Consider the following 57,671-nt stretch of genomic DNA (forward strand, 5'->3'; position numbering starts at 1 on the left):
GCGCCTGCCCCCACATTTGCAACACCGGCGCACGCGAGCAGCAGGACAAGCGGGTCCAGGTCCAGACGAATCCCGCCGCTGGCAACGGCGTGATCCACCAGCTTGGTGATGGCCTGCGTCATCTGAGCCTTGGACGCTGAGTACAGGTCGGTGGTTCCGCCGGGGATGGCGTTGAGCAGCTCGTACATGCCGTGCTTGGCGGCGATGAAATCCACAAACAGCAACAGCCATTCGCGCAGCGCCTCCACCGGAGGCTGCGTCTTCGCCAGGCGCTCGGCGGCGCCGGTGAGCTGTTCCATCTCGTTGCGGTAGACCGCCTCGACCAACGCGTCGCGGGTCGGGAAATGACGGTAGAGCGTTCCGGCGCCGACGTCGGCCGAACGTGCGATTTCGTCGAGGCTGGCGCCAGTCCCCTTTTCGGCAAAGGCCGTTTTCGCCGCGGCGAGCAGGCGTGCGCGGTTACGCGCGGCATCGGCGCGCGGTTTGCGGGCGGCGGATTCGCTTTTTTCGGCCACGATAAATTCCCTCTTGATAACCGGAGAGAGTCTCCGTATTTAATCGGAGACATTCTCCTCTTATACCGAGCGCGGCCAGCGAGCAATGGTATCGCCGCCGATGGGAGAGGTGCGTTTATTGAAAGGAAAAGGGCTATGGCTCAGGTTTTTGGCGCAAAATCCACGACGGATGAGGTGCTTTCGGGCATTGATCTCAGCGGCAAGCGGGTCCTGGTGACCGGCGTTTCGGCGGGGCTGGGGGTCGAGACGGCGCGCGCGCTGGCGGCACATGGCGCGCAGGTGGTCGGCGCCGCGCGTGACCTCGCCAAGGCGGCGCGGGCGACGGCGGAGGTGAAGGCGCAGGCAGCGAATGGCGGCGGATTTGAGCTGATCGAGCTAGACCTCGCCGCGCTGGCAAGCGTGCGGGCCTGCGCCGACGCGCTGGTTGCGGATGGCCGTCCTTTCGACGCGGTGATTGCGAATGCCGGTGTCATGCGCACGCCTTTCGGCCATACGGCGGACGGGTTCGAGACGCAGATCGGCACCAACCATATCGGCCATTTCGTGCTGGTGAACCGCATCGCCTCCTTGATCGCGCCGGGCGGGCGGCTGGTGAACGTCTCCTCGTCGGGCCATCGGTATGCGGATGTCGATCTCGGTGATCCCAATTTCGAGCACACGCCCTACGACCCGATGGTTGCCTATGGCCGCTCCAAGACCGCGAACATCCTGTTCGCGGTGGAATTCGACGCCCGTCATAAGGCGCGGGGCGTGCGCGCGGCGGCGCTGCATCCGGGCGGGATCCACACCGAGCTTGGCCGCCATATGGTGCCCGGCGAACTCGAACAATTAGTGGCGCAGATCACTGCCCAACTGGCGGCGGACGGCCAGCCACCTTTCCAATGGAAAACGGTGCCGCAAGGGGCTGCGACGTCGGTGTGGGCCGCCTTTGTCGCCTCCGCCGAAGAAATTGGCGGACGCTATTGCGAGAATTGCCAGGTCTCGCGGATTACGGAGGGATTGATCAGCCCGGTGAGCCCCGGCGTCCGCTCTTATGCGCTCGACCCGGCACGCGCCAAGGCGCTTTGGGCCGCGACCGAAACCTGGGTGGGGGAACGTTTCCCGGAGGTGGCATAGGCATGGCTCAAAGACACTGGCTGATCACCGGCGTGAGCAGCGGCTTCGGCCGCATTATGGCCGAACGGCTGCTCGCGCGGGGTGACCGCGTGGCGGGAACCGTGCGCGACCTCTCGGTCATGGACGGGCTGAAAGCCCAATATGGCGAGCGTCTGTGGCTGACGAAGCTTGATTTGTCCGAGACGGGCACGATTCGTGACATGGTCGATCGCGCCTGGGGCGCGCTCGGAAGAGTCGATGTCGTGGTCAGCAACGCGGGCTATGGCCTGATGGGCGCGGCAGAGGAGCTGACGGACGAGCAGGTCTGCCACCAGATCGACACCAACCTTCTGGGCTCGATCCAGTTGATCCGCGCCACCTTGCCGCATCTTCGCGCGCAGGGCGGGGGGCGGATTTTGCAGCTTTCGAGCATGGGTGGCCAGGTGGCCTTTCCCGGCGGCTCGCTCTACCACGCCACCAAATGGGGGGTTGAAGGGTTCGTCGAGGCGGTTGCGCAGGAGGTGGAGGTGTTCGGGATCGGCTGCACGATCATTGAGCCCGGTGGCGCGCGTACCGACTTCCGGCATCGTAGCGCCAGGCTCGGCCCCGTGCTGGCGGCCTATGACGCGTCGCCATCCCGGATGGTCAACCGGGTCATCGCCGATACCAACCGGCTTTCGCCTGGCGATCCGGTGAAGATGGTCGAGGCGATGATCGCCAGCGTCGACCAGACGCCCGCCCCGAGGCGGCTTGCCCTGGGAAGCGACGCTTATCGGGCCATGCACGCACAACTCTCTGCGCGCCTTGAAGCGTTGGGAGCGCAACGCGAGTTGGCCTGCTCGACGGACGTCCTGGCCGGGCCGGACGCGGAAAGCGCACAGCCCTGGTACGCAGCCACCGTGTCAAAACGACCCTGACCCTAAACAAGCAAAAGGCTACTTTTTGTGAACAAAAAGTAGCAAAAAACTTTGTTAACGCTGGGCCACGGGCTTGTCAGCGACAACGCCCATGACCCAGCATAACAAAAGTTTTTGCGCCGCTTTTTTCAAAAAGCGGCTGCTTTCTTTTTTATTTGTTGAACCCGTAAAAGCGCGCCGGGTTGTCGGCGAGAATCCGGTTGCGGGTGGCCTCGTCGGGAACCCAGTCGGCGAGGAGGTCGAGCAGGTCGCCGACATTGGGCATATGCGCCCAGTTCGAGACATTCGGCCAGTCCGAGCCCCAGACGCAGCGTTCCGGCGCGGCCGCGACGAGGGCGCGGGCCAGGGGGATCGTGTCGGTATAGGGAAAGCCCGCGCTGGTGAGGCGATAGGCGCCGGAGAGCTTCACCCAGGCGCCGTCCCGCACCATGGCGAGGAGATTCTGGAAACCGGCATCCGCCACGCCGTTCTTGGCCGGGCGATGCCCCATATGGTCGAAGATCAGCGGCACGCCGAGGCCGGCGAGCGCGGTGCCGTATTCGGCCAGCACCGCGGCATCGATGAAGAGCTGGAGGTGCCAGCCCATCGCCCGGCAGATCGCGCCGTAGCGCTCAATGTCGGCGAAGTTGCGGCCGCCGCCGAACATGGCGTTGATGCGCAGCCCGACGATGCCGGCTTCGGCGAGTTCTTCGCAGTCGCGGCTGGAGATGTTCGTTTCGACCACCGCAACGCCTTTGAGGCGCTTCGGATGGGCGCGCAGCGTCTTCAGCATCAGCGAATTGTCGGTGCCATGGATGCTGATCTGGACGAGCACGCCATGCGTCATGCCGGTGGCCTCCAGCATGTGCAGATATTGCGCCTCGGTGGCGACCGGCGCGGTGTAGCCCCGGTCGGGCGCCAGGATCGTCTCCGGCGGCAGGCCGACGACATGGGCATGTGTGTCCACCGCGCCTTTGGGCACAACGAAGCGGGTGGCGCCGCGCGGCTGCGGATCGGGGCCCGGGCAGACGGGGGCCGTACCTGTCACGAAGGCAAGATGGGCATTGGCCGCGTTTGTCATGAGGCGGTGAGTTCCTTTCCTTTGGTCTCGGGCAGCAGAATCGCGCCGAGGAATAACAAACCATAAGCACAGAGGGCGAACAGGGCGATGGCGTTGGCCAGCGACATGGTCGTCGAGAGATAGCCTACCAAGGTGGGGAAGACAGCGCCAAAGCCGCGCCCCACATTATAGGCGAAGCCCTGGCCCGATCCGCGCAAGCGCGTCGGGTAGAGCTCGGTGAGGAAGGGGCCGAGGCCCGACAGATAGCCCGAGGCGAAGAAGCCGAGGGGGAAGCCGAGAACCAGCATCACGTCGTTCGAGAACTGGACCTGGGTGTACAGGATGACCAGCAGCGAAGCGCAGATCGCGAACAGGATGAACAAGCGGCGCCGGCCGATGCGGTCGGACAGCCAGGCGCCGGCGAGATAGCCGCAGGTCGCCCCGGCGATGAGGATGAACAGATAGCCGGTCGAGCCGATGACGGAGAGGCCGCGATCGGTGCGCAGAAAGGTCGGCAGCCAGGTTGTCACCGCGTAATAGCCGCCTTGCGCCCCGGTCCCGAGAATGCCGGCGAAGATCGTGGTACGCAGGATGCCGGGGGAGAAAATCTCCCAGATCGCTGGCGGCTTGTGCGTGGCGGCGGCGCGGGCATGGAGTTCCGGCTCCGGAATGCGGCGCTGCAGGAGAAAGATGAAAACCGCCGGGAGCGCGCCCAGGGCGAACATCAGGCGCCAGGCGTCAGCCGCCGGCACCAGGGAATAACAGACGAGCTGGAGCAAAACGGCGATCCCCCAGCCGATCCCCCAGCCGGACTGCACCACGCCCACGGCACGGCCGCGATAGCTGGCGCGGACGGTCTCGCCGATGAGCACGGCGCCGGCCGCCCATTCGCCGCCGAAGCCGAAGCCGAGCAGCGCGCGGGCCGCGAAAAGCTGGGCGAAATTCTGCGCGAAGGCGCACAGCAGCGTGCATCCGGCGAACCAGAGCACGGTGGCCTGCAAAGCACGGACGCGGCCGATGCGGTCGGAGAGGAACCCGGTCAACCACCCGCCCACGGCCGAGCAGAGCAAGGTGACGGTGACGGCGAGGCCGGCGGGCCCGCGCTCGACATGCCAGAGCGGGATGATCGTGCCGATGACGAGCGGGTAGATCATGAAATCCGTGGCATCGAGGGTCCAGCCGGTGAAACAGGCCCAAAAAGTGAGTTTTTCGACACGGGTCATTTTGCCGAAGAACGTGAAGAGGCCGGTGTCGACCGCCTCCGACGCCTGGCGTTGCCCCTGGTCGTCCCATGGTTCGGCGGTTTGGTCGGCGTCTTTCACTTCGTTTCCCCTTTAGTAAACGTATTCCGCCGGCGCTGTATTCACGCGCGCGGTTCTCAGGACATTGATTTTGGGCAGTTCAAAATTCACGACCCGGCGCGGGTGACTACGCGCAGGCTGAGGGCGGCATTGGCAATGCCACAGAGAACGGCATGGTCCGTTCGAGGATTTCAACAATACGCAAGGCGTTCTCCTCAATTCGTTCGCGGCGCGTTCGGCGGCGCGCCGTCCGGTCTCGTGGCCGGACCGTAACGTCAGTCTTGGTCATTTCGGTGGTCTGATCAAGTGGGGCGAGCGAGTCAGAAAGCAGTCGCTTTTTGAAAAAAGCGACGCAAAAACTTCTGTTTATGCCGGGCCATGGGCTGTGTCGGTGACAACGCCCATGCCCTCCGGGGCTATTCCAACGGTGCTACGCGTCGCCGGAACCTTCAGCCCCTCCGCCCAGCATAACAAAGTTTTTTTGCTATTTTTTGTTCACTAAAAGCAGCCTTTCCTTTGCTTCAAGCGCCCCGTCCGGCGCCGGCGTCACGCCATATCGCGCCCGCGTGATACCGGCTTTGCCAGGGGCAGGCGGGCCAGCTTAGCGATATTCTGATAGGCCACGTGTTCGATCCCGGGCGGGCGCCCGCAGCCGAGCCAGAGCAAGGTCAGGCTGGCAACGTAGATGACGGCGCCGGCCGAGGCCAACGAGGCGAGGAGAAAAATCGGCCGGATATGGGCGAAGTCGGCTTGAAGTTGCGCACCGAGGAACATGACGCCGGCCGTCATCAACGCCGCGCTCACGTAACTGCGCCAGGGGCCGATGATCTGCTGGAACACGCCGAGCCCGATCAGGCGGCGGGCGAGAATGAAGGCATAGATGGCCACGGCGATTTCGGAGATCACGCGCGCGGCGATGATGCCGGGGACGCCGAATTTTATGCCGGCGACGATCAGGATCGGTAATTTGACGCATAGTTCGAAGGCGTTCCGGCGGGGAAAATAATGTGCCTGGTTCAGGGCCATCACCATCGGGCCCAGCGGCAAGGCGAAGAGACAAGGGATGATGCTGAGCGCGAGGTAACGCATCATCGGCACGGCGGCCAGCCAATGCGGGCCAAGCAAGACCTGGATCAGCGGCTTGGCCAGCAGGCTTTCGCCGATCAAAGCCGGCAGGCCGATGGTGATGGCGGCGATCGAGATAAGCTGATAGGCCCGGCGCAACCGCTCCGGATCGTGCTTCACGCTGCTCAGGGAGGCGAGCAGCGGGCGGTAGATCGGCTGCAGAACGGCGAGAAGCGGGATGGACGACAGATTGTTCGCCGTTGTGAACAGGCCAAGCTCGAGATGCCCGGCGATCCGGCCGAGCAACATGGTGTCCGATTGCCAGGTGATGGAGCGGATGATCTGCGCAAGGCTGGTCCAGCCCAGAAACCCCGCGAAATACCGCCATTGCGTCAGGCACAGAAGCGGGCGGTAGGGGGCCAGGACAAAAGACGCGATCGCCATCGTCACCGGCGCGGCGACGGTGCCCGCGGCGATCGCCCAATAGCTCTTCGTCAGTATGGCGATGGTGACCGCGATGATCAAAGCCATCACTTTGCCCACGAGTTCGATAACGGAACTGCGCCAGAAACTCATCTCCTTGATGTAGCTGATCAATTTCGGGCTCTGCAGGCCGCGCGTTACGGGCGACAGGCTGAGGACCGCGATCAGCTTCATGAGGCGCGGGTCGTGATAGAAATGCGCGAAGGGCCAGGCCAGCGCCAGCAAGATCGTCATCACGCCCAGACCGCGGAGTGCGCTGAGGGTGAACGCGGTGTCGAGATGGCTGCGTTCCAGAACATCCACGCGCAGCACGACTTCCACAAGAGGGAGCTCGAAAATCGATTCCGTAATGAAAATCAGGCTCGACGCCAAAGCGACCAGACCGAAATCGGCCGGTTTCAATTCATAAGCCAACACCAGAAGCGTTATCAGATCGCCGAAACGCGTCAGCATCCGCGTGGCGACCACAAGCAGGCTGGCCGCGGCGGTCTTATGTGCGAGCATCGGCGTGGATCATCGGCTTGAGTCTTGCAATCTTGAGTCTTGCAATAGGGCGGCCGATGGGGCTGCCAGTGGGGCGGCACGGTGGGGGAGCGGTGGCGCGACTGCGCGCGGCATTGGCTCTTGTCAGGTGCTCCGGAACCGTCACGCTGCCTCCCCTGGGGTTGTGATCAAAAATAAAGTCATTGTTGAAAAATAGACGCAGACCCTGTCCGATAGAGGAGCGCTGGGACCAAGAGACATGAGAGCAGAAATCAACAGGAACATCCACAACTAAATGGCGCGAATTCATAACGTTAAATCACTTTAAAGTATTTGTTGGGGCGAAAAGAGCGTCTCTTTTCTCGAGGCGGAAGGAAAACTGAAAGAAATCACGATGATAATATTAATATTTCGACTTGACAATAGTTTATAGACGGGTTTAGGTTGGCGCGTTGCGGCCGGTAAAATGGAATGGATGCGGAACGAACGCGCGAACGTCAAAGCGCGACTGCCATGGTTCCAACGCTTAGGTTCGGAACGTCGAGGGTTGAGATGTCCGCCGCCTTACCGCGCCAGCGAGGGAGGAAGACCGTCAATGATACCAAAAAAAGATGTTCGCACCGTCCGTGATCTGATTGATCTCCAGGCTGAGGTGCGGCCTGATCGCGGCTTCCTGTTCAATCCCGAGACCAAGCAAGGGCTGACCTTCAAAGAATTGCAGGAGCGGACACGCCAGCTTTGCGGCCTGTTTCACAGAAGAGGGCTGGTCCCGGGCGACAAGATTGCGTTCCTGATGGATAACGGGCTGTTCACGGCTCAGCTCTTTCTGGGCACGATGTATGGCGGGTTTGTCACCGTGCCGCTCAATGTGCGCGCGGGCGTCGCGCAATTGGCGTACACGCTGGAGAATTGCGACGCCAGGCTCGTGTTCGTTGGGCGCCCTTACGAAGCGTTGCTCAAGGAGGTGTTGGGCCATGTGAGCCGGTCGGTAGAAATCCTGTTCGCCGACGCCGATTTCGGCCCGGAGACGGGCGCCGCCGATGCCATGCCCGACGGGTTGCCCCCGCCCGGCGCCGACGATGCGGCAATGCTGATCTACACCTCCGGCAGCACCGGGCAGCCGAAAGGGCCGATCCACACGCATAAAAGCGTGCTCGCCCATGGCCGGAATTCCGTTCAGGCGCACGAACTCACGGCGGCGGACCGGTCGCTCCTGGTGCTGCCCCTCTATCACATCAATGCGGAATGCGTGACCCTGATCCCGACGCTGCTGAGCGGCGGCTCGGTGGTCCTGCCGCACGGGTTCGTGGTCAGCGAATTCTGGAACTGGATCGATGACCATCGCTGCACCTGGACGGCGGTGGTGCCGACGATCATTTCGCAATTGCTGGACTGGAAGGACCCGAAGGCGGCCAGCCGGGCGGAGGCTTTCGCGCGCATCCGCTTCCTACGCAGTTCCTCCGCCCCGCTTTCGCCGTCCTTGCACCGGGAATTCATCGACAAGTTCCATCTGCCGCTGATCCAGGCGATGGGCTCATCCGAAGCCGGCAATGTCTTCTCCAACCCCGTGCCGCCGGGCGTCAACAAGATCGGCTCGCCGGGTCTGCCCTGGGGGTTCGAGGCCAGGATCGTCGACCGCGAGGGGACCCAGTTGCCGGCGGGAGAGCCGGGCGAGGTCTGGCTGCGCGGCGACGGGATGACGCAGGGTTATTACAAGGATCAGGCGGCAACCGCGGCGGCGTTCGATGCGCAGGGCTGGCTGCACACCGGCGATCTCGCCTACCGCGACGAAGATGGGTATTTTTTCGTGATCGGCCGCTCGAAGGAGCTGATCATCAAGGGCGGCGTGAACATCGCGCCCAAGCAGATCGACGAAATTCTCGAGACCCATCCCGCGGTGCTGGAGGCGGCTTCGGTCGGCGTGCCGGACCGGTATGTCGGCGAGGATCTCGTGGCGTTCGCCGTGCTGCGCGACGGGATGCGGTGCGACGAGCTCGAGCTGCTGAGTTTTTGCGAGAACCATCTCGGTTATTTCAAGACGCCCACGCGCGTGTATTTCGTCGCCGACCTGCCGAAAGGCCCCTCGGGCAAAGTGCAGCGGCTGCGCCTGGTGGAAGAGGCGGAACGGCTGGCCGCGCTGAAGGAGGGGAGCGGCGCATCGGCAATGGCCGAGGGGGCAGGGGCAGATTCCGTCGATGACCTGCCGTTCGGGAAGATCATCACGGAGATCTGGACCGAACTGCTCGCGGTGCCGCAAATCCGCCCTGACAGTAATTTTTTTGCGTTGGGAGGCCAGTCATTGCAGGCCATCCAATGCCTTTCGCGCCTCCGCGAAAAAACACAAATTCTTCTGTCCCTGGCGGATTTTTTCGAAAACGCCACGGTCACGGAATTGGCCGGTTTGGTGCGGCGCCGGCGGGCGCATCATGCGGCCCTGACGAGCGACAGCGCCGCGCAATCCCAGGCCGATTTACAACCGATCCCCGTGCGCGACCACCGTCAGCCATGTCCGCTGAGCCCCGCCCAGGAGCGCATCTGGTTCATGGAGCAGCTCAACGCCGGCGAGCCGGCTTACAACGAGGCTGAAGCCGTTCGCCTCAAGGGCAAGCTCGATGTTGAGGCGTTGGAGCGCGCGTTCAACATCATTGTCGAACGACATGAGATCCTGCGCACGACGATCGAAGCCAGGGACGGCAGGCCGGGCATGGTCATTCACGAGACATGGCCTCTCAAGTTCAAAAGAATCAATCTGCAGCCCCTCGTAGCCAGCAAACGCGAAGCCGAATTGGCCCAGCTGCTGATCACGGAACCCCGTCTTCCTTACCGGCTAGACGCAGAACCCGCGGTGCGCGTGACCATCGTCCGGCTGGATGATGAAGATCATGCCCTCATCATGATGCTGCATCACATCGTTTGTGACAGTGCGTCATTGGGCATCCTTTGGCGCGAATTGGCGAGTTTGTACGAAGCTGCCCGAAGCGGGGAGCCTTCGCCTCTGCCGCCTTTGCCCATCCAATATGGCGACTATGCGGTTTGGCAGCGGCAACCGCGCCAGCAAGAGCGCTTCGCCGAGGATATAGCTTTCTGGAAAGAGCAGCTCCGGGGCGCGCCGGCGCAGCTTGACCAGCCAAGCGATCGGCCCCGCCCTGCGGTTTGTTCGTTTCGCGGCACCAAGCGGCTGTTCGCGTTTGACGCCGCGCTGGCGAACGATCTGCGCCGGCTTTGCCGGCAGCAGCAAGCCAGCCTGTTCACCGTGTTCGCCGGGGCATTCAGTACGGTCATGCATCGCTATACGGGCCAGGACGAGATCTTGGTCGGGGTTCCGATCGCCGCGCGTGAGCGGCCTGAATTGCGGCCGTTGATCGGCTTTCTGATCGACACTCATGTTTTGCGCACGGATCTCAGCGGCAACCCCACGTTCCGGGAGTTGATGGGCCACGTGCAGCAGAATGTGGCTCATGTCTATTCGCACCGGGACGTGCCGTTCGATCAGGTCGTGTCCGCCCTCAAGCCGGAGCGCAACCAGAGTTGTTCACCGCTGGTGCAGGTGATGTTGAACTGGCGCGACCGCGATGACCAGCCGCAATTCATCGGGTTGCCGGGGGTGGTGACGGAAGCGTTGTTGGCTCAGCCCAAAATCGCCAAATTCGACCTGACTTTGACGTTGACCGACACGGGGAACGAAATCCTGCTGGAAACGGAGTACAGCACGGATCTGTTTGACGAGGAGCGCATCGAGCGGCTGACCGGACATTTGCGGACGCTGCTGGAGGGCGTCGTGGCGGACGTTGAGCAGAGAGTCACCGAGCTCCCCTTGCTGACGGCGCCCGAGCGGGAGCGGCTGCTGGGGGATTGGAACGAGACCGCGGCGGACTACCCGCGGGAGCGCTGCATCCACGAACTGTTCGAAGCACAAGTTGCACGCCACCCGGATGCTGTTGCGGTGGTCTTTGAGGACCAGCGTGTCACGTATGCGGCGTTGAACGCGCGGGCCAACCGGCTGGCGCATCATTTGCGTGCCCTGGGGGTGGGGCCTGATGGCCGGGTGGCGCTTTGTCTCGAGCGCAGTGTGGACATGGTTGTCGGGCTGATGGCGATCCTGAAGGCCGGTGGCGCCTATGTGCCTCTGGATCCGACTTACCCGCCTGAGCGTCTGAAATTCATGTTGGAAGACAGCCGGCCGGCTGTGGTGCTGAGCCATGGCCCGGCGCGTGCCGCGCTGCAAGCGGCCTTGCCGGGGCTGGTCGCGCCCCCGGCGCGCATGGATCTGGACGCGCCCCCGGCGCGCGTGGATCTGGTCGCGCCCCCGGCGCTCGTGGATCTGGACGCGGACCAGGCGCGTTGGGCTGATGCCTCGGCGGAAAATCCGGATCCTCGCGCGGTTGGCCTCACCTCGCAGCACCTCGCCTATGTCATCTACACCTCCGGTTCCACGGGGATGCCAAAGGGTGTGATGAACGAGCATCGGGCCGTTCTCAATCGCCTGTTGTGGATGGACGATGCTTATCGGCTTCAGTCGCAGGATGTGGTCCTGCAGAAAACGCCCTTCAGCTTCGATGTGTCGGTCTGGGAATTTTTCTGGCCCCTGGCCGTGGGGGCCCGTCTGGTCATGCTTCGGCCCGGGGGACACAAGAGCCCCGACCAGCTCGTGGCGGCGATCGAGGCGCAGGGGGTGACGACTCTGCATTTTGTGCCGTCGATGTTGCGGGTGTTTCTCGACGGGATCACCGTCGGGGCGTGCCCGAGCTTGAAGCATGTGTTCACCAGCGGCGAGGCGTTGCCCAGCCATTTGCTGGCGCGGTTTCAGCAGATGTTTCCGGGCCTGCCCCTGCACAATCTTTACGGGCCGACCGAGGCGGCGGTCGACGTGACGGCCTGGACCTGCGCCCCGGCGCGCGCCGCGTGGGGGGCATCGCCGCCGATCGGTCGACCGATCTGGAACACGCGGATGTATATACTGGATGCCCGGTTGCAGCCGGTTCCCGTGGGGACGGCTGGCGAGATCCATATCGGTGGGGTGGGTGTTGCCCGCGGCTATCTCAACCGGCCTGAGCTGACGGCGGAGAAGTTCATCGCCAGCCCCTTTGTCGCTGGTGACCGGCTGTACAAGACCGGGGATCTGGGCCGGTATCTTCCCGGTGGCGACATCGAATATATCGGCCGCAACGACTTCCAGGTGAAGATACGCGGCTTCCGGATCGAGCTGGGCGAGATCGAGGCCGCGCTGAGCCAGCATGCCGGCGTGCATGAGGCCGTGGTGGTGGCGCGCGAGTCCGGGGACGGAGAGAAGCGTCTGGTTGCCTATTACACAGGGCCAGAAGAGATTGATGTCGAGGCATTGCGCGCTCATCTCGGGAAAAGCCAGCCGGATTATATGGTGCCGGCGGCTTTTGTACGGCTTGATGCGTTTCCGCTCTCCGTCAATGGCAAGCTCGACCGAAGGGCCTTGCCCGCGCCTGACGACGGGGCCTACGCGCGTGCCGCCTACGAAGTGCCGCAGGGCCAGGCTGAGACGGCGCTGGCGGCGATCTGGAGCGAACTGCTCGGTGTGGAGCGGGTCAGTCGCCACGACAATTTCTTCGAACTCGGCGGCCATTCACTGCTGGCGGTGACAATGATCGCGCGGCTGCGGCGGGAGGGGCTGCAGGCCGACGTGCGGTCGGTGTTCAGCGCGCCGACGCTGGCCGGGCTGGCGGCTGCGACGCGTTCAGATGGCGGCGACGTTGAAATTCCGCCCAATCTGATTCCGCCGGGGAGCGAGACGATCATGCCGGAGATGCTGCCGCTGATCAATCTGAGCCAGGCGGAGATCGATGACATCGTGTCCTGCGTCGAGGGCGGGGCGGCCAATACCCAGGATATCTACCCGCTGGCGCCGCTGCAGGAGGGGCTGCTGTTCCATCATCTGATGGACGGAGAGGGCGATACCTACCTGACGCCGGAGTTGTTCGCTTTTGATGGCCGCCGGCGCATGGAGGATTTTGTCACGGCGTTGCAGGCGGTGATCGCCCGGCATGATATTTTCCGTACGGCCGTGATGTGGGATGGGCTCTCTCAGCCGGCGCAGGTCGTGTGGCGCCGGGCACCGCTGCCGGTTGAGGACATGACGTTCGACCCCGCGGACGGGGATGTGGCGGAGCAGTTGCGTAGCCGGTTCAATCCGGGGCGATTCCGCCTGGATGTGCGTCAAGCACCGCTGATGCGGGCTTTCGTCACGCATGACCATGTCCAAAAACGGTGGCTGTTGCTGCTGCTTCGCCATCATCTGGTGATCGACCACGCCACGCTGGAGGTTCTGGCCCGGGAAGTGCAGGCGCATATTCTGGGGCGGACCGAGGAGCTTCCAGCGCCGATCCCCTACCGCAATTTCGTGGCGCAGGTGCGGCGGGGGAGTGCGGCGGACCATGAGGCATTCTTCCGCGGCATGCTGGGAGACGTGGACGAGCCGACGGCACCGTTCGGGCTGTCGAATGTACAGGGCAATGGCGTGGACATCGAGGAAGCGCGCATGGTCCTGGAGCCGGAGCTGGCGCGGCGCCTGCGGGAACGGGCGCGCGGTCTGGGCGTGAGTGCGGCCAGCCTGTTCCATCTGGCATGGGGCCTCGTGCTGTCGCGCGCGTCGGGCCGGAAGGATGCGGTGTTTGGCACGGTGCTGTTCGGGCGGATGCAAGGTGGGGCCGGCGTGGACTGGACCCCTGGCGTGTTCATCAACACGTTGCCGCTCCGTGTCGAGATCGGGGACGAGGGCGTGGAGGCGAGCGTGCGGCGTGTGCATGCGTTGTTGGCGGAGCTCCTGCGCCATGAGCACGCGTCGCTTGCACAGGTGCAGCGCTGCAGCGCCGTACCAGCGCCAGCGCCGTTATTTTCGGCGCTGCTCAATTATCGTCACAGCCGTCGCGCCGATGGTCAGGTTTCACAGGTCGCAGAAGGTGTCGAGCGGCTCGGTTCGCGGGGGCGGAGTAACTACCCGGTGACGCTGTCGGTGGATGATCTTGGCGATGATTTTTCGCTGACGGCGCAGACATATCCGGTTGTTGGTGCGGAGCGGCTGTGCGGCTTTATGAGGACCGCGCTTGAAGGGATGGTCGAAGCGTTGGAGCAAGCGCCTGACATGGCAATGCGCTCTATCGACATGCTGGGCAGCGCGGAACGGCAACGCGTTATTGTCGAGTTGAACGCGACGGAGGCGGACTATCCGCGGGAGAGCGGCATTCATGCACTGTTCGAGGCGCAGGTCGAACGCACGCCGGAAATGGTTGCCGCCGTGTTCGGAGATCGGACGCTCACTTATGCGGTACTGAATGCGCGGGCCAATGCTCTGGCGCACCAACTCATCGAACGCGGCGTGAAAACGAATGACCGGGTGGCGACGCTGCTTGAGCGCTCGATCGATCTGATCGTGGCCCAGCTTGCCATCCTCAAGGCGGGCGCCGCTTATGTACCGCTGGACCCGCAAGCGCCGCCCCAGCGCCAGGCCTGGATCGTGGAGGATTGTGGGGCAAGCCTGATCATCACCGATGCGCGCACGGAACTTGCCTTTGCTTCGGCCACGCCGGTATTGCGTCTGGGCGACCGCGTCGATGCGCCGGCGAACGCCGCCAATCCGGCGCGGCCGGGCAGCGGCCTGCGTGTGGCCTATGTAATGTATACGTCCGGTTCCACCGGCACGCCGAAAGGCGTTCTGGTGCCGCATTGCGCGATCGCACGTCTGGTTGTGAACAATTCATATGCCGTGATTGGCGCGGAAGATCGCGTGGCCTTCGCGGCCAACCCGGCCTTCGATGCCAGCACCTTCGAATTGTGGGCGCCTTTGCTCAATGGCGGGACAGTCGTGGTCATCCCTCATGAGATTGTGCTGACGCCTCAGGCTTTCATTAAGACGCTGCGGGAAGAGCGGATCAACGTGTTGTGGCTGACGGTCGGGCTGTTCAATCAACTGGCCGAGGCGTTGGAGCCGGTCTACGCGCAACTCAAGCTTCTGATTACGGGCGGCGACGTCCTCGATCCGAAGATCGTGCGAAAAGTGTGGTCCAAGCCGGGCAACAGGCCGGCGCGGCTGCTGAATGCCTATGGGCCGACTGAGACGACCACGTTTGCCACGACCTATGAGATCGGATCGTCGCGGGAGGAAAACGGAACCATTCCGATTGGCCGACCGATTTCAAACACGCGGACCTATCTGCTCGATCCGCATGGCGCGCCGGTGCCGCTCGGCGCCGTCGGCGAAATCCATATCGGCGGGGCGGGGGTTGCGCTCGGTTACCTGAACCGGCCGGAGCTGACCGCCGAGCGGTTCCTCTCGGACCCGTTTGCCGGCGAGCCGGACGCACGCATGTACCGCACCGGCGACCTGGCGCGCTATCTGCCCGACGGCAATCTGATGTTCCTTGGTCGCAACGATGCCCAGGTCAAGCTCCGTGGCTTCCGCATCGAACTCGGCGAGATCGAAGAGCGGCTGACGGCGCACGAGGCGGTGCGCGAGGCGGTGGTGCTGGCTTTGGCCAACGATGGCGAAAAACGGCTCGTCGCCTATGTGGTCGCCGACCCTGACGACCAGCTCGCAGCCTGCCTGCATGCGTATCTGGCGGCATGTTTGCCCGACTATATGGTGCCGGCGGCGTTTGTACGGCTCGATGCGTTGCCGCTCACCCGCAACGGCAAGGTGGACCGGCGGGCCTTGCCCGCGCCGGACGAGGCAACTTACGCGCGGGCTTCCTATGAAGCGCCTGCGGGGGAGATCGAGACGGCGCTGGCCGAGATCTGGCGCGAGCCTCTGGGAGTTGAGCGGATCAGCCGGATCGACAATTTCTTCAATCTGGGCGGCCATTCCTTCATGGCGCTGCGGGTCATCAGTGAAATTCACAAGCGCTTGGGGCGCTATGTGAGCGTTCCGACTTTTTTCCTGAACCCGACAATCGCCGGGCTGGCGGAAGAGTTGGCGCGCGGTCATGCACCGCAAGCGACGCCGCAAGTGGCAACCTTGCGCGCGGGCGCCACGGGGTTGCCGATCTATTTCATGGGCGCGCGGCCGGAGGAGTTTCGGCTGGCGCAGCTGATCGGCGGCGATCGGCGCATTTTCACCGTCGACGTGCCGATTCTCTCCTCATGGCTGACAGCGTTTGCGTCTTCCGATATCCAGGCGCTGCCGACCATCGACCAGTTGGGCGTGCATTTCGGCAAGATCTTGGCCGAGCATGCCGGGTCGACGCCGTGCGTGATCGCGGGATATTCTCTGGGCGGCAAGATCGCCTTTGAAGCGGCGCGCGTGCTGCAGAACGCCGGCGGCAATGTAGCGTTCGTTCTCCTCCTCGATGCGCGCGCCTTCAGCTGGAGCAGCTATACGCTCGCGCCGGCTTTGGAGAGTTTGGCGCGGATCTGGCGGAGCAGCGGAACAGGGGAGGATGACGACGCCTGGTCCCTGCGCAGATTGCGCACGGCGCTTGGCGAATCCTGGACTTTGGTCCGATGGCTGCTGTCCCGGGTGCCTGACAGCGTGAATCACCGCGTCGAGCGCCTCAAGAGCCGATGGGGCCAGGTCACGCAGCGTTCCGTGCCGGCGCCTCTGCCCTCGGGCTATTTTGATGAGGCGGGCAAGCCGATTGACAATTTGCTCTTCAATCAGTTTGCGCTGCTGCTGGGACGGTTATGGCGTCCGCGCCCCTTGGATGCCGCCGGTGTCCTCATTCGCGCGGATAATTCAGAGAATAATCTGCCGGGCAGCGATCCTGCCGAGGGGTGGGATGGTCTCTTCACCCGCGGGTTGGAGATCGTCCAGACCGCCGGCGATCATCATTCGATGGTGACTGAGGAAAATGCCGTTTTGCTGGCGCGGCAGATGAATCTCATTCTCGACAGATACGAGGCAGTGCAAAACGCGCGCGGCGGCGCGGTGGTGGACGAGGCGGAGCCGCCGACGACCGATGAGCGCCAGCGGCTCGAGCCGGTGTTTGCCGACCCGGAGCGCAGGGTTGCCTAGCCAGGGCACATGACAGGAAGGTCTTCTATGCACGTGACGGCGGTGATCCCATGACGGATTCGATACCGGCCTCAGCCGCGCCCTCGGGGCGGCGCATTGTGCTGTACGACACGACGCTGCGTGACGGCGCCCAGATGCAAGGCGTGGATTTCTCAGTGCTGGACAAGCAGGTGATCGCCGCCGAACTCGATCGCCTCGGCATCGATTATGTGGAAGGCGGATGGCCGGGCGCGAACCCCACGGATGATGCGTTCTTCGCCAACAAGCCGGCTTTGCGGCACGCCACGTTGACCGCCTTTGGCATGACGCGGCGGCCGGGCCGCAGCGCCGCCAACGATCCGGGCCTCGGGGCGGTGCTGCACGCGGGCACGGCGGCCGTTTGCCTGGTGGGCAAGGCGTCGCATTTGGCGGCGGAACAGGCGCTGGGGATCACGGCGGCGGAAAATCTCGAACTGATCGGCGACAGCCTGGCCGCCGCGGCGCGCAATGGCCGCGAGGTGTTGTTCGATGCCGAACATTTCTTCGACGGCTACAAGCGCAATCCTAAATACGCCTTGTCCTGCCTGCGCCGCGCTTGGCGGGAAGGCGCTTCCTGGCTGGTGCTGTGCGATACCAATGGCGGCACGCTGCCCGAGGAGATTTCGGCCATCGTTCGCGCGGTCGTGGCCGCGCTGCCGGGAGCGTCGATCGGCATTCACACCCATAACGATACGGAAACCGCCGTGGCCGGCAGCCTGGCGGCGGTGGCCGCCGGGGCGCGGATGATCCAGGGTACGCTCAATGGGTTGGGCGAGCGCTGCGGCAATGCCAATCTTATTTCGCTCATTCCGACGCTGATGCTGAAACTGGGTTACCATACGGGCGTCAGCGATGAGGGACTCCGCCGCCTCACGGAACTCAGCCATAAGCTGGACGAACGGCTGAACCGCGTTCCCAACCGTTATGCGGCTTATGTCGGAAACAATGCCTTCGCCCATAAGGCCGGCCTGCATGCCGCCGCTGTCGCCCGCAACAGCACCACCTACGAGCATATCGCCCCCGAGCGGGTGGGCAATCGCCGCCATATCGTCGTTTCCAATCAGGCGGGGCGGGCCAATTTGCTGAACCGCCTGCGTGAAATGGGCATCGCCGTGGCGGCCGACGATCCGCGCCTGCCGGTTTTGCTCGAGTTGCTCAAGCGGCGCGAATTCGAAGGCTATGCCTATGACGGCGCGGAGGCCAGCTTCGCCCTTCTGGCCCGCCGCACCCTGGAGGAAATGCCTGAATTCTACAGCGTGGTTTCGCTCCATGCCAGCGAGGAGCAATGCCGGGATGAAAAAGGCGCGCTCGTGACCTTATCTCGGGCGACGGTGCGGCTCGATGTGCAGGGCCAGGCCAGGCTGGCCGCCGCCGAGCATGCCGGCAGCTTCATGGCGCTGAATATGGCGTTCCGTGAAGCGCTGCTGCCTGATTTTCCGGTCTTGCAAGGCATGCGCCTGGCTGATTACCAGGTGCGCGTCGATGCCAGGCAAGAGGGGGCAAGGCCGCTGATCCGGGTCGTGATCAACAGCCACGATCTCGATGTCCCCGCGCTGGGGCGGTGGTCCACGGTCGGTGTCTCAGCCGATCTCTTCGATGCCGCCTATGGCGCGCTCAATGACGCGATCATTTACCGGTTGTTTTGCGCCTTATCCGAACCTTGCGCCGAGGCCGACGCGGTGTGGACCATGCGCCCCGCCGCTTTATCGGGTGGAATCAATATCGGGCATTGAAATCGCCTGCGGGGACTAGCATCAGGCCGGTGTGCACAACATCAGCGATAATCGCCAGCCGGCCGGGCTGACGGGCGGCGGGCGGGTGCAATTCCGCGATCGCGCGGCTCAGGGAGAAGGTGAAAGTCCCGCCCCTCAGATCGAGCGATTCGATCACCACGTCGGAAAAATCGAATTGCCGTTTGATGACGGGATACAGGCATTTGAAGATGGTCTCTTTCGCGGAAAACAGGACCGTCGTCAGAAGCGGGTGATCCCAAGGCGCTTGCAGCAGGCGCGCATATTCGGCCGGCGAGGCGACAATGGACGCCAGTTCCAGCGCCGTCTCGGGCGGCATGAGGCGCTCAACGTCCAGCCCCAGGCTCTGCGCCTGTTCCGTGCGCGCCACGGCGGCGAACGCCATGTCTTGCGAATGGGTGATGGAGCCGACGAAGCCGGCTGGCCATAGCGGGCTGCGGTCCGCCGCCATGGGGATATCCAGGCATGATGCCGCCAATCGTCCCAGTGCTTCGCGCGCGCATAAGCGCCCGCAAATAAATTCCGCGCGCCGCCGCGCAACGGCGTTCGTCAGTTGCGGGGGCAGGGGGATACCCCATCGCGCGCCGTCCTGGTCTGCCACCGCCATGCCCAGATGAACGACGAAATCCGGAAACAAAGGCGGGGTTGCGGCCGACGGCAGGAGGATCATTGCGCGGATTGCATCACGACCGCCTGCAGGCCGTCAACGTTTATGGGCGGGCTCGTCTGCCTGCCGCGCGATGACCGCATTCGCCTCCCGGATCGCCCGGCCTTCATTGCCGGTCCGTTCCAGGCATTCATTGGCGATTTTCGCCCAAAGCTCCCTCAAAGCCGGGCTGCTGGCTTTGTGCGTATGTCTTTCGGCGTCATCCGGAGTCCAGGGCATTTCACGATGCCTTCACGAAATCCCGGCGCCGGCGAGCCATGAAAGCCTGCCGGCGGAGGCGGGGAGGATGCGTGCTGCGAACCGCGCCATTCTAATTCCGCCCGGGGGCGTTGCGGAACCGGAAACAGGGGCGTTAACGGAATTGTCACATATCGGGGTGGCCCCCAAATGCCGCCAAGGCCCGGGTTGAGCAAAATGAACGGTTCGGTAGCAAAATTGGCGGTTCCGGGCCGCCCGGCGGCGGGCGCTTTGCAACGCCCGATTGCTTATGTAAACTCATTTTGTTGGCGGGCGTTGTAAGACCGCCAGCGCGTGAGAGTCCGAGGATCATTTCCATGGCGTTTGTCGTCACCCCGCTGAAAGATTTTACCGCGGAGCCACAAGGCCAAACAAACAGAAAAATGTATCTGTACCAGGTCGATCCCATGCTTCTCCAGGAGGAGGAGGGGTTCAACCTGCGTTATTATGACGACCCGAAGGTGAAGGCGCATATCGAGGCGTTCTGTGAATCCTATATGGCGGACCGTTACGTGCCGCCGATGATGGTGCGGGCGCTGAATGACGGGCGGATCGTGGTGATCGAGGGCCATTGCCGGCGCCGGGGCGTGCAGCTTGCCATCTCGCGCGGCGCCAAGATCCCCCTGGTCAACGTGATCCCGTTCCGTGGCAACGATGCCGAGCGCGTCGAATTGATGTTGCGCTCGGCGCAAGGCCTGAAGCTGGAGCCCCTGGACATCGCGCGCGGCTATTTGCGCCTGTCGCAGATGGGCTTGAAGCCGGCCGAAATCGCCGCCTCGCAGAGCAAGAGTCCGGCCCGTGTCGAGCAGCTCCTGACTCTCGCCACGGCCAGCGGCGAGGTCCACGACCTGGTGCGGACGGGCGCGGTTTCCGTGGATATCGCGATCGACGCGGTCCGCGCGCATGGCGAAGGGGCCGCAACGGTTCTTTCGCAAAAGCTGGAGGTCGCCAAGCAGGAAGGGCGCCAGCGGGTCACGAAATCCGTCGTGCGGGGCCACACGGTCCCGCGCAAGACCGTCGAAGCGGTGTTCGCGCGGGTCGAACGCGCCATGGCCCAGATGCCCGCCGCCTTGCGGCAGCAGGCCGAAGAGCTGCAGGCGATCCCGGAACGCGAACGCGCGAACCAGAAGGTGGAAGTCGAGGCCAATGTGCTGCTCGGGCTGCTCGGGGCGGCGCAGGAGATCGAGGCGATGAAAGCCAGGCTGGCCAAGCAGGCGGCCCGTGGCGAGGCGCCGGAGTAAGGAAGAAAGCGGCCGCTTTTTGAAAAAAGCGGCGCAAAAACTTTCATTTACGCTGGGCCGGCGGCGGTGAAACCAGCACGGCCCAAAGTAAACAAAGTTTTTTTGCTACTTTTTGTTCACAAAAAGTAACCTTCCTCTTCCTTTGCTTTCGATTGTTGCCGACATGCCAAGGCAACCAACGGAAAAAGGGGGATCTCATGAAAGCGCTCGTCTATCGTGGACCTGGCCTCAAAGGTCTTGAAGACCGCCCCAAGCCGCAGATCCAGGCGCCTGGCGATGCGGTGGTGAAGATCGTCAAAACGACCATCTGCGGCACCGATCTGCACATCCTCAAGGGCGACGTGCCGAGCTGCGCGCCGGGCCGCATCCTCGGCCATGAAGGCGTCGGCGTCATCGACGCCGTCGGCGCGGGGGTCACCACGTTCCGGCCGGGGGACCGCGTTCTCATCTCCTGCATCTCGTCCTGCGGCAAATGCGATTATTGCCGCCGCGGCATGTATTCCCATTGCACGAGCGGCGGCTGGATCCTCGGCAACGAGATCGACGGCACCCAGGCCGAATATGTCCGCACGCCGCATGCCGACACCAGCCTTTACCCGATCCCGGAAGGCGCCGACGAGGAAGCTTTGGTGATGCTGAGCGATATCCTGCCGACCGGGTTCGAATGCGGGGTCCTGAACGGCAAAGTGGCTCCGGGGGCGAGTGTGGCCATCGTCGGCGCCGGGCCGATCGGCCTCGCCGCCCTGCTCACCGCCCAATTCTACGCGCCGGCGGAGATCATCATGATCGATCTGGACGACAACCGGCTCGGCATCGCGCGGCAATTCGGCGCCACGCACACTATCAACAGCGCGGACGGGAAAGCGGCGGAGAGCGTGAAGGCGCTGACCGGCGGGCGCGGCGTGGATGCGGCCATTGAGGCGGTGGGCATTCCGGCCACGTTCGAGCTCTGCCAGGACCTGGTCGCGCCGGGCGGAGTCATTGCCAATATCGGCGTCCATGGGCACAAGGCCGATCTCCATCTCGAACGCCTATGGTCCCAGAACATCGCGATCACCACGCGGCTGGTCGACACTGTGACGACGCCGATGCTGCTCAGGACCGTGCAGGCCAAAAAGCTCGATCCCGCACGGCTGATCACGCACCGGTTCCGGCTCGACCAGATGCTCGAAGCCTACGACACGTTCGGCCGGGCGGCCGCGACGCAGGCTTTGAAAGTCGTCATTTCGGCCTAAGGCAAGTATGTGGCCGCTTTTTGAAAAAAGCGGCGCAAAAACTTCTTTTATGCTGGGTCTGAGGCTGTATCGCGGCCACCGCCCATGGCCCAGCATAAATCAAAGTTTTTTTGCTACTTTTTGTTCACAAAAAGTAGCGCTTCCTTTCCTTCGCTTACTGACCCAGCAATTTGAGCAGGCCTTGGCCGTTCCTTCCGACGAGGCGGGCAGCGCTAACAACCGGGTCTCGGCCGGATCTGGACAAGCCGCCCCCGCGCCCGCAGAAGACCGCACCTGCAGGGGTGCGGAGGGAGCGCGAAGCATGAGTGGGACGGTCGCGGATTTCGACGTCATTGTCATTGGGGCCGGCCCGGCCGGGCTCAGCCTTGCCGGCTCGCTCGCGGCGCAGGGGCTCGCCGTCGCCTTGGTCGAGCGCCAGTCCGAGGCGGCGCTCGCGGCGCCGGAGTTTGACGGCCGCGAGATCGCTTTGACCCATTTCTCCGTCGAAATTCTACGCGGGCTGGGCGCCTGGGAGCGCATCCCGGACGAGGCGATCGCACCGCTGCGCGAGGCCCGCGTGCTCAATGGGGCGGGCGGCCACGCGCTGAGCCTCAGCCCGGGCGGCGACCAAAATGAACGGCTCGGCCAGTTGGTCGCGAATCATCACATCCGCCGCGCGCTTTATGAGGCCGCGCAAGGCAAACCCAATATCCGCCTGTTCGCCGACAGCATGGCGACCGGGATTACGGTCGGCGCCGGGCATGCGACGCTGACCTTGGCCGGCGGCGCCAGCCTGAGCGCGCGTTTGATCGTCGCCGCCGACACGCGGTTTTCCGAGATGCGCCGGCGCGTCGGCATCGGCGCCGCCATGCAGGATTTCGGGGCGAGCATGCTGGTGTGCCGCATGGCGCATGAGGCGCCGCACCATGCGGTCGCGACCGAATGGTTCGGCTACGGCCAGACCATCGCCATGCTGCCGCTGAACGGCACGCCGGACTGCCCGCATCTCTCATCGCTGGTGCTGACCTTGCCGGCGCGCGAGATCGAACGGCTGCGGGCTCTGGATGACGCCGCCTTCGGCGCCGAGATCACCAGCCGTTACCAGGGCCGCCTCGGGGCGATGCGCCCTGTCAGTTCGCGCCATATCTATCCGTTGGTCTCGGTCTATGCCCGGCGCTTTGTCGCACCGCGTTTCGCGCTGGTCGGCGATGCGGCGGTCGGCATGCATCCGGTCACCGCGCATGGCTTCAATTTCGGCCTGCGCGGCCAGCACGGTCTGGCGGGGCTGGTTGCCGGGGCCGCGGCGAGAAAAAGCGATATCGGCGCGCCTTCTTTGCTGCAGCGTTACGAGCGCGCCCATCGGTTGGCGACGCAGCCGCTCTATCTGGCCACCAACGCCACGGCCCGGCTTTACACCGATGACAGCCTGCCCGCGCGCCTGCTGCGCGGTGCGGTGCTGCGCATCGGGGCGCGCCTGCCGCCGGTGCGCCAGATGATGGTGGCCAAGCTCATGGAAAAGACCGCGCCGCAGTAAGCAGCAACGAAGAAAGGCTACTTTTTGTGAACAAAAAGTAGCAAAAAAACTTTATTATGCTGGGGCTTGGGCGTTGTCAGCGACATTGCCCCTGGCCCAGCATAAAAGAAGTTTTTGGTGCCGCTTTTTTCAAAAAGCGGCCGCTTTCTTCTCTCCGACCCGCCGCGCTTTTTTCGGCCCATCATTGGTGCCATAGTTTGGGTATGAAATTTTATTCCCTCTACGCCCAGGGGTTCGCCCGCGTGGCCGCCTGCACCATCGAGACGGCGCTGGCGGACCCGGCCCGCAACGCTGAAGCCGTGCTGCTGGCCGCGCGGGACTGCCACCAAAACGGCGTGGCGGTGGCGGTGTTCCCGGAACTGACCTTGTCCGGCTATTCGATCGAGGATCTTCTGCTTCAGGACGCGGTTCTGGACGCGGTGGACCAGGCCGTCATTCGCTTAGCGGAAGCCTCGAAAGATCTGCTGCCCGTTCTGGTGGTGGGCGCGCCGCTGCGCCATGCCGGAAGGCTGTACAACACGGCGCTCGTCCTCCATCGCGGGCGCGTGCTCGGGGTGGTTCCGAAATCCTATCTGCCCACGTACCGCGAGTTCTACGAAGGAAGGCAGATTGCCGCGGGTGACGCGCTGCGGGGGGAGATCGCCATTGCCGGCCAGGTCGCTCCGTTCGGCAACAACCTGATTTTTGCCGCCGAGGATGTGCGTGGCTTCGCGCTGCATGTGGAGATCTGCGAGGATTTCTGGGTCCCGGTGCCGCCGAGCGCACTTGCCGCCCTGGCGGGGGCGAGCATTCTCGCCAATCTTTCGGGCAGCCCGATCACGATCGGCCGCGCCGAGAGCCGGCGGTTGCTGGTGCAATCGGCCTCCACGCGATGCCTGGCGGCCTACATCTATGCCGCGGCCGGGGCCGGGGAGAGCACGACCGAGGTTTCCTGGGACGGCCAGGTGATGATCTATGAAAACGGCGTCTGCCTGGCTGAGGCGGAACGTTTTCCGGAAACGGGCCAGACGGTCATCGCCGATATCGACCTGGACCTGCTCCGCCAGGAACGGATGCGGATGGGCACGTTCGACGATAACCGGCGTACCCATGGCGTGGCGACGGATGGATTCCGCACCATCGCCTTCCGGCTCGCCCCGCCCGGCGACAATTTGGGGCTGGAACGGCGCGTCGAGCGCTTTCCCTTCGTGCCCTCCGATCCCGCGCGGCTCGAGCAGGATTGCTACGAGGCGTACAACATCCAGGTTTCCGGGCTGGTGCAAAGGCTCCGCGCGACCGGGCTCAAACATGTCGTGCTGGGCATTTCCGGCGGCCTCGATTCCACCCATGCCTTGATCGTCGCGGCAAGGGCGATGGACCGGCTGGGCCTGCCGCGGCACAATATTCTTACCTACACCATGCCCGGCTTCGCCACGGGTGACGACACCAAGGCCAATGCCTGGCGCCTGATGACGAGCCTTGGCACCAACGCGCACGAACTCGATATCCGCCCCGCCGCGCGGCAGATGCTGGCCGATCTCGGCCATCCGTTCGGCGAGGGAAAGCCGGTTTACGACATCACATTCGAGAATGTGCAGGCGGGGCTGCGGACCGATTATCTGTTCCGTCTCGCCAACCAGAACAACGCCTTCGTCATCGGCACCGGGGATCTTTCCGAACTCGCGCTCGGCTGGTGCACTTACGGCGTCGGCGACCAGATGTCGCATTACGCCGTGAATGCCGGCGTGCCGAAAACGCTGATCCAGCATTTGATTCGCTGGGTGGCGCGCTCCGGTCAATTCGGCGACGCGGTCGGCGAAACGCTTGAGGCGATTTTGGATACGGAGATTTCGCCGGAACTCGTGCCGGTCGCGGCGGGCGCGACGCCGCAAAGCACGGAAGCAAAAATCGGCCCTTACGCGCTGCAGGATTTCAATTTGTATTACACGCTGCGCTACGGTTTCAGGCCATCGAAAATCGCGTTCCTGGCGATGCACGCCTGGAGCGACGCGCAGATCGGCGCGTGGCCGGCGCATTTTCCCGCCGCGCGGCGCACGCAATACAGCCTCGGGGAAATCCGGAAATGGCTGGAGCTTTTCCTGCGGCGCTTTTTCGCCTTCAGCCAGTTCAAGCGCTCCGCTTTGCCGAATGGCCCCAAGGTGGTCGCGGGCGGCGCGCTATCTCCGCGCGGTGACTGGCGCGCGCCGTCTGACGGCAACGCCACAGCGTGGCTCGCTGAGCTGGTGCACAACGTGCCGGAGGATTAAGGCCAAAAAAGGAAGGACTACTTTTTGTGAACAAAAAGTAGCAAAAAAACTTTTTTATGCTGGGCCATGGGCTGTATCGGGGACAAAGCCCATGGCCCGGCGTGAAGAAAAGTTTTTGCGCCGCTTTTTTCAAAAAGCGGCCTCTTGCTTAAAGCCTTCCTGATCAGGAACCTTTGGGGCCCTGATGCCCAGGTTTACCCTGCGGTTGTTCCGCGGGGCTGCGCTGGCCGGGGGCGGTTTTTTCGCGGCTGGTGCCGCTGGTCGCCGATTTTCCCGGAGGATTCCCCGCATTCTTGTGGCTCTGCGCGCCCGCTTTTACATGCTGTTCGTGAGAGCCGCCTTGTGTTCCGCCCGTATTGGTGGCCATGTTCCACTCCTCTTGAGCTGCCCATTCGGATTTGAAAAATGATCGGCTTGGGTCTGCGTGATATACTCCATTTACCTATGCCGCTTTCTCATTGATTTTTTAATTGGAATTCATAAGAGCGCTGGCGGCCTGCATTTTTCGCGGGGGGAGTGGTCGAGCCCATACGGTTTGGCATGCCAAAGACTGGCTTGAAATCGCTGCCTGCCTCTGCCAGCAGGTAGGAACACGGAACAACGGGATTTTGACCATGCCCTGGACACGCGAACAAATGGCCGCGCGCGCGGCCCAGGAGTTGAAAGACGGTGACTATGTCAATCTCGGGATCGGCATTCCAACGCTGGTTGCCAATTACATTCCGGACCATATCGAGGTCACCTTGCAGAGCGAAAACGGCATGCTGGGGATGGGGCCGTTTCCTTACCCGGACGAGGTCGATGCCGATCTGACCAATGCCGGGAAACAGACGATTTCCGCGCTCCCCACCTCATCCTTCTTTTCCTCGGCCGAGAGCTTTTCCATGATTCGCGGCGGCCATATCGATCTGGCGGTCCTGGGTGCGATGGAAGTCTCCGCCCAGGGCGACATCGCGAACTGGTCCGTGCCGGGGCAGTTCGTCAAAGGCATGGGCGGCGCGATGGATCTCGTCGCCGGCGTCAAGCGCATCATCGTGGTGATGGAACATGTCGCGCGAGACGGCAGCGCCAAGATCGTGGAACAATGCCGCCTACCGCTGACCGGCGCCGGCGTGGTCGATTTGATCGTTACCGATCTTGCCGTGTTCGCCTGCGACAAAATGAAGGGCGGGTTGGCGCTGCAGGAACTGGCGCCAGGCGTGAGCCTCGATGAGGTTGAGCGGAAGACGGCAGTAAGGTTTAAGAAAGAGGGCGCTTTTTGAAAAAAGCGCCGCAAAAACTTTTGTTATGCTGGGCCATGGGCGTTGGCGCTGACGCAGCCTGAGGCCCAGCATAACAAAGTTTTTTTGCTACTTTTTGTTCACAAAAAGTAGCGCTTCCTTTTTCTTTCCTTAAAGAATCTGACTGAGAAACGCCTTGGTCCGCGGATCGCGCGGGGCGGAGAAAAACTCCGATGGCGGCCCTTGTTCGACGATCACGCCTTTGTCGGTGAAGTACACCTCGTTGGCGACCTCGCGGGCGAAGCCCATTTCGTGGGTCACCAGGATGCAGGTCATGCCTTCCTCGGCGAGCTGACGGATGGTGAGAAGCACTTCACCCACCGTTTCCGGGTCGAGTGCGGCAGTCACCTCGTCGAAGAGCATAAGGTCCGGCTTCATTGCGAGCGAGCGTGCAATGGCGACGCGTTGCTGCTGCCCGCCGGAGAGTTCGCCCGGATAGGAATGTTCCTTGCCCTCGAGGCGGACTTTCTTGAGCAAGGCGTAGGCTTCCGCTTCCACTTCCTTCTTGGGGCGCTTCAGCACCTGGATCGGCGCCATCATCACGTTTTGCAGAGCGGTGCGGTGCGGGAACAGATTATATTGCTGGAAGACCATGCCGACATGTTTGCGCAGCTTCAGCTTGTCGAGCTTGGGGTCGTTCACTTCGATGCCCAGAACCTTGATCGACCCGACCTCGAACGGCACCAGCGCGTTCACGCAACGGATCAGGGTCGATTTTCCGGATCCGGACGGGCCGATGATGCAGGCGACCTCGCCCTTGGCGACCGTCATGCTGACGCCTTTGATGACTTCGACATGGCCGAACGATTTGTGCAGATTGTCGATGACGACGAGCGGTTGGGGGGCCATGTCAGTTCCGTACATGATAGCGGCGTTCGAGGCGTTGCGTCGCCCAGGCGATGGGATAGGTATAGACGAAGAACATCAGCAGCACATAGGCGTAGATCGGCGCCAGGAGATAGGGCTTGCTGCCTTCCGCGGCCAGAACCTGGCCGGCCAGGCTCACCACTTCGTTCACGCCGACGATCGAGGCGAGCGTCGTCGAGGTGGTGAGGATGGCGTAAAGATTCATCCAGGGCGGCAGCATGCGCTTCACGCTCTGCGGCAGGATGATCAGCCATAATTGCTGGCGCCGGGTGAAGCCCAGCGATTCGGCGGCTTCCCACTGGCCGGGGTGAATCGAGCGTACGCCGCCGCGCACGATCTCCGCGACATTGGCCATCACCGGCAGGGCCAGGCCGATCACCGCTTTCAGCCAGCTCGGAAGGTTGATGGTCACCGTGCCGACATGGATATGGAACGGCAGCAGGAAAATCATGAAGAAGAGCAGAACCAGCCAGGGCGCATTGCGGAAGAACTGGGTGATCGCCCAGGACGCCCCGCGGAGCGGCCGGGAAGGGGTGATCAGCCCAAGCCCGAGAAACGCGCCGAGGACCGTGCCGATGGCCATGGACAGGAAGCTGATGAGGATGTTGAGGCCAAAGCCGCGCAGCAGCAGTGGTGTCCAGCGGGCGAGGATGGCCAGGACGCTGGCGTGTATCGGCCCGCCCGTGGCGGCGTTGGCGGCCGCCGATGAAAGGAGAATGATGGAAGCCAGCGCAACGCCGTGCCAGGGGGCCAGGCGCAATGTCGGCAGTCCGCCCGCCTGGCGCCGCAAGGGCGCGCCCAAAGGCAGGATGACGGGAAATTTTGAACTCATGTGCCCAACCCCGGCCGGCGCAAGGCGCGCTCCCAGGCGTGCATCGCAAACACCAGGATGCCCACCAGGGCGATATAGATGACGAACAAGACCAGCATCATCTCGGGAACATTCTCATTGTCCGACCAGATCTGGTTCGACACATAGAGCAGCTCGGGCACGGCGATGGCGTAGGCGAGCGTCGTGGTCTTGACCAGATTGACGAGATTGTTGGTGAGCGCCGGCAGGCAGACGCGCAGCGCCAGCGGCAATATCACGTGGACATAGGTCTGGAGGCGCGTGAAGCCGAGCGATTCGGCGGCCTCTGTCGTGGCGCTCGGAATCGCTTCGATGCCCGAGCGAAAAATCTCGACATTGAACGATCCGGCAAAACAGATCAGCGACAGGCAGGCCCAGGTGAAACCATTGATCAAGGGTTTCTCGAAGCCGAGGCTGTTTCGCGTTCCGGGCAGCAGCGCGCTGAGCCCGAAATAGAAAAAATACATTTGCACGAGCGGGGGCGTGTTGCGGAAGAACTCGACATAGCACGCGACGATGCCGCGGACCCACCGTAGCCGTGACATCTGTCCCCAGGCGCCGACGATCCCGACCAGCACCGAACCGGCAATGGTGACGCCCGAAATCATGAGCGTCAGCCAGAGTCCGTTCAGAAACCGGGCGCGATCGTAGGAATCGTAGACAATCGTGAAGTTGACGCCGGTGGTCTCGTTGAGATGCGAAAACCAGGCGGTTAAGTCGTGACCCAGCGTCAATCCTCCTTCGTGCGTGCGGCTTTAGGCTTTGTACTTGTCATGCTGCTGCTCGGCGTAGGCCGAGTGCGGAATGCCATACTTCGTTTCCAGGGAGAGAATATAGCCGGTCTTGGCCCAATCCTCGCTCGCCTGGGAAATGAAGCTGGCGAGCGCCGGTTCGCCGTTCTTCACCGCCATGCCCCAGGGCTGCTCGCCGAGGGTGGGCAGCGGCATGTCATAGGCTTTCCAGAGCGGATCGGTGAGTTCGCCTTCGATCGCGGTGTTGTCGTAGAGGAACGCATCGCAGCGGCCTTGCTGCAGGGCGGCCAGGGCTTCGGCGACGCCGGTGAAGGCGATCAGTTCAGCGCCGTATTTCTCGCCGACATCCTTGTTGTAGAACGAGCCCTGAATGGCGCAGACCGGCACGCCCTTCAGCTGGGCCCAGCTTGTTAGCTTCACGCTCTTGGGCGCCAGAACGTTATAACCGGACGCGTAGTAGTTCGGGTGGATGATGTCGACAATTTTTTCCCGTTCCGGGGTGTCGTTCATGGTGGCGATCAGCAGGTTGATCTTGCCCTGCTGCAGGAACTGGATGCGGTTGGCAGCCACCACAGGCACGAACTGCACCTTCACGCCGAGCCGCTGCGCCAGATTGGCGGCGAGATCGGGCTCGATGCCGATATTCGCGCCCGACGGGCTCAGAAAACCGAACGGCGGATAGTCGGCTTTGACGCCCACCACCAGGACGCCGGCGGACTTGATGTCCTGAAGTTCGTCAGCCTGGGCGACGTTCGTGCCAAAAATCGCCAGCGCGCCGGCCAGCAGTCCCAGGTAAGCTAATTTATTCCGCATGAGCCGATACTCCCTGATGAAACGCCTTGAAACCCCAAAATTATCGCGCCGAGGGCGCTGAGCTTTCGCTATGCGCTCATGCTGCCAAGTTTGTCGCAATGTTGCAAGGAGTGCCTTTATAATGTTCACGTTGGTATTTATTTTGAGACAGATCTTAATAATAATGCCAATGCGCAAGAATTTTCTGTGCTTGAGTCGGCCATTCAAAAAACAGCAGAAATTATGCCTAATATGTGAGCGGCGGCACCGATGCGATGTCCGAATATTGTCGTCACGATGCCTTATTTTATACTCCAGAATCTGACGCTCTGGACACGCCATCGGAGCATCGGGGGCGTATCCAGGGCTTCTTAAGTGGCGCGGGCTGAAACCACACTGGCGGCGATCTGATCGGCGGCGGACGCCCACAAGGCGCTCATGGCGGCGACGATGTCGGAGGCGGTGGCGCCGGCGGGGAGCGTGCGCCTGATGGTCTGCAGGCCGAGCAAGCGATGGTCGGCGCCCGCGTTCAGCGCCGCCTGCACGGTCAGTTCGACATCGCCCGTGGCCGTTGGATCAAACCGCAACACGTTGATTTCGATCTGCAGATCGGATGGCGTTTCGATCGATCCGTTGCTGTCGATGACCGTGGCGTTCTTCAAACGCTGCGCCAGGTCTTCGACCATCGTCGTTTGCAGCGTGTCCGCGAACGGGCCGGCCCAGATGGCGTTGGGGAACGAGCCGGCCACGTAGCGGTTCACCGGCCTGGGGATGCTGCCCTGATCAAGGTAACTCGGGATGCTGATGCGGCGGACGCTGATCGTCAGGGGCGCGGTTTGCTCGACCGGCCCGGGCTCGCTCGCCAGGCGGTATGCTGTCACCGGCGCCGAGCTGCAGGCCGACATGAGGGCGGCGGCCATGAAGACGCCGAGGCTGCGGAGCGTCCTCATGGGTTGCCGCGCCCCAGCAGCAAGGCCTGAGGGTGTAGATTCAGGTAGTCGGCCAGCAGCCTTATGGAACGCAGCGCATCGTTCGCCTGGCTCATCAGCAGGTTCAGGTTGCGTTGGAAATTCGAATCGTCACCGTAGGTTTGCGTCATGGTCTGCAAGGTCTCGTTGGCCGCGCGCAGCGTCTTGTTGAGCTCCGCCAGGTTCTGCTTGATTTGCGGGTTGCCCAGCGTGCCGTTGGCCGTGACCACGAGCTTGTTGAGATTGGAGCTGAGCTTGTTGAAATCCACTTTGGAGAGATTGTTGGAGATGCCGGCCACGGAATTGATGATGTCATCGAGTCCGCCGGACTGGCTCGGAAGCACCAGGGCATCGCCCTCCCTGGCAAGCGGAGCCGGTTTGGCGCCGGCGATCCAGGCGAGCGTGATGTCCTTTTGGCCGGTGACATAGCTCACGGTGCCGAGTTCCGCGCGCAGACCTTGATTGACCATCTTCTGCAGAACCTGGTCAGGACGCAAATTCTTGGGGAATTGCCCGGGCTCCAGAACGCGTTCCGGCTGGATATTCATGAAAACACGGGCTTTTGCTTTGCCGGCGTAAGGATCGATGATCAGCTTCACGCTTTTGACGACGCCGACCTGGATGCCCAGAACGTCGACCGGTGCGCCGCGCGCCAGGCCCGCGACCGAGCTGGTGAAATAAGCAATGACCGGAATTTGATTCTGGTAGCCGGCGGATTGAGCATCGTCATACGTGTTGTAGAGGGGAAACACGGTATTGTTGGGGCTGGGCGCGCTGTTCGCGCCGCTGAACGGCAGATCGAAGGTCACGCCGCCCGAAATGATGGCTTGCAGAGACTGAAATTCGATATGAAAGCCGCCATTCTGGAGTTGGGCGGTAATGCCGGATGATTTCCAGAAACGGCTTTGCGGGCGAATCAGATGGTCGAAGGGCGCGCGGACAAAAATATTCACCGTGACCGGGCCAAGACCGTTCCCGATATCGTATCCCAGGACTTCGCCGACGATGATGTCGCGGTAGAAGACGGGCGAACCGGCCGCCAACGATCCGATGGTGCCGGTCCTGAGCTGGTAGGTCTGGCCGGGCTCGTCGGAGCGCACACCTGGCGGGCCTTCCAGACCGGTGAAATGGTCCTGATACTGGCCGCCGGGCAAGCCCGGATCGACGGCGATATAGGCGCCGGACACGAGTGTGGAGAGGCCCGATAAATTGCCGGCGGTAAAATTGGGGCGTACGACCCAGAAGCGCGCATGGGCGTTGAGGAAGCGCGTGCCGACATTGTTCATGCGCACCCGGACCACGACCTGGCTGTTGTCGTGACTGAGGTCCACACTCTCCACGGTGCCCAGGGCGACGGCCTTGTATTTGACCTGCGTCTGGCCGGCCATGATGTCGTCGCCGCTGGTAAAGGTGATTGTTAACAGCGGCCCTTCCTGGAGAACCGTGCGATAGCCCAGATAGGCGGCGATGATGGCAGCCACGAGCGGCACCAGCCAGACGAAGGAAAAGCGCGGGCGGCGCAGATGCGCGGGCGGCGGCGCCGGCGGCGGGGCATTGCTGGGGGCGGGGGGCTCGACAGGCATTATTCGGGTTCCAGTTCACGCTCGCTCCGGGGCGTTGCGGCGTCCCACATCAAACGCGGGTCGAAGACCGAAACGGCGAACATCGTCAGGATGACGACGGCGGCAAAGCACGGCGCGCCAAGCTCGGCATGCACATAGGCGATCTGGCCAAAATTCACGAGCGCGGCGAGGATCGAGATCATGAACACATCGATCATCGACCAGCGGCCGATGAACTCGATGATGGTGAATGCCCTTGTCCGGCCGGCGATGAAGCGGCGGCTGCTGATCTGGGTCTGGATGAGCATGTAGGCCAGCGATAGCAGCTTGGCGAGCGGAATGCAGATGCTGGCGAAAAAGACCAGGAGCGCCAGCGGCCAGAGACCGTAACTCTGAAGTTCCGTGATGCCGGCCATGATGGTGAACGGATGGACGGCCGCGAGCTGGGTGATCTGCATCACCGGATACAGGTTTGCGGGCATATAGAGGAGTGCCGCGGCGATCAGCAGGGCCCAGCTGCGGCCGACGCTGTGGGGTTTGCGGCGGTGCAGGATGGAATGGCAGCGATGGCATCGTGTGTCGGGCAGGGCATGATTCACCATGCCACAGGCAAGGCAGCCGACATAGGCAAACGCCGCGTGCCCGCCAGCCAAGGCGGCTTGCGTGGGCGCCCCCGGCTTGCTGTCAGCCTCATCCAGGGCGCGCCAGACTGCCTCCTTGTCGAGAGCGGCATCGGCGGCGGCCATCGAGACCATCAAACCGATGAGAAGATAAAGGGCGGTTTCGAGATGGACGACGGCGATGGCGGTCAGCCGCGTGTAGGCCACGAGAAACCCGAGAAGATAGACGTCGATCATCGCCCACGGTGCGATCGCTTCGTGGAAACGAAAGATCGTTTTGAGCCAGCGCGGCCGCACGGATCTGGTTTCCAGCCCGATCAGCGTGACCAGCATGATGCCGAGTTTGAGCCCCGGGAAGAGGGTGGTGACGGCCAGAACGAGCAGCCCGACATCCGCGTAGTTCTGCAGACTGAGGCGCCAGGGGCCGGTGGCGAGATAAGCCAGCTGAAACCGCCCATACACCGAAATGTTGAGGAATGGCGCCATCAGGGCAAAGAGGTAAAACAGCAGCCCGGCGAGACCGCAGGCCAGGGAAAACTCGAACGGAACTTTCCGCATCCGCCACAATGTATAATGACAACGCGGGCATTCCGCGACCAGGCCCGGGCGCATGTCCGGCAGGACGGAAAACAGGCCGCATCTCGGGCATTCCCGCCAGGTCTCGGTTGGCGAGTCACAGACGAACAAGGTTTCGTTGCCCTCTTCCATCAAGAAACCCGGTCTTGACTCATCGTGGCGCCCGATATCGGAGACCCAGCCGGGCCGCCGTACCGCGAAGATGCTGTGGTTGAGCTCTGCGGTGACGCGACTGTTTCATGGTGCGCCTAGGTTTAGGCGATCTGGTTTTGGCTCCGCAAGTGACGCCCCTTTCCGCCGGCGGCATGCGCTATGACAGCACATGGGAGCGCTCGACCATTTGCGCGGCGGCGGCAAGAATGAAAATCAACACGACAGCGCGGAAAATCCCCGGCGGCAAGGCGTCCCGGAGCGGCCGGCCCGCGAGAATGCCGATCACCACGGGGATGCTGGCGAGTGCCGAAAACAGCAGATCGGCTTCATTGGCGTGGCGCGACTGCCCGAACGTGAGGAGCAGGGCGATGATGGAAATGATCAGAACCTGGGCGATCTGCTTGGTGAACTCCTTGCCCGTGGTCCCCGTGGCCAGGAGATAGGTGGCCAGAAGCGGCCCGGGAATTGCGGAGATCCCTTCCATCAGGCCGCCGATGAAGCCGACGATGAGGCCGACGGGACCGGCGGTCCGTTTTGGCAGGCTGAATTTCGGGGCGATCAGCAGCGCCACGCAGGCGGTGATGAGGATGACGCCGGCCAGGCCCATTGCAAAATGTCCCGGGATGCTGAGGAGGATTTTGACGCCCAACACAATGCCAAGGACCGTGCCGATCACCAGGAAGCCGATCTCCCGGAACGTCTTCCAGCTCTGCCCGCCCTCCAGCGCCTGCGGGATATTGCCGATGATGATCGGCATCGAGAGCAGGAGCACCGTCTGCTTGACCGACAGAATGCCGGTGAGGAGAGGGACGGCGACCAACGGCACGCCGATGCTGACCACACCTTTCACCAGCCCCCCGAGCAGGAGCGTGCAGCAAAGAATTAACCACTCACGGGCCGAGAGCGCGTGCAGGCTCGGCCAGAGAAGGCTGTGGGAAAGGGGAAGGTGAATATGAGACATTGCCGGCATGTATCGTCTGCCACACATGCCGGCAATGTAGGGTGCCGAGAAAAGCGGCGCCCGGCGCCCCGGCCGTCCGGGCTTAGAAGCCTTCCAGGACCAGTTTTCCCTTCGTATGGCCGGCCTCAAGCAACGCATGGGCCTTTTTCAGGTTGGCGGCGTTGATCGTGCCGAGCGTTTCGCTCAGCGTGGTGCGGATCGCCCCGGCATCGACCAGCCGCGACACCTCCGTCAGGATCGTATGCTGCGCCTGCATGTCCGGAGTCTGGAACAATGAGCGCGTGTACATAAGCTCCCAGTGGATGGAAATGCTCTTGAGCTTGAACGGCATGATGTCGAGCGTCGCCGGATCATCGATGAGGCAGAGCCGGCCCTGAGGCGCGATCAGTTCCACGATCGCGGCGAGGTGCCGGTCCGTATGGGTGGTGCAAAACACGAAACCGGGGGCGGCAAGCCCGCGCGCGGCCAATTCCTGGTCGAGCGGTTTGCTGTGGTCCAGCACATGATGAGCGCCCAGGGCGCGGACCCATTCCTGCGTTTCCGGCTGTGACGCGGTGGCGATGATTTCCAGGTCGGTGAGCTGGCGGGCGAGCTGAATGGAGATAGAGCCGACACCGCCGGCGCCGCCGATGATCAGGATCGAGGGCTTGAGACCGGCGACAGGCTTTTTGACGTCGAGCCGGTCGAACAAGGCTTCCCACGCCGTCACGGAAGTCAGCGGCAGGGCCGCCGCTTCGGCCCAGGTGAGAGACCGCGGCTTGGCGCCGACCAGGCGCTCATCCACCGCGTGGAATTGCGCGTTCGTGCCGGGGCGCCCGAGTGCGCCGGAATAGAACACTTCATCCCCGACCTTGAACAGGCTGGTCTCGCTGCCGGCTGCGACCACGATTCCCGCCGCATCCCATCCCAGAATCCGCCAGTCTCCCGTGGCCGGGATCAGGCCCTGGCGCACTTTCGTATCCACGGGGTTGACCGACACGGCGCGGATTTCGACGAGCAGGTCCCGGGGGCCGGGAACCGGGGTCGGCGTTTCGAAATCGAGCAACGCCTCGGCGTGCTGAATGGGAAGACAGGCTTTGTGGCCGACTGCGCGCACGGAAATCTCCTGAAATTGATCTGATGCTATGTTCGCGCGCGGCGGAGATTTTCAAGTGCAAGGCCGGGAAGCGGCGCGCCGTGCGGTCCTGGCAGGGGGGATTGCCTCCGGTCGGATCTGGACTAAGTTTCCTTCCGTACAATCGCCAAAGATCGAAAACGCAAGGGAACCCGCGAATATGCCGCCAGCATCTGATACACTAACAACGATCCCGCATTTTATTGGGGGAAGAGCTGTTGTCGGCGTCGGGCGCTTCGGCGATGTGTACAATCCGGCGACCGGCCAGGTGTCTGCGCGGGTGGGGTTGGCGTCGTCCAAAGAGGTCGCGGACGTGGTGGCGGTCGCCCAGGCGGCCTTTCCGGGCTGGGCCGGGCAAACGCCGCTGCGGCGGGCGCGGGTCATGTTCAAGTTCCGCGGGTTATTGGAGCGGCATAGCGAGGAGATTGCCGTGCTCATCTCCGCCGAGCATGGAAAAACCGTCAGCGATGCGCACGGAGAAATCACGCGCGGGCTCGAAGTGGTTGAGTTCGCCTGTGGTATCCCGCAGCTCCTGAAGGGCGATTTCACGGAAGAGGTGGGCAGGGGCGTCGATAGCTGGTCGGTCAGGCAGCCTCTGGGCGTGGTGGCCGGCATTACCCCCTTCAATTTTCCGGCCATGGTGCCGCTCTGGATGCTCCCGGTGGCTCTGGCGTGCGGCAATTGCTTCATCCTGAAGCCCTCGGAACGGGACCCGTCGGCATCGGTGCGCCTGGCGGAGTTGCTGCGGGAGGCGGGCCTTCCTGACGGCGTGTTCAATGTGGTTCACGGCGACAAGGAAGCGGTCGACGCGATCCTGGAAAATCCGGACATCAAAGCCGTAAGCTTTGTCGGCTCCACGCCCATTGCGGAGTATATTTACCGAACCGGCACCGCGAACGGCAAGCGCGTGCAGGCGCTGGGGGGTGCGAAGAACCACATGGTCATCATGCCCGACGCGGACATGGACCAGGCCGCGGACGCACTGATGGGCGCCGCTTATGGTTCGGCCGGTGAGCGCTGCATGGCGGTTTCCGTGGCCGTTACCGTCGGATCGGCAGGGGACGAGATGGTCCGCCGGCTGATCCCCCGAATCGAAGCCTTGAAGATCGGGCCCGGAAGCGACGCGGCGACCGAAATGGGGCCGCTGGTGACCAAGGCGCATTTCGACAAGGTGCGCCATTATGTCGAGATCGGCGTGAGCGAGGGCGCGAAACTGCTCGTCGATGGCCGCAATTTCCAGGCGCCCCAGGGCTATGAGGGCGGCTATTTCCTCGGCGGCTGTCTGCTCGACCATGTGTCGCCGGACATGAAGATCTATAAGGAAGAGATTTTCGGCCCGGTTCTGGGGATCGTGCGGGCGAACTCTTTTGACGAGGCTGTCAGCCTGGTCAACAGCCATGAATATGGCAACGGCACGGCGATTTTCACGCGGGACGGCGACGCCGCGCGGGATTTCGCGCACCGAATTCAGATCGGCATGGTCGGCGTCAACGTACCCATCCCCGTGCCGATGGCGTTCCATTCATTCGGCGGCTGGAAGCGCTCGCTGTTCGGCGACCATCATATGCATGGCCCCGAAGGGGTGCGCTTTTTCACCAAACTCAAGACCGTCACCTCGCGGTGGCCGACCGGCATTCGCAAGGGCGCCGAGTTTATCATGCCGACGCTTGGATAGAAGAAAGTAAGTGGCCGCTTTTTAAAAAAAGCGGCGCAAAAATTTTTGTTTATGCTGGGCCATGGGCGTTGTCGGCGACACAGCCCATGCCCTCCGGGGCTATTCCAACGGTGCTACGCACCGCCGGAACCTTCAGCCCCTCCGCCCAGAGTCATAAAGTTTTTTTGCTACTTTTTGTTCACAAAAAGTAGCCTTTCTTGCTTACTTAAGCCAGAAGCGCACTCAGATCGGCCGATGTCGCGATCGAGAGCAGCGTGCCGGCGACCGGGGACAATGGCTCACGGTTCGGCAAAACGAGCCCCATCATTTGGGTCGCTTCGGGTTCGACCAGCGGCACAGCGCAAAGGTCGGGAATGCCCCCGAGCATCAGCTGGAACGCGTGGGGAACGATACTCGACCAGTCGCCCAAAACCGTGTGGGCGTAGACGCCCAGGAATGTATCATTCACAACGACAGGATTAACCCGCGTGCCGCGCGACGCCAGGATTTCGTCGATGAAACGGCGGTTTTGCATGGTTTCACTCAGCAGGCAGAGGCGCTCTTGAGCTGCTTCCGCCCAGGTGATCGTGCCCCGGTCTGCGAATTTGCTGCCGCGGCGCGTCACGAAAATATAACGTTCCGGGTAAAGAGGGATATGGCGGACATTTTCGAGACGTTTGTCATCAATATAAGTAATGCCGGCATCGATCTCGAACGTCTCGACCGCCTGTTGAATGGCTTTCGCGCTCATCGAGCGGATATTGATGGTAACGTTGGGGTGCTGTGATGCATAGAGTTGCGTGAGAAAAGGCAAAGCTGGCGTGGAACCGGGGACCGCCCCGAGTTCGAGTGTGCCGGATAGGCCGGATGGTGAGCCGCTCAGCCCTTCACGCAGGCTGTCATAATCCGAAAGGATGCGGCGGCCCCATTGCAGCACCTTTTCGCCGTCCGGCGTGAGCCCCATGAAGCGGTGGCCGCGGATGACCAGAACGACCTGTAAATCCTCTTCGAGCTTGCGGATCGCCGAGGAAAGGGTGGGCTGCGCGATGTTGCAGACCTCCGCGGCGCGCGCATAGTGCTTCTCCCGCGCCAAAGTCACAAAATAAAACAGATGTCGGATTAACATTCGGCTTGTAGCTAACAAGTTTTGGCAGTGGCCGACAAGGGGGAAAGGGGCGCCATCCGGTCGATCGGGTATCCCCCCAAAAAGACCGGCATATAAAAGGGAAGCCCGCAGACCCGTCTAACGCAATGGTGCGGCCCTGCCGGGTCCGCATTGTCACGTGTGGCAACATGCCATCCCGCGGCCGGCCGAACTGGCGGCGGGGTCAGCGCTCCGGCCCGACGGAATATTGCTTCACGGTTGCTTCCGTTTGGGCGGAGACTTCGGAGAGGATCACTTCATAGCCCCAGAGATTTGCCAGATGACGGAGGACATCTTTGACATCATGCTCATCGATCAGGCGGCCGCTGTAAATTTTATGCTGCAGGATCAGCTTGCGGTCCCCGCTCAAATCGACATCGACGATTTCGATCTCGGGTTCGTTTTGAATGATATCGAACTGGTCGGCCAGGTTGGTGCGAATCATGCGGTAGCCATGTTCATTGTGAATCGCCTTGACCAAAAGATCTGATTTTCCATCGTCGTAAAGGTTGAAAAATTTCATCTTGCGGATGAGGTGAGGGCTTAGATATTGCCGGATGAAACTCTCATCGCGATGGTTTTCCCAGGCGTCTTTCAGAACGCCCAGCCAGTCTCCGCAGCCGGCGATCTCCTGGTTCCAGGCTCTGTCTTCGTCGGTCGGCGTTTCGCAGACGCGCTTGATGTCCTGCATCAAGCCAAAGCCGAACGCATAAGGGTTGATTCCATAATATCCGGGGTGGTCGAAGTCCGGCTGAAAGACCGCCGCCGTATGGCTCTGGAGGAATTCGATCATCGCGCCTTCCGTCAACAGGCCGCGCTGGTGCATCCGGTTCATGATGTAATAATGAACGAATGTCGCGCATCCTTCGTTCATCATTTTGGTTTGCTTCTGGGGATAGAAATATTGCGCGATCAGCCGCACGATCCGGATGATTTCCCGTTCCCACGGCTTGAGGACGGGGGATTTCTTTTCCAGAAAATAAAGGATATTTTCTTCGGGAAGGCCAAGCAGATGCCGTCTCTCGTTCACGCTTCCAAGGTCGCTCGTGGCCTTGGCGGAAGACGGCACGGTTTTCCAAAGCTCGTTATATGAACGCTCCTGTTCTTCCAGACGCTCGCGCGCCTTGCGTTCCTCATCGCCAAGATTGAAGGTCTTGCGCTTGGGGTAGCGATTGACGCCTTGCGGCATGAGCGCATGGGCAGCATCCAAAATGCGTTCGACCTCGGCTTCGCCGTAACGCGATTCGCACAGGGCGATATAGTTCTTGGCGAATTCGAGGTAAGGCAGAATGCCGTTGGCGTCCGTCCATTGCTTGAACAAATTGTTATTCTTGAAGAAATAATTATGGCCGAAGGCCGCGTGCGCAATCACCAAAGCTTGCATCGTCATGGAATTCTCTTCCATGAGGTAGGATATGCAGGGGTTTGAGTTGATCACGATTTCATAGGCGAGGTTGCGGAGCCCATGGCGATAGAGCAACTCGTCTCGTGCAAAGTTCTTGCCGAACGACCAATGCTGGTACATCAGCGGCATGCCGATCGACGAATAGGCGTCGAGCATCTGCTCAAACGTGATGATCTCTATCTGGTTGGGATAAAGGTCGAGGGCGAGCTCCTTTTCCGCGATTGCGTTGATTTCTTGGTAAATGCGCTTCAGACTCTCGAAGTTCCAGTCTTTGGCGCCTCTTTCTGAGATTGTGTAATTCATCGCCCCTCACTTCACCTTTTTCAGCGGCGTGAAAAGGTCACGGAAGACCGGGAAGATCTGCGACCTGTCATTGACCTTTCGGGCGGCGATCGGCTCTCCGCTGCGTATGAGGGCATCGTAGGTCCGCCAAAGATCGGTGATTTGCGTCATGCCATCCGGCTGACCAACCTCGATATACGCGAAATATTGGCAGGCAGGGAGGATCTTGTCCTTCAGGAGGCTGACGATTTTCGCATTGTCGCTGGGAACATTGTCGCCGTCGGACGCCTGGGCGGCATAAATATTCCATTGGTCCGAATTGTATTTTTGTCCCATGACACGGAGCATTTCCTCGAAGGCCGTCGAGACGACCGTGCCGCCGGTCTCCGTGCTGAAAAAGAACGTGTCTTCATCGACTTCACGCGCCATATGGGTGTGGCGAATGAAGACGAGATCGACATCCTTGTAGCGCCGGCGCAGGAAGAGGTAGAGCAGCTTATAAAAGCGTTTGGCCAGATCTTTCATATGTTCCGTCATCGAGCCGGAGACATCCATCAGACAGAACATGACGGCGCTGGTCACGGGCTGGGGAACCAGCTCAAACCGATTATAGCGGATATCGATCGGATCGATGAAGGGAATGCGCTGATTCCGCTGCCGGTGGAAGGCGAGTTGCCGGGAAAGCTCCGCGCGTTTCTCGATGCTCTCGGGATCGTCCAATTCCGCGAGCCGGTCGATCTCTGCTTCGAAGAGGGCAAGCTTGGAGGGGTGCGGCCGTTTCAACGCGATGCGGCGCGCCAGGCTGTTGCGCATCGTGCGTGTGAGATTCATATTGGGCAGCGACCCGCTGATCGCATAACCGGCACGAATTGGCGTAAAATTCTCAGAAGACTTCATCTGCTTGCGCAGGAGGTCGGGAAGTTCGAGATCGTCGAAGAATATGTCGAGAAATTCGTCCTGGCTGAGCACGAACTGAAACCCGTCCTCGCCTTCCCCGTGAGCGGAGGCTTGCCTTCCGCCGGCGCCCGCTTGCGGTGTGCTGCGTTTCAGCCGGTCGCCTTCTTCATATTGCTTGTTGCCGGGCAGAACGTAATGGCGCTGGCCGTGGGCGGACGAATGCCGTATCTGCGGTTCCTTGAGCCGGCTGGTCCTGACCCAGAGTTTTTCGTCTCCGCCAAGGTCGGAGATGCTGCGTTCGGACGTGGCCTTATGAACAGCCTCCACAAGTTCCTGCTTGGCGCGCCGGATGAAGCGCCGGCGGTTGGACAGGCTTTTGCCTTGTGGGTTCAAACGGCGGTCGATGATGTTCATTTCAATGACTCATGCTTCTATCCCGCTTGTTTCACGCGCATATACCATTCCACCAGGCGCCTGACCTGCCGTTCGGTGTAGCCGCGACTCATCATACGTTCGAGGAATTCGGAGTGTTTCCGCTCCGTCTCGACTTCTTTCTTGGTGCCGAAGCTGATCACCGGCAAAAGATCCTCGACCTGGCTGAACATCCGGCGCTCGATGACCTCCCGGATTTTTTCGTAGGACGTCCATGATGGATTCTTGCCTTCGCGCTGCGCGCGCGCCCGCAGCGCGAATTTCACGACCTCATTGCGGAAATCCTTGGGGTTGGCGATCCCGGCAGGCTTTTCGATCTTGGTCAATTCCTGGTTCAGCTGTTCGCGGTCGAGCATCTGCCCGGTATCGGGGTCCTTGAAGTCAAGATTTTCGATCCAGGCGTCAGCGTAATCAAGGTAACGATCGAACAGATTCTGGCCATAATCGTTATAGGATTCCAGATATGCCTTCTGGATTTCATTGCCGATGAACTCGGCATAGCGCGGCGCCAGAATGCCCTTGATGAACTCAAGATACTGCTTCTCGGTCTCCTCGCCGAACTGCTCGCGCTTGATATGCTGCTCCAGCACATACATGAGATGAACCGGGTCGGCGCCGACCTCGCGCGTGTCGTGGTTGAAGGTCGCCGAGAGCACCTTGAAGGCGAATCGTGTGGAGATGCCTTCCATGCCTTCATCGACACCGGCGGTATCCCGATATTCCTGCATGGTTTTTACGTTCGGTTCGGTGTCCCGCAGGTTTTCGCCATTGTAAACCCGCAACTTCGAAAAGAGGTTGGAGTTCGGGTGGGGGCGCAGGCGGGACAGCACGGCGAAGCGCGCGAGCATTTCCAGTGTGGCCGCGGCGCAAGGTGCCTCGGCGAGCTCGCTGTTGCGGATCAGCTTATCATAAATTTTCTGCTCTTCGGTCACCCGGAGGCAATAGGGCACCTTGATCACGCAAATCCGGTCGATGAAGGCCTCGTTGTTTTTGTTGTGTTTGAAGCCTTGCCACTCCGCCTCGTTCGAGTGGGCGAGGATGATACCGTGGAAGGGAATGGCGCCGATATTCTCGGTGCCGGTGTAATTATTCTCCTGGGTCGCGGTGAGCAGCGGGTGAAGAATTTTAATCGGCGCCTTGAACATTTCCACGAATTCAAGAAGCCCCTGCGTGGTCCGGTTGAGGCCGCCGGAATAGCTGTAGGCATCCGTATCGTTCTGGCTGTAGAGCTCGAGCATGCGGATGTCGACTTTTCCCACCAGGCTGGAAATGTCCTGATTGTTCTCGTCGCCCGGCTCGGTTTTCGCGACGGCGATCTGCCGGAGCCGGGACGGGTGCAGCTTCACCACCGTGAATTTGGAAATGTCGCCGCCGAACGAATCCAGGCGCTTGACCGCCCAGGGCGACATCAGGCCGGGCAGCCGGCGCGGCGGGATGCCGAACCGCTCTTCGAGCTCGGCGCCCATATGGTCGGGATGGAACAGGCCGAGCGGGCTTTCAAAAATCGGGCTCAGCTGTTGCCCGGCCTTGAGCACATAGATCGGGATCTGCTCCATGAGCTGTTTCAGCCGCTCGGCGATCGAGGATTTTCCGCCACCCACCGGGCCCAGCAGATAGAGAATCTGCTTGCGCTCTTCGAGCCCCTGGGCAGAATAGCGGAAGAAGCTGACGATCCGCTCGACAGTATCCTCCATGCCGAAAAAATCGGCAAAAGCGGGATAGACTTTAATCGTGCGGTTCATGAAGATCCGCCCAAGGCGCTGATCTTTCGCGGTATCAATCAGTTGTGAGTCACCGATCGCCGCGACCATGCGTTCAGCCGCGGAGGCGTATGTCATGGGGTCTTTCCGGCACAGCTCAAGATATTCGAGGAGCGACATTTCGTGTTGCCGCTGCGCTTCGTATGACTGCATCGAACGAGAGAAAATCTGGTCGGTCATACCCATGATTACTCCTGTCTTCAGAGTTTACGCCCCGCTGTCTTTCCGCAGCGTCCGGATACTCCACGGTTCCTTCGTGGCTTTAAAATAAATATATAGGGGCGAAACGGGCCCAAACGATACAACCAAACGATACGGGATGTGGATTTTTTGCAATTCCCCGAAGCCTCATCTTTTTGATTCTTTGTAAATTACCTTCGTCCTTCTGGTTATGGGAAGTCTAAGCTCTGCATGAGCTGCGTGACCAGAAGAAAAATCAAACATCACAGGAATTTATCGAGCCCCCCAGGCGCCGGCGGGCGGGGGAAAACGGTGAATTTCGAGGTTGTTTTCAAGGCGTTCGCCACGGATAGGTCGTGGGTTCTTACTTAATTTTTGAGCTTCAAAACGAACATTAAATCAAGGTTCGAGGCGAGCCGCACTGACGCGGCCAAGCGGCGGGGGACGAGAGTCACAGCATGGGCAATGTCGATCCGCTTGAGGTTTTGGCCAGCCATGCCTTTTTCCGGGTGGCGAGCGCGCAAGGATCGCCCGGAAATCGCGTGCGCATTTTGTGCGACGGGCCGGAGACTTTCGCCGCCTGGTTGCGCGCGATCGATGGCGCCACCGCGACCATCCATCTGGAGAATTACATTCTCCAGGAAGACGAGGTCGGTGAGGCGTTCGCCGCGGCGCTGTGCCGCGCGCAACAAAGAGGGGTCGCGTGCAAAATCATTTATGATTGGCTCGGCTGTGTTTCCCGGACCTCACCACGCTTCTGGCGGCGGCTGGCCGAGGCGGGGGTGCAGGTTCGCCGGTATAACCCGCCGCGTTTTGTGAACCCTTTGCGTTTGATCAGCCGCGACCATCGGAAGATATTATGCGTCGATGGCATGGTGGCGTTTACCGGCGGGCTTTGCATCGGGCACGACTGGGTCGGCAATCCGGCGCGCGGCGTGCCCCCGTGGCGGGATACGGCGGTTGAACTCCACGGTCCGGCAGTGGCGCATATCGAGGCGGCGTTCTCCGACAGCTGGGCGTCTGTGGGGGGCGGGCATTTGCCACCGGCCGCGCCGCCGCCGGCCTTGGCCGTCGCGCCGGATGGCTGCGACGTGTCGGTGATCGCCGGCCGCCCGGACGCGATGGGATTGTATCGCCTGGAGCAGCTTGTCGCGGAAGTTGCGGCACGCTCGCTGTGGCTCACCGATGGCTATTTCGTGGCGACCACGGGCTATGTGCGCGCTTTGGCGGGCGCGGCGCGCATGGGGGTCGATGTCCGGCTCCTGGTGCCCGGGTCCAGCAACTGGCCGTTGGTCGGCGCCTTGTCCAAATCGGGCTATCGGCCTTTGCTGCGGGCCGGGGTGCGGGTGTTTGAATGGAACGGGCCGATGCTGCACGCCAAAACCGCCGTCGCGGATGGAAGCTGGACGCGGATCGGCTCGAGCAATTCCAACCTCGCGAGTTGGGTGGCGAACCGCGAGCTCGACGTGGCGATCAGTGACCGCGCCGTCGCGCAGCAGATGGAGGATATTTACCGGGCGGATTTGCAGAACAGCACGGAAGTCGTGCTGTTCACAGGGCGGCACGGCAAAAGACGGCCGGTGGCGACTCCGTCCATCCATCAGCCCTATACGATGAGAACGATGTCAGGCCGGCTGTTTTCGGGCGTGATCGGGCTGGGCAGCACTCTGAGCGGCTTGTTTTCGCAGCGGCGCAGCGTCCTGCCGGAAGAGGCGCTGGTGATCTGTGCCAGCGGCGCCATGCTGGTCTGTCTTGCCTTGCTCGCCTTCTTCGTGCCGCGCCTGATCGCCTGGGTGATCGCCTTGATCGCGTTATGGTCGGGCGTCGGTCTGCTGATGAAAGCATGGCGGCTGTGGAGTTCGGACGGCGAGATAGACGAGTAGAATGAAAATCATAAGCTGGAATCTCCGGCATTCGCGGGGCGCGGAGATCGGCCACATTCAGGCGCTGGTTCACGAGCATCGCCCGGACCTGTTGCTCATGCAGGAGGTTACGGCGGAGATCGACGGCGCCGCCGAGCGGTTTGGCGGCTACTATGCGCGGTGCGCCTTGCCCGGACGCAAGCACGGGCTGGCGGCGTGGAGTCCGCATCCGTTTCATCGTCCCACGCAAAACCTCGCCTTGCAACGCGGCCTCATCGTCCGCCGCATCTGTCAGCTTCTGGAGTTCGACGGCTATACCATTGCCAATGTGCATCTATCGCACGGGCAAATGCTCAACCGCCTGCAGCTGCGCCGGATCGCCGCCGTGCTGTCGCCGCGGGCGGCGATCCTGGGGGATTGCAACATGGTCGGCGCGCCGTTCCTGCCTGGCTTTCAGGATGTTGGCGGGCGCCAGCCCACGCATCGTTCGGTTGGCCTGTTCCCCTTGCGGCTGGACCGTTGTTTCGTGCGCGGCTTGCGGTGTCTCGGGGCGGAGGTGCTGGCCCCGGGGGCGTCGGACCATCACCCCTTGCTGGTGTCGTTAGAGCGATGACTTTAAGTCGGACCATGAAACGGTTCGACTTAAAGTCTGAAGCGCCCTCTAACTTGCCTGGCGAGAGGCGGATGCAGATTTTAGATCGGAGCGCGGCGTGATTCGATCTAAAATCATCCGGCTCTGGCGGCCTGAGCGTCATGGGCAGGCGACGCGGCGTGTGGCGCGATTGCTCCGGTCTGGCCCCTGCGGTACGAACATGCGTCCGGCCGCACCGCACGCAAATCGGCGGCAAACCTATCGAATTTTCGGGAGGGATCAATGCGTTATGACACGTTACTTCTGGACCAGGTGGCGGCGGTCACTCTGGTCCGGCTCAACCGCCCCCAGGCGCTGAACGCGCTCAACAGCCAGGTTCTGCAAGAGCTCGGAGACGTCTTTTCTGAATATGAGCGCAACGATAGCAAGCGTTGTCTGATTTTAACCGGAAGTGAAAAAGCTTTTGCCGCCGGCGCGGATATCAAGGAGATGCAGCCGAAAGGCTTCGCGGCGATGTATGGCGAAAATTTCTTCGGCGGTTTCGAGCGCCTCGTCGCGGCGCGCAAGCCGTGGTTCGCCGCAGTCTCCGGGTTCGCCCTGGGCGGGGGATGCGAGCTGGCAATGATGGCGGATTTCATCATCGCCGCCGATACCGCCAAATTCGGCCAGCCTGAGATCAAGCTGGGAATCGGCCCGGGCATGGGCGGGTCGCAGCGCCTGACCCGGGCGGTCGGCAAGGCGAAGGCGATGGAGATGTGCCTGACCGGGCGCATGATGGACGCGCAGGAGGCCGAGCGCAGCGGCCTGGTCGCGCGGATCGTGCCGGCGGACCAGCTGAACGAGGAAGCCTTGAAGACCGCGCAAGCCATCGCCGATATGGCGCCGCTTGCGGCGATGGCGGTGAAGGAAATGGTGAACGCCGCCTTCGAGACGGGCCTGACTCAGGGCGTGTTGTTCGAACGGCGTCTCTTCAACGGCCTTTGCGCCACCAAGGACAAGGAAGAGGGAATGGCCGCCTTTATCGAAAAGCGCAAGGCGGTGTGGCAGAGTTGTTAGGAGAAGGCTACTTTTTGTGAACAAAAAGTAGCAAAAAAACTTTATGACTCTGGGCCATGGGCGTTGTCGCTGACGCAGCCCATGGCCCAGCATAACAAAAGTTTTTGCGCCGCTTTTTCCAAAAAGCGGCTGCTTTCTTTAAAAAAACGCCACGGTTCATCGACATGAGGAGAATCTGATGAGAGTTAACAACGTGTTGGAAACCATCGGCAAGACGCCGCATATTCGGCTGAGCCGCCTGTTTCCCAAGGCTGAGGTCTGGGTCAAGTCCGAACGCGGCAATCCCGGCGGGTCGATCAAGGACCGCATCGCCTTGTCGATGGTTGAAGCGGCCGAGGCTGACGGAAGCCTGCGGCCGGGCGGTCTGATCATCGAGCCGACTTCGGGCAATACCGGCATCGGCCTGGCCCTGGTCGCCGCGGTGAAGGGCTATAAGCTGATCCTCGTCATGCCTGAATCGATGTCGGTCGAACGCCGGCGGCTGATGCAGGCTTACGGCGCCACCTTCGACCTCACGCCGAAGGAGAAGGGCATGAAAGGGGCGATCGAGCGCGCCCAGGAACTGGCGGCGAACATGGAAGGCGCGTGGATTCCGCAGCAATTCGAAAATCCCGCGAATATCGAGATCCATGCGCGCACCACCGCCCAGGAGATTCTCGCCGATTTTCCGGACGGGATCGATGTTCTGGTCACCGGGGTCGGCACCGGCGGGCATATCACCGGCTGCGCCGAGACGCTGCGCCAACATTGGCCGAACCTGAAAGTGTTCGCGGTCGAGCCCAGCCTGTCGCCGGTGATTTCCGGCGGCGCGCCCGGGCCGCACCCGATTCAGGGCATCGGCGCCGGGTTTGTGCCGAAAAACCTGCATGTCGACGTGCTGACCGGCGTGATCCAGGTCGAGGCCGAAGAGGCGCGGGAATTCGCGCGGCGCTCGGCCCGCGAAGAAGGGCTGCTGGTCGGCGTGTCGTCCGGAGCCACCTTGGCGGCCATCGCCAAAAAGCTGCCGGAGCTGGAGCCCGGCGCGCGGATTCTCGGGTTCAATTACGATACCGGCGAACGTTATTTGTCGGTGCCGGACTTTTTGCCGGCGTAGCAGCAAGAAAAGTAGCCGCTTTTTTTTAAAAAGCGGCGCAAAAATTTTTGTCTATGCTGGGCCTGAGGCTGTGTCGCTGACAACGCCCATGGCCCAGCAAAACAAAGTTTTTTTGCTACTTTTTGTTCACAAAAAGTAGCCTTCCTTACTTCGTTGCGAGCGGCCTGTAACGGTGCTAGATTCTTGCGACCACAAACAAAAAAATGAGGAAACGGTCATGCTCGATGCAGCCATCGCCCCCCTCGCGGGCAGCGCGATTGCGGGGTTTTCGTTCAAGCCGCGTTACGATAATTTTATCAACGGCAAGTTCACCGCCCCGTTGGGCGGGCAGTATTTCGACAATGTCTCGCCGATCACCGGCCATGTTTTCACCCAGGCCGCGCGTTCCACGGAGGCGGACATCAATCTGGCGCTGGATGCCGCGCACGCGGCGGCCGAGGCCTGGGGCAAGCGCAGTGTGGCGGACCGGGCGCTGATTCTCAACCGCATCGCCGACCGGATGGAACAGAATCTCGATCTGCTCGCCTATGTCGAGACGGTCGACAACGGCAAGCCCATTCGCGAGACCACGCTGGCGGACATTCCGCTCGCCATCGATCATCTGCGCTATTTCGCGGCGTGCGCGCGGGCGCAGGAAGGCACGCTGTCGGAAATCGACGAGACGACGATCGCTTACCATTTCCACGAACCGCTCGGCGTGGTGGGGCAGATCATCCCGTGGAATTTCCCGCTGCTGATGGCCATTTGGAAGCTGGCGCCGGCGCTTGCCGCGGGCAACGCGGTGGTTCTGAAGCCGGCGGAACAGACGCCGATCAGCATCATGGTTTTCGCCGAGTTGATTGCCGACCTGCTGCCACCGGGCGTGGTCAATATCGTGAACGGGTTCGGCCTGGAGGCGGGCAAGCCTCTGGCGTCGTCGAACCGCATCGCCAAGATCGCGTTCACCGGTGAGACCACGACCGGGCGGCTGATCATGCAGTATGCCAGCCACAATTTGATCCCCGTGACCCTCGAACTCGGCGGCAAGTCGCCGAATATTTTCTTCGCCGATGTGATGAGCCAGGACGACGAATTTCTCGACAAAGCGGTCGAGGGCTTCCTGCTCTTTGCCCTGAATCAGGGGGAGGTTTGCACTTGCCCGTCACGGGCGTTGATTCAGGAGAGCATTTACGATCGCTTCATGGAACGCGTCTTGCAGCGTGTCACAGCCATCAAGCAGGGCAATCCTTTGAGCGGCCAAACGATGGTCGGAGCGCAGGCTTCGAGCGAACAGGTGCAGAAGATCCTGTCCTACATCGATATCGGCAAACAGGAGGGCGCGGAGCTTCTCGTCGGCGGCGGCCGGCCGGAAATGGCCGCCGAACTGTCCGAGGGGTTTTACATCGAGCCAACCATCTTTCGCGGCAACAATAAAATGCGCCTGTTCCAGGAGGAAATTTTCGGGCCGGTGCTGGCCGTCACGACTTTCAAAGATGAAGCGGAGGCCCTGCGGATCGCGAACGACACGCTGTACGGCCTGGGGGCCGGCGTGTGGTGCCGCGATGGCGCGCGCGCCTATCGGATGGGGCGCGCCATCAAAGCGGGGCGGGTGTGGACGAACTGTTATCATCTCTACCCCGCGCATGCCGCGTTCGGCGGCTACAAGCAGTCGGGGATCGGGCGCGAGAACCATAAGATGATGCTGGATCATTACCAGCAAACCAAGAATCTTCTGGTCAGCTACAGCCCGAACGCGCTCGGTTTCTTTTAAGGCGCGACGAAGATGACCATGCTGCCGCAGCGGGTTGTGGCCACGGATGCGGCTTTGCATCTCATCGCCAGGCTGCGGCAGAGTCATGGGGATATCATCTTCCACCAATCGGGCGGATGCTGTGACGGCTCGTCCCCGATGTGCTTCGCTGATGGCGATTACATCGTGGGGCCGCAGGATGTCCGCCTCGGCGAGATCGGCGGTGCGCCGTTCTACATGAGCCCATCGCAGTTCGCCTACTGGAAAAACACCCAGCTGATCATCGATGTTGTCGCCGGCATGGGCGGTATGTTTTCCCTCGAGAATGGCACGGGGTTACGCTTTCTCACGCGATCGCGGGTGTTTGGCGACGACGAGGTGGCGGCGCTGGAGCGCGGCGCGTAATCACCGTTGGCCGGCGGGGTGTGTTCGCCTATCATGACCTCGAACATCTTGTTAGAGGTCGATGAAATGATCAAACGCATCGTTGTTCTGGCCGCTGGCTTTGTCGGCATGGCGCAAACTGCGGGCGCGGCCGCGCCGCCTTCGTTGTACAGCGCGCCGCAGGCGGCAACGGGCGCGGACATTTATACGCAAAATTGCGCGGGCTGCCACGGCGCGGCGCTGCAAGGCGGGGTCGGGCCGGCCTTGACGGGGACGAGCTTCGCAGCACCCGCCGGCCATACCACGCTGGGCGGCGTTTTCACCATCCTCGCGCAGCAGATGCCGGCCGACCGCCCCGGCGGCCTGTCGCACGGCCAGTATGAAAATGTCATGGCGTACATTTTGAGCAAAAACGGCTATGCGGCCGGCAGCGCTGCGCTGGGGTATCAGGCCAGCCTCGCATCGTCTGTGCCGCTCGTCTCCCAGGCCAGGTAAGGGCAGCGGGCTATTCCCAGGACGGCAGCGATAGGATAGGCTTTCTGACAAAGGCCGTTCAGGTTAGGGTTTGGAGGAAACGAAACGGCGCTCGGCGGCCCTGAGTCCCGCGAAGATGCCGCCTTTTGGTCCCCGAACGGTCATGTCTCGGCGATGGGATGAGCGGTGCGCCGCGCATCCGGGAGGTTGGTCTTGCAGATAAAAGTGTTGGGGGCCGCGGCGGGGGGAGGTTTCCCCCAATGGAATTGCCGTTGCGAGAATTGCCGCCGCGCCCGCCTGGGCGATCCGGCGGTAAAGCCCCGCACCCAGGCTTCGCTGGCGGTGAGCGCGGATGGGAAGCGCTGGGTTTTGCTCAATGCCAGCCCGGATTTGCCGGCGCAACTGCGTGCGGCGCCGCAATTGCACCCCGCGGACGGTGCCGCACGGCGTGGGGCGCCGATTGCCGCCGTCATTCTCTCCGGCGGGGATATTGACTGCATCGCCGGGCTTTTGTCCCTGCGCGAAGGGCATGCGTTCAACATCTACGCCCCGCCTTTCGTCGATCGCATCTTGCACGAAAATCAGGTCTTTTCCGTTCTCGACAAAAAGCACGTGGCATTCCACGCCCTGCGGGAAGGGCACGCCAGCGAACTCTTGGATGCTGCGGGTGAGCCGCTCGGCCTTGGCGTGGAGACCTTCGCCGTGCCGGGGAAAATTCCCTTATATCAGGAAGCGGGCAGGGATCTGCCGGACCTGCTCGACGCCCAGGCTGTGGTTGGGCTGCGGCTGTGGGATAAAGCGGGCCGCACGCTGTTCTTCGTGCCCGGCTGTGCCCGGGTCACACCGGAAATACTGCGTCGTTTCGAGGCGGCGGATGCGGTGTTTTTCGATGGCACCTTGTGGCGGGATGATGAAATGATCGTCGCCGGCGTGGGCACGAAGACCGGGGCGCGGATGGGGCATGTCAGCCTTTCCGGGCGCGATGGCAGCCTGGCGGCCTTTTCAGGGGCGAAAATCAGGCGTAAAATATATATTCATATCAATAATACAAACCCGATCTTGTGTGACGATTCGCCTGAGGCGGAAATGGTGCGCGCGAACGGTTGGGATATTGCCTGGGACGGAATGGAAATAACTTTATGATGGAAAAATTAACAAACGTAAAATTAACCAACGCGGAATTCGAGCAGGCGCTGCGCGATATCGGCGCGCGTCATTACCATAATCATCATCCGTTTCACCGCATGCTGCATTCCGGCGCCTGTTCGCAGAGCCAAGTTCAGGCCTGGGCCTTGAACCGGTATTATTACCAGAGCTCAATTCCGAAAAAGGACGCCATCATCGTCTCCCGGTTGCCCGGCGCCGATGACCGGCGGATCTGGCGCCAGCGCCTGGTCGACCATGACGGCGAGCAGCCGGGCGACGGGGGAATCGCGCGGTGGCTGCGGCTGGCCACGGGGGTGGGGCTGGAGCCGGCCTATGTGGAATCGACCGCCGGTATTCTTCCCATCACACGCTTTGCCGTCGACGCCTATGTGCATTTTGTCCGTGACCGGAGCCTGCTCGAGGCGGTGGCGTCGTCTCTGACTGAATTGTTTTCGCCCTCCATCATCGCCGAGCGCGTGTCGGGGATGCTGGCGCATTATGATTTCGTGTCGCAGGAGACCTTGGCTTATTTCAACGCCCGGCTCCATCAGGCGCCGCGCGACGCCGATTTCGCGCTGAACTATGTTCTCACGCGGGCGGAGACGCGCGCGGAACAGGAGAAGGTGCTCGCGGCGCTGCGCTTCAAATGCGATGTTCTCTGGGCGCAGCTGGATGGTTTATATGGTGCCTATGTCGCGCCGGGGCATATTCCCCATGGCGCGTTTCTCGCAGCACCCGCGGCGGAGTCCGTCGCGCGGTGACGATCACGAGCACCTTTGTCCCGGCGCTGCGGCGCGGCGTGCGCCGGCAGTTCGACAAGGCCAGGAATGTCCCGATTCTGATGGCGCCGGAAAAAATCATCGTGCTGGATGACATCGCCGATGCGATCCTCGCGGAATGCGATGCGGCGTCTTCCGTCGATGACATCATTCAGCGTTTGTCGGCGCGTTTCTCGGCGCCGGCCGAGGAGATTCGAAATGATGTTATGGTGTTCCTGCAGACATTGCTTGATCAAGGGTTGATCCAGCCATGAACGCGATCTCCCCCCCGCTGGCGCTGATGGCGGAACTCACGCATCGTTGCCCGCTGCAATGCCCGTATTGTTCCAACCCCGTGGAAATGCTCAAGGCCGGGCAGGAGCGGGACACGCAATTCTGGGAGCGCGTGATCGCGGAGGCCGCCGATCTCGGCGTGCTGCAGATTCATTTTTCGGGCGGCGAGCCCACGATCCGTCAGGATCTGCCGCAGCTGGTGGCGCACGCCACCGCGCAGGGGCTTTATGCCAACCTAATCACCTCGGCCGTGCTGCTGAACGAGGCGAAGCTGCGCGAATTGGCGTCGGCGGGACTCGGCCATGTGCAGGTCAGCCTCCAGGGCGCCAACGCGGAAACGGCCGATCGCATCGGCCACTATAAAGACGGGCACGAGAAGAAGCTGAGCATCGCGCGCATGGTGCCGCAAGCCGGCATGTCATTGACCATTAACGCCGTCGTGCATCGCCAGAATTTGCAGGAATTGCCGGCGATCATCGACCTCGCGGTGGAACTCGGCGCAGACCGGCTCGAAGTGGCCCATGTGCAATATCATGGCTGGGCATTCCGTAACCGGGCCGCCCTCATGCCGACGCGGGAACAGTTCGAAGACGCGGACCGCCTCGTGGCCGAACGGCGTGAAAGCCTGAAGGGCCGATTGGTCATCGATTATGTCGTGCCTGATTATTACGCGGAGGTTCCCAAGACCTGTATGGGCGGCTGGGGGCAGAAAATGCTGAACATCGCGCCCGATGGCCGTGTTCTGCCCTGTCATGCCGCGCAAACCATTCCCGGCCTTCTGTTCGACACGGCGGGAGAGCGCACATTGCGCGATATCTGGGAGCATGGCGAGGCCTTCACGCGGTTTCGCGGCACGGGATGGATGGAAGAGCCCTGCGCCTCATGCGCCATGCGGGAAATCGACTGGGGCGGCTGCCGCTGCCAGGCGCTCGCCATCACCGGCAACGCGGCGGCCACGGACCCGGTCTGCCGGTTTTCGCCCCATCATGCGCGCATGAACGACATGGCGGAGGCCGAGGCCAAAGCCGACCAGCATGATCTGATCTATCGGCGCTTCTGAAGCGGCCTGCCAGGGGCGGCGTTTCAGTGCCCGGCGGCGCATAATGTCACGCCGGTTTTTCCGGGAGCGGCCGCTTTCCTGAAGCTCGGTTAGCCGGCCGCGTCCGTCGCGGCCGGAAAACGTCGGCATCGTTGCAGATTCGACACAACGGCACAAAATGTCACGCATTTTGTAACTTTGTCGTATCAACTGACAAATGAAATCAGGCATTTATCAATTGGCACGGTCTATGCTCGTTGTGCCTCGGTATCGCCCGTTCGGATATCAGTAATTGTTTCAACAATGAATGAAGATATCACGCGTTTCCGGTTTGCCGGGCGCGTCGTCAAGGGGGGAAACATGTCGATAAAATATCGTAACACTGTCTCTTGGCGCGGCATGACGCTCGGTGTCTCCGCGCCCATCGCCATGGCGGCCATGATGTTGCCGGGCGCCGCCTGGGCGGGGTCCGTGACACAGCCTGGTGAAACCATCGGCTACGCAGCCGGCGCCCCTTTGCCGCAGGGCTGGTACTTCGCCGATACCACGGACTATGGCCAGCGCACGCCGCCGAGCAACGCATCGGCGATCGTCACGATCCCGCTGATCGTCTGGGCGACGCCGTATCATTTTCTCGGGGCCAGGGCACAAGCGCTGGTTGCAGCGCCTCTGGTCGGCGCCGGCACGCCGGGATCTTACACGGCCGGCTGGTATAATCCGTTGGTCGCCGGGCAGTTGGCCTGGGATCTCGGGAACGGGCTGGGGGTGAGCTATCTGTTTGGCTTTTATTCGGGGGTCAGCAGCTCGGTCGCGGACCATTCCGGGTCCATCAACCAGCGCGTCGCCATCAGCTACACCGCGAACGGTTATAATCTCACAGCCAATCTGATCTACGGCAACCAGATCAGCAGCCACACCAACCCGAACTTCCTCAACCTCGACCTCACGGCGACGAAGGCGTTCGGCAAATGGTCGTTCGGCCCGGTGGGGTATTATTCCACGGACACCAGCTCGCCGTTCAACGGCTATCAGCGGCAGAGCCAGTTCGCGCTCGGCCTGCTGGTCGGGTACGATTTCGGCCCGGTCATCATGCAGTCCTACCTCACGCGGGGCGTGACCCAGAGCAATTACGGCGGCAACGATACCCGCTTCTGGCTGCGCTTCATCGTTCCGCTGGCTTGAGCCGAAAACCCGCTGGCGATAGGTGGCGCGCCGAATGGCGCGCCGGCCGCCGGCTGGTGCGGGTGGGGGGAGTTGAACCCCCACGGGCCTAGGGCCCAACGGATTTTCGTACCACCACGGCTTTCGCCGCCCGGGCCGGTGCATCTTTTTGCCGGCCGGTTCGTGGTCTGGACTATCCCTTCACCATAGCGCATGGCCGTAGGTGCTGCCCGTCTAGTCTCTACACCTTCCCGTCGCCGGGCTTGGCTCGGGATTGCCATGTGACAGGTTCCCCCGACTTTGAGCAGTTCTACTCCACTGGTTTCCCGGTGGGCACTCAACGTCACTTTAAGTCCGGTGCGTCTACCATTCCGCCACACCCGCATGAGGCCGCTCTATAAAGCCTCCCCCCTCATTCGCCAATGCCGTGATGCCCCATTGACGTGATCGCGGCGCGGTTGGCAGCAGGGCATCATGGCCCGCCGTCAACCCATCCCCGCCAAAGCGCCCCCATGGCTGAAGAGGCTCGGCGCGGTTGCCCGCTTCGCCGTGATCGGCGCCATCTGGGGCGGCGTCGCGCTCGCTTCGGTGTTGCTTTATTTCACCTGGGACATGCCCAACCCGTCGCGCGCGGTCACCACGCCGCGGCGGCCGGCGATTCGCCTGTATGACCAGCAGGGGCATCTCGTCGCCCGGTTCGGCGATGAAGCCGGCCGCGTCGTGCTGCCCCGCGACCTGCCGCCTTATGTCCCCGGCGCCTTCATCGCCATCGAGGACCGTCGTTTCGAGGATCACGGCGCCTTCGACCTGCAAGGCGTGGCGCGCGCCGCATTGCTGGACGCGGTCCGGCGCCGCGTCGTGCAAGGCGGCTCAACCCTCACCCAGCAGGTTGCCAAAACCCTGTTCCTCACGGACCAGCGCTCGCTGCGGCGCAAGGTCCAGGAGGCGGTGTTGAGCCTGTGGCTCGCCCACCATTACACAAGGGCGGAAATTCTCGGCATCTATCTCAACCGGGTCTATCTCGGGGAAGGCGCTTACGGCGTTGATGCCGCCGCCCGGCTCTATTTCGGGGTGCCCGCCAACAGGCTCACACTCGCCCAGGCGGCGATCCTCGCCGGCCTGCCGAAAGCGCCCTCCAGCCTGAATCCGCTGGCCGACCCCAACGCCGCTTCCAACCGGGCGCGGGACGTGCTGAACGCCATGGTGGCCACCCAGCGCATCACGCTGGCTGATGAAAACAGCGCCTTGCAGCAGCTCGACCAGGCCACTTCCCCCGCCTTGCGGGATTCCTGGTTCGCCCTCTGGGTCATGCAACATGATAGCGCGGTGATTCCCGAAGGGCAGGACGTAACCCTCACCACCACCCTGGACCCCGGCTTGCAGACCGTGGCCGAAGCGGCCTTAACCTCCGCCATCGCGCAACAGGGCGCTGCGCTGCGCGTCAGCCAAGGCGCGGTGGTGGTGCTGGACGCCCGGACCGGCGCTGTGCGGGCGCTGGTCGGCGGGGTGGGGGACCGCGACGGCTATGACCGCGCGGTGCTGGCGCGCCGGCAAACCGGCTCCGCCATCAAGCCGATCGTCTGGCTGGCGGGCCTGCGCGCCGGCATGTCGCCGGATGACGAGGTGCTCGACGCGCCGCTGCATTTCCGCGGCTACAATCCGCGGGACGATGAGCGCATCTATCATGGCGACGTGACCATGACCGAGGCATTGGCCGATTCGATGAACACGGTCGCCATTCGCATCCTGCTGCGCGCCGGCGGCGCACGCCACGTCATCGTTCTGGCCCGCGCGCTCGGCCTGGACGATCATTTCCCGGACGACGCCACCATGGCGCTCGGCACCGGCGCGGTCGGGGTCATGCAGCTCGCCGGCGCCTATGCCACGTTCTTCAATGGCGGAAATCGCGTCACCCCCCATGGCGTCACCGCCATTAACGGCGTTCCCTACGCCGCGCCGTCGCCCGTTGCGGTCGTCAGCCCCGAACAGGCAGGAGAGGTTGCTTCCATGATGCGCGAAGTGGTGCAGAACGGCACCGGAACCGCTGCCTTC

41 protein-coding genes (2 of these 41 only partly in view) are annotated in these 57,671 nt (G+C 62.2%); 23 read left to right on the forward strand and 18 right to left on the reverse strand.

Features of this window, described 5'->3' with window-relative positions:
- A protein-coding gene (locus tag VNC39_RS10325) for a TetR/AcrR family transcriptional regulator (protein ID WP_325398839.1) crosses the window boundary here: on the reverse strand, nucleotides 1–515 show its 5' portion. It extends 64 nt beyond the left edge of the window; the window shows 515 of its 579 coding nt (coding positions 1–515); the start codon lies at nucleotides 513–515; its stop codon lies beyond the left edge, outside the window.
- 135 nt (nucleotides 516–650) lie between these two features.
- Here VNC39_RS10325 and VNC39_RS10330 point away from each other — a divergent pair, with 135 nt between their 5' ends.
- A complete protein-coding gene (locus tag VNC39_RS10330; protein WP_325398841.1) occupies nucleotides 651–1,631 on the forward strand; it encodes an SDR family NAD(P)-dependent oxidoreductase in 981 nt (326 codons plus the stop codon).
- A 2-nt stretch (nucleotides 1,632–1,633) separates the two neighbouring features.
- Complete coding sequence (locus VNC39_RS10335) at nucleotides 1,634–2,527, forward strand: SDR family oxidoreductase (protein ID WP_325398843.1); 894 nt, start codon at nucleotides 1,634–1,636, stop codon at nucleotides 2,525–2,527.
- Between the two features lie 151 nt (nucleotides 2,528–2,678).
- Here the strand turns inward: VNC39_RS10335 and VNC39_RS10340 are convergent, their stop codons facing one another.
- The 3 genes from VNC39_RS10340 to VNC39_RS10350 all read right to left on the reverse strand — a co-directional run bounded on the left by VNC39_RS10340 (nucleotide 2,679) and on the right by VNC39_RS10350 (nucleotide 6,919).
- Complete coding sequence (locus VNC39_RS10340) at nucleotides 2,679–3,587, reverse strand: amidohydrolase family protein (RefSeq protein ID WP_325398845.1); 909 nt, start codon at nucleotides 3,585–3,587, stop codon at nucleotides 2,679–2,681.
- Nucleotides 3,584–4,888, reverse strand: a complete 1,305-nt coding sequence (locus VNC39_RS10345; protein WP_325398847.1) for an MFS transporter — start codon at nucleotides 4,886–4,888, stop codon at nucleotides 3,584–3,586. Before VNC39_RS10345 ends, VNC39_RS10340 begins: the two co-directional genes overlap by 4 nt.
- Nucleotides 4,889–5,413: 525 nt before the next feature.
- Nucleotides 5,414–6,919: an oligosaccharide flippase family protein gene (locus VNC39_RS10350; protein WP_325398849.1), complete on the reverse strand. Its 1,506-nt coding sequence runs from the start codon at nucleotides 6,917–6,919 to the stop codon at nucleotides 5,414–5,416.
- Nucleotides 6,920–7,493: 574 nt separating this feature from the next.
- On the opposite strand from VNC39_RS10350, the gene VNC39_RS10355 reads away from it, so the two are divergent.
- On the forward strand, nucleotides 7,494–16,874 hold the full coding sequence (locus VNC39_RS10355; protein WP_325398851.1) for a non-ribosomal peptide synthetase: 9,381 nt from the start codon (nucleotides 7,494–7,496) through the stop codon (nucleotides 16,872–16,874).
- A 50-nt stretch (nucleotides 16,875–16,924) separates the two neighbouring features.
- Nucleotides 16,925–18,625, forward strand: coding sequence for a citramalate synthase (gene cimA, locus VNC39_RS10360; protein WP_325398853.1), 1,701 nt, complete (start codon nucleotides 16,925–16,927; stop codon nucleotides 18,623–18,625).
- Here cimA and VNC39_RS10365 read toward each other — a convergent pair.
- Nucleotides 18,609–19,313: a 4'-phosphopantetheinyl transferase family protein gene (locus tag VNC39_RS10365; protein WP_325398855.1), complete on the reverse strand. Its 705-nt coding sequence runs from the start codon at nucleotides 19,311–19,313 to the stop codon at nucleotides 18,609–18,611. The two genes, cimA and VNC39_RS10365, sit on opposite strands and share 17 nt — an antisense overlap.
- Nucleotides 19,314–19,864: 551 nt before the next feature.
- Between VNC39_RS10365 and VNC39_RS10370 the strand changes: the two genes are divergently transcribed.
- From VNC39_RS10370 to VNC39_RS10390, 5 genes are all read left to right on the forward strand, one after another.
- Entirely contained in the window at nucleotides 19,865–20,788 is a 924-nt protein-coding gene (locus tag VNC39_RS10370; protein ID WP_325398857.1) for a ParB/RepB/Spo0J family partition protein, read from the forward strand.
- A gap of 197 nt (nucleotides 20,789–20,985) precedes the next feature.
- Nucleotides 20,986–22,023 (forward strand): zinc-dependent alcohol dehydrogenase family protein, encoded by a 1,038-nt coding sequence (locus VNC39_RS10375; RefSeq protein ID WP_325398859.1) that lies wholly within the window; start codon nucleotides 20,986–20,988, stop codon nucleotides 22,021–22,023.
- Nucleotides 22,024–22,324: 301 nt separating this feature from the next.
- On the forward strand, nucleotides 22,325–23,536 hold the full coding sequence (ubiM, locus tag VNC39_RS10380) for a 5-demethoxyubiquinol-8 5-hydroxylase UbiM (protein ID WP_325398861.1): 1,212 nt from the start codon (nucleotides 22,325–22,327) through the stop codon (nucleotides 23,534–23,536).
- A 203-nt stretch (nucleotides 23,537–23,739) separates the two neighbouring features.
- Entirely contained in the window at nucleotides 23,740–25,782 is a 2,043-nt protein-coding gene (locus tag VNC39_RS10385; protein ID WP_325398863.1) for an NAD(+) synthase, read from the forward strand.
- 614 nt (nucleotides 25,783–26,396) lie between these two features.
- The gene (locus VNC39_RS10390) at nucleotides 26,397–27,044 is read left to right on the forward strand and encodes a 3-oxoacid CoA-transferase subunit B (RefSeq protein WP_325398865.1); all 648 of its coding nucleotides are present in this window, start codon (nucleotides 26,397–26,399) and stop codon (nucleotides 27,042–27,044) included.
- A 129-nt stretch (nucleotides 27,045–27,173) separates the two neighbouring features.
- Here VNC39_RS10390 and VNC39_RS10395 read toward each other — a convergent pair whose 3' ends face one another.
- The 9 genes from VNC39_RS10395 to VNC39_RS10435 form a co-directional block, all read right to left on the reverse strand.
- A complete protein-coding gene (locus VNC39_RS10395) occupies nucleotides 27,174–27,911 on the reverse strand; it encodes an amino acid ABC transporter ATP-binding protein (protein ID WP_325398867.1) in 738 nt (245 codons plus the stop codon).
- Between the two features lies 1 nt (nucleotide 27,912).
- On the reverse strand, nucleotides 27,913–28,761 hold the full coding sequence (locus VNC39_RS10400; protein ID WP_325398869.1) for an amino acid ABC transporter permease: 849 nt from the start codon (nucleotides 28,759–28,761) through the stop codon (nucleotides 27,913–27,915).
- The gene (locus VNC39_RS10405; protein WP_325398871.1) at nucleotides 28,758–29,513 is read right to left on the reverse strand and encodes an amino acid ABC transporter permease; all 756 of its coding nucleotides are present in this window, start codon (nucleotides 29,511–29,513) and stop codon (nucleotides 28,758–28,760) included. The genes VNC39_RS10400 and VNC39_RS10405 overlap by 4 nt, the downstream gene beginning before the upstream one ends.
- Before the next feature lie 21 nt (nucleotides 29,514–29,534).
- The gene (locus VNC39_RS10410; RefSeq protein ID WP_325398873.1) at nucleotides 29,535–30,344 is read right to left on the reverse strand and encodes a transporter substrate-binding domain-containing protein; all 810 of its coding nucleotides are present in this window, start codon (nucleotides 30,342–30,344) and stop codon (nucleotides 29,535–29,537) included.
- Nucleotides 30,345–30,694: 350 nt separating this feature from the next.
- Complete coding sequence (locus VNC39_RS10415; RefSeq protein WP_325398875.1) at nucleotides 30,695–31,273, reverse strand: PqiC family protein; 579 nt, start codon at nucleotides 31,271–31,273, stop codon at nucleotides 30,695–30,697.
- Nucleotides 31,270–32,874 (reverse strand): intermembrane transport protein PqiB, encoded by a 1,605-nt coding sequence (locus VNC39_RS10420; protein ID WP_325398877.1) that lies wholly within the window; start codon nucleotides 32,872–32,874, stop codon nucleotides 31,270–31,272. The genes VNC39_RS10415 and VNC39_RS10420 overlap by 4 nt, the downstream gene beginning before the upstream one ends.
- A complete protein-coding gene (locus VNC39_RS10425) occupies nucleotides 32,874–34,181 on the reverse strand; it encodes a paraquat-inducible protein A (RefSeq protein WP_325398879.1) in 1,308 nt (435 codons plus the stop codon). The genes VNC39_RS10420 and VNC39_RS10425 overlap by 1 nt, the downstream gene beginning before the upstream one ends.
- Nucleotides 34,182–34,359: 178 nt before the next feature.
- Nucleotides 34,360–35,172: a sulfite exporter TauE/SafE family protein gene (locus VNC39_RS10430; RefSeq protein ID WP_325398881.1), complete on the reverse strand. Its 813-nt coding sequence runs from the start codon at nucleotides 35,170–35,172 to the stop codon at nucleotides 34,360–34,362.
- 73 nt (nucleotides 35,173–35,245) lie between these two features.
- Complete coding sequence (locus tag VNC39_RS10435; protein WP_325398883.1) at nucleotides 35,246–36,259, reverse strand: zinc-binding alcohol dehydrogenase family protein; 1,014 nt, start codon at nucleotides 36,257–36,259, stop codon at nucleotides 35,246–35,248.
- A gap of 178 nt (nucleotides 36,260–36,437) precedes the next feature.
- Between VNC39_RS10435 and VNC39_RS10440 the strand changes: the two genes are divergently transcribed.
- Complete coding sequence (locus VNC39_RS10440; protein WP_325398885.1) at nucleotides 36,438–37,952, forward strand: CoA-acylating methylmalonate-semialdehyde dehydrogenase; 1,515 nt, start codon at nucleotides 36,438–36,440, stop codon at nucleotides 37,950–37,952.
- A gap of 205 nt (nucleotides 37,953–38,157) precedes the next feature.
- Here VNC39_RS10440 and VNC39_RS10445 read toward each other — a convergent pair whose 3' ends face one another.
- From VNC39_RS10445 to VNC39_RS10460, 4 genes are all read right to left on the reverse strand, one after another.
- Nucleotides 38,158–39,075, reverse strand: a complete 918-nt coding sequence (locus tag VNC39_RS10445) for a LysR family transcriptional regulator (protein ID WP_325398887.1) — start codon at nucleotides 39,073–39,075, stop codon at nucleotides 38,158–38,160.
- A gap of 184 nt (nucleotides 39,076–39,259) precedes the next feature.
- Nucleotides 39,260–40,783, reverse strand: a complete 1,524-nt coding sequence (locus tag VNC39_RS10450) for a SpoVR family protein (RefSeq protein WP_325398889.1) — start codon at nucleotides 40,781–40,783, stop codon at nucleotides 39,260–39,262.
- A 6-nt stretch (nucleotides 40,784–40,789) separates the two neighbouring features.
- The gene (locus VNC39_RS10455; RefSeq protein ID WP_325398891.1) at nucleotides 40,790–42,073 is read right to left on the reverse strand and encodes a YeaH/YhbH family protein; all 1,284 of its coding nucleotides are present in this window, start codon (nucleotides 42,071–42,073) and stop codon (nucleotides 40,790–40,792) included.
- A 17-nt stretch (nucleotides 42,074–42,090) separates the two neighbouring features.
- Nucleotides 42,091–44,037, reverse strand: a complete 1,947-nt coding sequence (locus VNC39_RS10460; protein ID WP_325398892.1) for a PrkA family serine protein kinase — start codon at nucleotides 44,035–44,037, stop codon at nucleotides 42,091–42,093.
- Between the two features lie 452 nt (nucleotides 44,038–44,489).
- On the opposite strand from VNC39_RS10460, the gene VNC39_RS10465 reads away from it, so the two are divergent.
- The 13 genes from VNC39_RS10465 to VNC39_RS10525 all read left to right on the forward strand — a co-directional run.
- Nucleotides 44,490–45,914, forward strand: a complete 1,425-nt coding sequence (locus VNC39_RS10465) for a phospholipase D-like domain-containing protein (protein ID WP_325398894.1) — start codon at nucleotides 44,490–44,492, stop codon at nucleotides 45,912–45,914.
- A gap of 1 nt (nucleotide 45,915) precedes the next feature.
- Nucleotides 45,916–46,506, forward strand: coding sequence for an endonuclease/exonuclease/phosphatase family protein (locus VNC39_RS10470; RefSeq protein ID WP_325398896.1), 591 nt, complete (start codon nucleotides 45,916–45,918; stop codon nucleotides 46,504–46,506).
- Between the two features lie 261 nt (nucleotides 46,507–46,767).
- On the forward strand, nucleotides 46,768–47,541 hold the full coding sequence (locus tag VNC39_RS10475) for an enoyl-CoA hydratase-related protein (protein ID WP_325398898.1): 774 nt from the start codon (nucleotides 46,768–46,770) through the stop codon (nucleotides 47,539–47,541).
- A 178-nt stretch (nucleotides 47,542–47,719) separates the two neighbouring features.
- On the forward strand, nucleotides 47,720–48,634 hold the full coding sequence (gene cysK, locus VNC39_RS10480; RefSeq protein ID WP_325398900.1) for a cysteine synthase A: 915 nt from the start codon (nucleotides 47,720–47,722) through the stop codon (nucleotides 48,632–48,634).
- A gap of 217 nt (nucleotides 48,635–48,851) precedes the next feature.
- The gene (gene adh, locus VNC39_RS10485) at nucleotides 48,852–50,384 is read left to right on the forward strand and encodes an aldehyde dehydrogenase (protein WP_325398902.1); all 1,533 of its coding nucleotides are present in this window, start codon (nucleotides 48,852–48,854) and stop codon (nucleotides 50,382–50,384) included.
- Between the two features lie 12 nt (nucleotides 50,385–50,396).
- The gene (locus VNC39_RS10490; protein ID WP_325398904.1) at nucleotides 50,397–50,768 is read left to right on the forward strand and encodes a DUF779 domain-containing protein; all 372 of its coding nucleotides are present in this window, start codon (nucleotides 50,397–50,399) and stop codon (nucleotides 50,766–50,768) included.
- A 33-nt stretch (nucleotides 50,769–50,801) separates the two neighbouring features.
- A complete protein-coding gene (locus VNC39_RS10495) occupies nucleotides 50,802–51,242 on the forward strand; it encodes a c-type cytochrome (protein ID WP_325398906.1) in 441 nt (146 codons plus the stop codon).
- A gap of 186 nt (nucleotides 51,243–51,428) precedes the next feature.
- Nucleotides 51,429–52,364: a pyrroloquinoline quinone biosynthesis protein PqqB gene (gene pqqB / locus VNC39_RS10500; protein ID WP_325398908.1), complete on the forward strand. Its 936-nt coding sequence runs from the start codon at nucleotides 51,429–51,431 to the stop codon at nucleotides 52,362–52,364.
- Nucleotides 52,364–53,128, forward strand: coding sequence for a pyrroloquinoline-quinone synthase PqqC (gene pqqC, locus VNC39_RS10505; RefSeq protein WP_325398932.1), 765 nt, complete (start codon nucleotides 52,364–52,366; stop codon nucleotides 53,126–53,128). Before pqqB ends, pqqC begins: the two co-directional genes overlap by 1 nt.
- Nucleotides 53,125–53,400 carry a pyrroloquinoline quinone biosynthesis peptide chaperone PqqD gene (gene pqqD / locus VNC39_RS10510; RefSeq protein WP_325398910.1) on the forward strand — a complete coding sequence of 92 codons (276 nt, stop codon included), beginning with the start codon at nucleotides 53,125–53,127 and terminating at the stop codon, nucleotides 53,398–53,400. The genes pqqC and pqqD overlap by 4 nt, the downstream gene beginning before the upstream one ends.
- The gene (gene pqqE, locus VNC39_RS10515; RefSeq protein WP_325398912.1) at nucleotides 53,397–54,479 is read left to right on the forward strand and encodes a pyrroloquinoline quinone biosynthesis protein PqqE; all 1,083 of its coding nucleotides are present in this window, start codon (nucleotides 53,397–53,399) and stop codon (nucleotides 54,477–54,479) included. Before pqqD ends, pqqE begins: the two co-directional genes overlap by 4 nt.
- A gap of 339 nt (nucleotides 54,480–54,818) precedes the next feature.
- Entirely contained in the window at nucleotides 54,819–55,640 is an 822-nt protein-coding gene (locus VNC39_RS10520) for a transporter (protein WP_325398914.1), read from the forward strand.
- Between the two features lie 453 nt (nucleotides 55,641–56,093).
- Nucleotides 56,094–57,671: the 5' portion of a transglycosylase domain-containing protein gene (locus tag VNC39_RS10525; RefSeq protein WP_325398916.1), read on the forward strand. 192 nt of this gene lie beyond the right edge of the window; 1,578 of the gene's 1,770 nt are visible here — the first part of the coding sequence; the start codon lies at nucleotides 56,094–56,096; the stop codon falls past the right edge of the window.

The organism is Acidocella sp. (assembly GCF_035535915.1).
GTDB lineage: Bacteria > Pseudomonadota > Alphaproteobacteria > Acetobacterales > Acetobacteraceae > Acidocella.

Bases quoted from the DNA above. Each gene is read 5' to 3' on its own strand.
- VNC39_RS10330 (WP_325398841.1), top strand. From the start codon at position 651: ATGGCTCAGGTTTTTGGCGCAAAATCCACGACGGATGAGGTGCTTTCG.
- VNC39_RS10335 (WP_325398843.1), top strand. From the start codon at position 1,634: ATGGCTCAAAGACACTGGCTGATCACCGGCGTGAGCAGCGGCTTCGGC.
- VNC39_RS10340 (WP_325398845.1), bottom strand. From the start codon at position 3,587: ATGACAAACGCGGCCAATGCCCATCTTGCCTTCGTGACAGGTACGGCC.
- VNC39_RS10350 (WP_325398849.1), bottom strand. From the start codon at position 6,919: ATGCTCGCACATAAGACCGCCGCGGCCAGCCTGCTTGTGGTCGCCACG.
- VNC39_RS10355 (WP_325398851.1), top strand. From the start codon at position 7,494: ATGATACCAAAAAAAGATGTTCGCACCGTCCGTGATCTGATTGATCTC.
- cimA (WP_325398853.1), top strand. From the start codon at position 16,925: ATGACGGATTCGATACCGGCCTCAGCCGCGCCCTCGGGGCGGCGCATT.
- VNC39_RS10365 (WP_325398855.1), bottom strand. From the start codon at position 19,313: ATGATCCTCCTGCCGTCGGCCGCAACCCCGCCTTTGTTTCCGGATTTC.
- VNC39_RS10370 (WP_325398857.1), top strand. From the start codon at position 19,865: ATGGCGTTTGTCGTCACCCCGCTGAAAGATTTTACCGCGGAGCCACAA.
- VNC39_RS10375 (WP_325398859.1), top strand. From the start codon at position 20,986: ATGAAAGCGCTCGTCTATCGTGGACCTGGCCTCAAAGGTCTTGAAGAC.
- ubiM (WP_325398861.1), top strand. From the start codon at position 22,325: ATGAGTGGGACGGTCGCGGATTTCGACGTCATTGTCATTGGGGCCGGC.
- VNC39_RS10385 (WP_325398863.1), top strand. From the start codon at position 23,740: ATGAAATTTTATTCCCTCTACGCCCAGGGGTTCGCCCGCGTGGCCGCC.
- VNC39_RS10390 (WP_325398865.1), top strand. From the start codon at position 26,397: ATGCCCTGGACACGCGAACAAATGGCCGCGCGCGCGGCCCAGGAGTTG.
- VNC39_RS10395 (WP_325398867.1), bottom strand. From the start codon at position 27,911: ATGGCCCCCCAACCGCTCGTCGTCATCGACAATCTGCACAAATCGTTC.
- VNC39_RS10400 (WP_325398869.1), bottom strand. From the start codon at position 28,761: ATGAGTTCAAAATTTCCCGTCATCCTGCCTTTGGGCGCGCCCTTGCGG.
- VNC39_RS10410 (WP_325398873.1), bottom strand. From the start codon at position 30,344: ATGCGGAATAAATTAGCTTACCTGGGACTGCTGGCCGGCGCGCTGGCG.
- VNC39_RS10415 (WP_325398875.1), bottom strand. From the start codon at position 31,273: ATGAGGACGCTCCGCAGCCTCGGCGTCTTCATGGCCGCCGCCCTCATG.
- VNC39_RS10420 (WP_325398877.1), bottom strand. From the start codon at position 32,874: ATGCCTGTCGAGCCCCCCGCCCCCAGCAATGCCCCGCCGCCGGCGCCG.
- VNC39_RS10425 (WP_325398879.1), bottom strand. From the start codon at position 34,181: ATGGAAGAGGGCAACGAAACCTTGTTCGTCTGTGACTCGCCAACCGAG.
- VNC39_RS10430 (WP_325398881.1), bottom strand. From the start codon at position 35,172: ATGCCGGCAATGTCTCATATTCACCTTCCCCTTTCCCACAGCCTTCTC.
- VNC39_RS10440 (WP_325398885.1), top strand. From the start codon at position 36,438: ATGCCGCCAGCATCTGATACACTAACAACGATCCCGCATTTTATTGGG.
- VNC39_RS10450 (WP_325398889.1), bottom strand. From the start codon at position 40,783: ATGAATTACACAATCTCAGAAAGAGGCGCCAAAGACTGGAACTTCGAG.
- VNC39_RS10455 (WP_325398891.1), bottom strand. From the start codon at position 42,073: ATGAACATCATCGACCGCCGTTTGAACCCACAAGGCAAAAGCCTGTCC.
- VNC39_RS10460 (WP_325398892.1), bottom strand. From the start codon at position 44,037: ATGGGTATGACCGACCAGATTTTCTCTCGTTCGATGCAGTCATACGAA.
- VNC39_RS10465 (WP_325398894.1), top strand. From the start codon at position 44,490: ATGGGCAATGTCGATCCGCTTGAGGTTTTGGCCAGCCATGCCTTTTTC.
- VNC39_RS10470 (WP_325398896.1), top strand. From the start codon at position 45,916: ATGAAAATCATAAGCTGGAATCTCCGGCATTCGCGGGGCGCGGAGATC.
- VNC39_RS10475 (WP_325398898.1), top strand. From the start codon at position 46,768: ATGCGTTATGACACGTTACTTCTGGACCAGGTGGCGGCGGTCACTCTG.
- cysK (WP_325398900.1), top strand. From the start codon at position 47,720: ATGAGAGTTAACAACGTGTTGGAAACCATCGGCAAGACGCCGCATATT.
- adh (WP_325398902.1), top strand. From the start codon at position 48,852: ATGCTCGATGCAGCCATCGCCCCCCTCGCGGGCAGCGCGATTGCGGGG.
- VNC39_RS10490 (WP_325398904.1), top strand. From the start codon at position 50,397: ATGACCATGCTGCCGCAGCGGGTTGTGGCCACGGATGCGGCTTTGCAT.
- VNC39_RS10495 (WP_325398906.1), top strand. From the start codon at position 50,802: ATGACCTCGAACATCTTGTTAGAGGTCGATGAAATGATCAAACGCATC.
- pqqC (WP_325398932.1), top strand. From the start codon at position 52,364: ATGGAAAAATTAACAAACGTAAAATTAACCAACGCGGAATTCGAGCAG.
- pqqE (WP_325398912.1), top strand. From the start codon at position 53,397: ATGAACGCGATCTCCCCCCCGCTGGCGCTGATGGCGGAACTCACGCAT.
- VNC39_RS10520 (WP_325398914.1), top strand. From the start codon at position 54,819: ATGTCGATAAAATATCGTAACACTGTCTCTTGGCGCGGCATGACGCTC.